A 57671-nucleotide genomic window follows, 5' to 3' on the forward strand; every position below is an offset into this window, starting at 1 on the left:
ATACTTTGAAAATCCCGGAAAACCCTTTTACTAAGGATGTTAATTGGTTCATGGCTCCCATCATCTGTCCCGCAGTATTCATCATTTTGTTCATATCGTAATTGCCATCACTCGATTTAAACTGAGACATTAATGACTGAAATTGAGATGGCTGAGGCTTTTGCTGCTGACCTTTAGGATATGGATTAAAAGGCGCACCTGCATTGTTGTACATGGGCTGCTGGTACATTCCGTTCATATAGGGAATTTGCTGAGGGCCAAAAGGCATTTGTTGCTGAGCGTACGGATGTTGCGGCATATAAGCTTCCGTCCATGGCTGCTGATGATACTGCGGAAATGGATGTACCTGACTTAAATCAAAACGTTCTGGTTGATGTTGCTCATAATACGGATAATGCTTACTTGTATACATGCAAAATCAATACCTCCTTTTTAATATTACATAATATATAGTATGTATGCAGAAATAAGAGGTGACGTTCGTCTACTTGTACTTTTGGAAAACACATTCAAAAATATGTAGGTTTCTGTCGAAAGTTTAAATTTTTCAAAAAAACGAGATTATTTAAATATATGGTACGATAAGAACAAGTGATACTACGATACGTAGTGGCACAAACGGGGATTAGGAGGGAATTTACATGTATGTGAACGAACTTCAAGAAGCTTTTATTGCGGTGAAACAGTATGAGCCGCAGTCAAGTAATGAATTACTCGATTTTGCTCAGCAGCAGTATTTAAAAGGTTTTTTAACTCCTATGAATTACAAAGCCGCTGTACGTGAACTCGAACAAATTGGAGCTACTAAGCCCGATTTTAGTGCACAAGATGATTAATTTTTTTACTACCACCGAGAAATCGGTGGTTTCTTTGTTTCTTATAAAGTGGACACATACTTCTTTTTTGACTTGTTTATACTATAAAGGCTTTAACGTAGTATTCAATAAAGGAGGTTTATTTCATGAGTCGTGGAAAACATTTTGATCATAAAAAACAAGGACAAGGTGCAGTAAATAAAACAAATAACGCCGTTGCTTCTAAACATACCGAAAAAGTTGATTATCATATCGATACAGTTGCTTCACAAGATCACCCAGCTGTTTCTATCCAATCACAAAAAGATTTTGATTAACTTTTTATTGATAATGATAAAATGCCTAAAGAGTTTTCTCTTTAGGCATACATAGAAAATCCCCACCTTATAAGTCTCAACGGAAGGCCGGGATTAATTATTCAATATCGACTCGAGCACATACTTATTTGAGTGATACATCTTTTTAAATCGCTTTTCTCGCGTCTCGGGATAAAATGACTGTAGTACAACGTTTTGTAAATTTTCTTTTAACGTCTCTACTTGATTAACATGAATATATTTTGGTCGCTCTTTCTTCAGCCATTCCGTTACGAGACTAGCCCATTCATCAAGTTCTTTGAAGAAAATATCTCCATAAGACTTTACTTCTTCAAAAAATTTCACTTCATAATTTTCTTGTTGTTGAATAGACGCTAATCGTTCTACAGCTACTTCATTATATTGAAACATGATCTCCGTACTTTTTTTCACATCTTCATTCATCGTTATTCGTCACCTCTACGATGACTATTGTAACATAAACAGTCTTTATACTGTATGAAGAACCATTTCTCTTCGGCTTCTATTCCATTCTGTTTCGGAAGGCATGCTTTCGTACACAGCTACTTCAATTTCTTGCAGTGATTGGTCAATGCGATGAACTTGTTCCATATATGTTTCTTCACAATGTGTAAATGCTTCATTTATAGATGTAGACATCGTTTTATCCACTAAATCTACTTGCTCTAGTAAGCTATCTAATAAAGTCATCATTTCGCTTGTTTTAACCATACTTTGTTTCATCGCCATCCCTCCAAATTTTCCTTTGCATAACGTATTCTCTCTTTTCTTCATTGTCCCTTCACACATGACAAAACTAGTTTCTATTCGTCAAAGAAAGATGTTTTCGACATTTTCATTTATGATGAATCGAAAGTGAACATATTGAAAACACTAGTATAGACATTTCAGCTAAGCAGATACATTCCGCTGCTGAACGTTTATTACGACATGATAGGAGGTGCCTAGATATGGCCAACAAACAGCAAAAATCACAGCCTAAAAATAAGCCTGAAACAAAAACCTACGGTGATCCTAAAAAGTTAAACGGTCCTAACCAGCCTTCTACTTAAGAACAAAACGGTCACAAGTGACCGTTTTTATTTATATTAAATACTTGCGCTACTTTCATTAATATATACAGCTGCTTTTGCTTTTGAAGATACCACTTTGTAAAATGAACTTTCTTTGGAAAAGACGGCTTTTTCATGAGCTTTTGCTCCTCTTTTTTCGTTAAAAACCACTCTTCTCTCTTCTTTTCATGATGTCTAATAGCCGGATACACCTTTCGAAGAGCAGGTGTACGGCAACTAGTTTCATTCACAAAATACTGTTCATAGTCGTATCTTGAACCCGTATGCTTTGTTTTCAAAGAAAATTCATAAAACAAGGGATAATACTTTTCATGAAATAATAAAGCCGCTAATTCCTTGCCCAAATCAATCCGATTATTTACTTTTGTAAAATCATGAACAGAACAACCGTATAATTCCCCTTTTGTAGTAGGAAAAAGGACGGAACTAAAGTGGAATATATCTTGAAAAAAAAACAGCGCACTTTTAAATACTCTATCTTGATAAAAAGGCTGTTCAATAACGGGCTGTTGAATAACATGCTGCTCATTCACAATTAACGCATGAATAAGCTGCAGTTCACAAGGTCTCTGCATAAATTGTCTCCACTTCTCTTCGATAAAAGATGAAACATTTAAATAGGGAAGTAAATGAGCGTAAGAGACATGTTTTTTACGCGAAACAGCATACAATAGTAATTGTGGGAAGGCATCTTTAAAAATAAGCCAATTTGCTCTTTCATACGTCAAAAATAATAAATCGCGCGTTTGCTTTGATAACGCTTTTTTCATGTTTTTCCCTTGCAAATCACACATATTCCATCCTGCATTTCGTGATACCATACTTGCGAGAAATGCCCACTTTACTTCAGGATATCTATGATAAAAAGTTGCATAAGCCTGGGTTCTTGATATATTATCAATATTCAGCTTGTCTGTGGTTTTTTTAATCGCCGTCAACAGCGCTTGTTCCGAACTATTGAGTGACATCTCTTCATCTTCTTTCATCTATTTTTATTTGTAGGATTTGGTATAATAGAATTTGTTTGTTTAATAGATTTACACTAAAGGAGTGATGGTTATGATTCGCTATCCTAACGGAAAGGCCTATAAGCCATTGAATACCAGCAGTCCTTCCCCTAAAAAGCTAGAAGCTAGCTATAGCAATCGTGGTATGACGCTGGAGGACGATTTAAACGAAACAAACGAATACTATGTTTCAAAAGGAATAGCCATTGTTCACAAAAAACCAACCCCTGTTCAAATTGTAAAAGTAGACTATCCGAAGAGAAGTGCCGCTGTTATCAAAGAAGCTTATTTTAAACAGGCTTCTACTACAGACTATAATGGAGTCTATAAAGGAAAACACCTTGACTTTGAAGCAAAAGAAACGAGAAATAAAACCTCATTTCCGCTGCGTAATTTTCATGAACATCAAATTGAACATATGAAGCAAATTGTGAAACAAAACGGGATTTGTTTCGTTATATTAATGTTCTCTACTTTACAAGAAATATACTTGTTCGAAGCACAGTTCCTTTTTCCTTATTGGGATGCCATGAAAAAAGATGGACGAAAATCAATCCCTAAGGCAGATATTGAAAAAAAAGGACATTTCATCGAACTTGGTTACCATCCGAGAATCGATTACATAAAAACTATAGATAAATTATACTTTTAAGAGTATGATATATATGTTTACGGAAATCATTCTCTTACAATGCGTTGAAAGGTAGGAGTTTTTATGTCAGATAATTATCGCTCTCGTGAAGAACGACGAAGAGCTATGAATGACAACAAACCAGAAGGTAAATCTCAAGGAAAACCGAAAAAGAAGAAAAAAGGAGGCCTATTTCGTAAAATTGTTGCCGCAGTTTTACTGATAGGAATCATCGGGCTCATTGCCGGAGTGGGAACTTTTTTTGCTATGATAAGCGATGCTCCAAAAGTTGATGACTCGGTATTAAAAAACTCTTTTTCATCTAAAGTATATGCAAACGATGGAAAGACAGTTGTAAAAGAAATTGGAGCTCAAAAACGTACATATGTGCAATACGATGAAATCCCTCAAGTCGTCAAAAACGCATTTATCGCTACGGAAGACGTTCGTTTTTATAAGCATCACGGCGTCGACTTTTACCGAATTGGCGGAGCATTAATGGCGAACTTTAAAAACGGTTTCGGTGCTGAGGGCGGTAGTACGATTACTCAGCAAGTGGTAAAGAATTCGTTCTTATCACCAAAGAAGACGGTTAAACGTAAAGTACAAGAAATGTGGTTAGCTTACCAGCTTGAGCGTAAATATTCGAAGCAACAAATTCTTGAAATGTATTTAAACAAAATATATTTCGCATCAGGTGAAGTATACGGTATTGAACGAGCAGCTGAGAAATTTTACGGAGTTAAAAGCGTAAAAGATTTAACTCTTGATGAAGCTGCTATGTTGGCAGGCTTACCAAAAGCGCCAACTACTTATAACCCAGTTACAAACCCAGAGAATGCTACTAAACGCCGTAACACAGTATTAAACTTAATGGCTAAAAACGGCTTCATTACACAAGCCGAGGCCGACAAAGCAAAACAAGTAGATGTACAGGCTCATTTAGCTAAACAAACTGAATCAACATCTAAGTACGATGTATTTATTGATCAAGTAATCGAGGAAGTAAAAAAGAAAACAGACGCGGATCCATTTTCTGCGGGCTTAGAAATTTATACAACGCTTGACACTAATGCTCAGGACTATGTGGATGATGTGATGAACAACAAAGTAGTCAACTTCCCGAACGATAAATTCCAAGCAGGTCTTGTCGTTGTAGATAATGAAACAGGCGGTATTCAAGCAATTGGAGGCGGACGTAATCGTGTATCAGGCGGCTTAAACTTTGCAACAAATATGAGACGTCAGCCCGGCTCAACAATTAAGCCGATCTTAGATTACGGTCCAGCGATTGAGAACTTAAAGTGGTCTACTGGACAACCGTTAAAAGATGAAGAATATCATTATTCAAACGGCACGCCAATCCGAAATTTTGGACGTAACTATAAAGGCTGGGTTTCAGCGCGTGAAGCTTTAGGACGTTCACTGAACATCCCTGCTTTAAAAGCATTTCAAGCAACAGGTGCGGACAAAGCAAAAGAGTTCGCTACAGGCCTTGGGCTAAAATTAGATGAAGAAGATGGCGAAGCTTATTCTGAATCTTATTCTATCGGAGGCTTCCGTACAGGTGTTACACCTCTACAAATGGCTGGAGCCTATAGTGCTTTTGCAAATGAAGGTATGTACAATGCACCGCATACAGTGACAAAGGTAAAATTCCCTGATGGAACAGAAATTGATTTAACGCCAAAACCAAAACGCGCAATGCAAGATTACACGGCATTTATGATGACGGACATGATGAAATCTGTTGTAAACGAATCATATGGTACAGCTCGTGCTGTTCGTACACCAGGATTAGAAATTGCGGGTAAAACAGGAACTTCGAACTTTAGTGCTGCAGAAAAGCAACGATATAATATTCCAGACGCTGGTGAAAAAGACGTTTGGTTTAATGGGTTTACGCCAAACTATACGATTTCCGTATGGACAGGCTATGAAACTGCTAAAGACGGCTATATTTTAAGTGCTAATGAAACAGGCATGGCAAAAAATATCTTTAAGCATGTTATTACTCATATTTCTGAAGGCAAACCTAAAGGAAGTTTCAAGCAGCCGGACAGCGTAGTTGAACGTTCCGTGGAAAAACCAACGGGCAAAGACTTAAAACGTCCAAGCGGCTCTACTCCTTCGAGCTTAATTACTAAAGAATACTTTGTGCGCGGTACTGCACCGACAAAAGTATCTCAAACGTTTGTGAAGAAAGAAAAAGAAGAAAAGAAAGAAGATAAAAAAGAGGACAAAAAAGAGAAAAAAGACAATAAAGATGTGAAGCCAAAAATTACTGCTTCGTATAGCGGAGGAGCAATTTCAGTTAACTGGTCAGCGTCAAACGCAGCCAGCGATACGACCTTTACAGTCACAATGTCATCTCCTAACGGTTCTGAACAACTCGCATCTGGCGCAGGAGCCGGTGGAAAAACAATTTCCAACCCAGCACCAGGCGCAACGTATAGTTTCACCGTAACAACAAATACGGGCGAAAGCGCTAGTTCTTCTGTAAAAGTCCCTGGTTCATCAGATCAAGCTACCGAAGATGATTCTACTAAGCCTGAAGATGACGGAACAACGGACGATAATCAAAATGAAGACAATAGCAACACTGATCAAAACAACGGCTCTGATCAAGGTGACGATTCATCTACTCAGCCGGATGATAACCAAAACAGCAATAATGGCAGCAATAGCGGCGGTAACAATAGCGGCAATAGCGGCAATAGCGGCAACACCGATAATAACAATAATGATAGCGGCAATGGTAACGATGGTAATAGCGGCAACAACAGTAATAACGGAGGCGCAACAACTCCTCCAGCAGACAACGGTGGAAGTGACTCAGGAAGCCAAACACCACCAACAACACCTGCTACACCATCGACGCCGTCAACACCTGCTACACCGCAGCAAGAGCCAACAACTGAAAATTAACGTAGCAGTAAAAAGCCCCTACACGTGTAGGGGCTTTATTGCTTGTGAAGAATAAGCATTTTTGCATATTGCTTACGCAGCTCATTAAATAATTCTGTCAGCTGAATATACGCTTGATAAGAAGAAACTCGCTGCAGCAAAAACATAAGTCTCTCAGCACAGTTAATAGGCTTATAGGTTAGGTCTGCTATATCTTCTTGCAGCCGATTTAAACGCCGAACGGGCTGTCCATTAATCCAAAACAGTAAACTAATATACATAGCAGCAGCTTGTTTCATCCAAGGAGCTGCTTCTTTTGCTTTTCGCTGAGAAAAAAGCGTATACAGTTCTTCCCTTTGAGTTTCCCACTTCTCAAAAAATGGCCGTATATTATTTTGAACATCCCTCCAAGGTGTTTTCGTTTCTTTATGTACATCGTATAAAATATCATAAACAAAATAATTTCTTCCATTTTTTTCATCCACTTCAAAAACCCGATTTTCTTTTGAATAGAATGGTTCGCATAGGAAATGTGACGGCACTTCAATCGGTAACATCTGTCTTCTTCTCTTTTCCTTTCATTCGTTTCTTTCCTTCTCGGCAAAGATCAAGAAGCGGGCAGACATGACATTGAGGAGACTGTGCTTTACAGTGATAGCGTCCAAAAAAGATAAGTCGATGATGCGTAACGGACCATTCATCTTTCGGAATTTTCCTCATCAGCGTTTTTTCTACTTCCAAAACGGAATCTTTCCACCTGCAAATCCCAAGGCGTTTACTTACACGTTCTACATGCGTATCTACTGCTATTGACGGTACTCCAAAAGCTACGGATACAACAACATTAGCCGTCTTACGCCCTACTCCTGGAAGATTAGTCAGCTCATCACGATCTCTTGGAACTTCTCCTCCGTATTCATCAATGAGCATACGGCAGAGCTTTTGAATATTTTTAGCTTTATTTCTATATAAGCCGATTGATCTAATATCTTGCTGCAGCTCTTCTAACGAAACGGCTAAATAGTCTTCAGGCGTTTGATATTTCTTGAATAAATCTGTTGTTACGCGGTTGACTAAAGCATCTGTGCACTGAGCAGATAGCGCTACAGCAATGACTAAATCAAAGGGATTCCGATGATTTAACTCACAGTGAGCGTCAGGAAACATTTCCGCCATAGCATCTAGACACTGTCTGATTTGTTTTAACGTTAACATACTAGTTCTCCTTCTTCTTACAGGTAGTTCCCTCCTATTTTACAATAGGGTTCCTGTCAAATGCTACTCTTGTCCGTATTCTTTTAAAAAAGCTGCTTCAAGATTCAATTACTTGGATCTTGAAGCAGCTTTTTATCCTGTCATTGCTCTAGCCAATTAAAAAAAGGAATGGCTGATGTAGACTGAGAAGGGTTAACAGAAGATAGTTTTTTGGGCTGTTGATTTTGACGAAATTTTTGGCTATGCTTGCGGGCTTGATCAATGGTCCGAATACCATTTTTCTTCCATTCAAATAAAATACGATCAATATACCGGAAGTTTAATTTTCCAGACATCACCGACTCTCTTAGTGCCGCTTTAATAATAATGGGATCATGATGATCTTGATCAATCCACATCGCTAGTGTTTCGCATTCAAACGGAGACAATGCTCTGCCGAACTCTTTTTCAAACATTGTATATAAATTAAGCTCTTCTTGTTCTTCTTCGTTTTTTTCTACTTCTCTTGTTTCTTGCATCATATGATGAATAAGCTTTTCCCAAAGCGGTTTTAATGAATAACGTTCACAAATAAGGGCGTTTTGCTGTTGATCTTGCTCAATAGATAAAAAGCCGCGCTGAATTAATGCTCGCAGCGTATCCATGCAGACAGCACTTGAAATACTCATTTTTGCCGCCAATTCGTTAGGTGTCGGGAAACCTTCACCGCCTTCAATGGAAACATAAATATGCATTAACGTCATGAATTCCGTTTCGTTCATTCCCAAATCGCTATAGTGATTAAACAGCAGCTTCGGAATTGAAACTGTGCCTTGTTCAAACCATTCAATTAACGTTTCTTTTTTCATATCCGAACACCTCAGTAGTTAGTATATCATGAAGTTTATAGTCAAAGTAATAATTATTCGAAGCTAAAAAAGCTTCTATGTAAAACTTTCCGCTGAAACCGTACCATTGCTCTGCACATATAAAATATATACGAACGATGACTTCCTTCCAAGAATATTACACTAACTTATTTTTTCGAGAATTGCAACTCCCTTTTAAGTTAGACTCTTTTCTATGTTTGCCTTTGTTTCCTTATGATATAAGTAAAAGCCTCGTTTATCTTTTCTTTTTATGATTCATAAAAAAAGCTAAAAAAGTATCCTGACTACAAGAGTCAGAATACTTTTTTCACTTCCTTACGGGTATAAACGGTTTAATAAGCGTGGGAATGGAATCGTTTCACGAACGTGTTCTACGCCGCTAATCCATGCTACCGTACGCTCAAGGCCTAAACCAAATCCTGAATGTGGAACTGAGCCATACTTACGAAGCTCTAAATACCACTTATACGTTTCAGTATCTAATTTATGCTCTTCTACACGCTGAGCTAAAAGCTCTTGATCATGAATACGTTCAGAGCCTCCAATGATTTCTCCGTAGCCTTCTGGTGCGATTAAGTCTGCACATAATACTACGTCTTCATTTGTTGGATCTGGCTGCATATAAAATGGTTTTAATGACGTTGGATAGTGTGTAATGAATACCGGCTTGTCATAGCTTTCTGCGATAGCCGTTTCATGCGGTGCTCCAAAGTCATCTCCCCACTGAATATCTGTAAATCCTTTTTCATGTAAGAATTTAAGAGCGTCATCGTACGAAATACGAGGGAATGGCGCTTTAATTTGTTCTAACTTAGATGTATCACGGCCTAGTACGTTTAACTCTAACTTACAGTTTGTTAAAACAGACTGTACAACATGAGACACATACTCTTCCTGTACTTTCAAGTTATCTTCGAATTGGTAGAAAGCCATCTCTGGTTCAATCATCCAAAACTCAATTAAATGACGGCGTGTTTTAGATTTTTCAGCACGGAACGTTGGACCGAATGAAAATACTTTTCCAAGCGCCATTGCCGCTGCTTCCATATAAAGCTGTCCACTTTGAGAAAGATATGCATCTTCATCAAAATATTTCGTGTGGAATAATTCTGTTGTTCCTTCAGGAGCACTTCCTGTTAGGATTGGCGGATCTACTTTTGTAAACCCGTTTTCGTTAAAGAATTCATACGTTGCACGAATAATTTCGTTACGAACCTTCATAACAGCATGTTGACGTTTAGAACGCAGCCATAAATGACGGTTATCCATTAAGAACTCTGTTCCATGTTCTTTTGGCGTAATTGGATAATCAACAGCTTCATGAATAACTTCAAGGCTTGTAACTGTTAACTCATAGCCAAACGGTGAGCGCTCATCTTCACGTACTACACCTGTTACATATAGTGATGATTCTTGCGTCATAGATTTAGCTAATTTAAAAGTTTCTTCTTCTACTTCAGCTTTTACAACTACCCCTTGCATGAATCCTGATCCATCGCGCAGCTGTAAAAAGGCAATTTTACCACTTGAACGTTTATTCGCTAACCAAGCACCAATTGTTACTTCTTTTCCTACATGCTTGCTTGCTTCTGAAATCGTAATTTTCACGATTAATATCCCTCCAAAAAACTTACATTTCGTAATTATGTATGCCATCCTATTATACATTTCGACAAACATAATAACAAGTAACAAACAAAAAGAGCCTTCTAACACGTGTAATTTGTGCTAAAAAGCTCTTTTGTTTCTACCTATTGTTACTTTTTTATTTCATGTGACGAGTCATGAATGATTGAATTCGTTCTAATGCCTTTTCTAGCAGATCTAGTGATGTAGCATAAGAAAGACGTACGTTTTCAGGTGAACCGAATCCTGATCCAGGAACTAGGGCTACCTTCTCTTCTTCTAAAATAGCTTCTACCCAAGCATCAACTGTATCAAAGCCAGTTAACTTTGCAGCTTCAATTGCGTTAGGGAATAAGTAGAAAGCACCCTGTGGCTTTAAGCATGAGAACCCTGGAATGTTAATCAGCTTTTCATGAATCACGTTTAGACGCTCTTCAAAAGCTTGTCGCATCATTTCCACCGGCTCTTGAGTGCCGTTATACGCAGCAATTGTTGCATATTGAGCAATAGATGTTGGATTTGACGTGCTGTGACTCGCTAGGTTTGTCATCGCTTTAATAACTGTAGCATCACCAGCTGCATATCCAATGCGCCAGCCCGTCATGGAATGTGACTTAGAAACACCGTTAATGATAATTGTTTTTTCTTTTAACGCTGGTGAAAGCTGTGCAATCGATACATGTTCATTTTGACCGTATACAAGCTTTTCATAAATTTCATCTGATACGATAAAAATATCGTGCTTCAAGCAAATTTCCCCTAAAGCTTGAAGCTCTTCTCTTGTGTAAATCATACCTGTTGGGTTGCTTGGTGAATTGATAATAACAGCTTTGGTTTTAGCAGTAATAGCCGCTTCTAATTGTTCAGGTGTGATTTTAAATTCGTTATTTTCAGAACCTTCAACGAATACTGGTGTACCTTCTGCTAACTTTACTTGCTCAGGATAACTTACCCAGTAAGGAGTTGGGATAATCACTTCGTCACCTTCGTCTAACAGAACTTGAAATAACGTATACAGTGCGTGCTTAGCACCTGTACAAACAATAATTTCAGAAGGTGAATACGTCAGGCCTTGGTCGCGTTTGAATTTTTCAATTACCGCTTCTTTTAATGGTGCAAGGCCGCCTGCTGGCGTATATTTTGTCTGACCATCATTCATTGCTGTGACAGCCGCTTCTAAAATGTGCTGCGGCGTATTAAAATCAGGTTCCCCTGCTCCAAGTCCAATCACATCATGACCAGCCGCTTTCAATTCTTTCGCTTTTGCTGTAATCGCTAATGTTGATGATGGCGTTAATGCTGATACACGTTTTGCTAACTTCACTAAAATCTCCCCCTATGAACTAAAGCTATAATCAGCCCGCGGGCTGATTATAGATAAAAAATTGGCTTCATTTTCATAAAGCGCTGAAATCTTATATTATGACACATATGGCATTTCATATGGTATAAACGATTTATGATTGAGATAAGCTGTATCGTTTTATAAATTCACCGCTAGAGAAATCAAGATAATAGTATGTTAAATGTTTCTTATCTTTATCCACATATGTTACTTCCCACAGCGGCTTTTTCTTTTCAATGCCTAGGCGCACCGACTTAATTTCCTGCGGGTTTTTATCATTTTTCACAATGGAAATGGCTTTTTCTTTTGTGATCCCGCTGCTTGCTTTCTTTAAAACTGCTGTTTGTTTTTTGCTTTTAGGCATCCAAGCAATTACCTTTTGATTGCTTCGGTTTGTACCTTCTACTACATAAAATGCATGATTGCCGAAATATGGCTGGGTGCTTGTGACAGATTTCAAATTAAATTCTTTTTTTGCTTGAGATGCTGCTTTTTCCTCAGCAGACTGCACATCCTTCACGGACGAGTGATAAATGCTAAAAGAAATGCCCCCGATAATTAAAAGCACAGCAGCTACCGCTACAATAATTAACTTTTTCATAAAATCCCTACTTATGTACGATAAATTGTAAATACAGCTTTGCTTTGATCTTCTTCATCTAACGCTAATCCGAACATCAAATCTTGCTTTTTCAACGTGCGATTCAAACTATCAACAATTTTATATAAATCCGAGGAATTTTCCACGCGGACAGTTGATAATACTTCAATCCTACTTTCCATTGTAAACCTCCTAGCTCGTCTATCACGACGCAAAAATGACGATATCCGTATTATAACAGGTATCAAAAACCATCGTCATCTTTTTCACTCATCAATCCCATCTGTACGTTTTGCGTAAAAACCGAATAAATAAGTAAACATATATAATATTATAAGGAATTTACCTCTTTTTGCAAAAGGAAATTTGTTTATTTTGCAGAAAATTTCATCACATCATAGGATTTTAGCGACATTTTAATAGAGTAAGCGCTCCCTTCTCTTACGTCATATAATTCAATCCATTCAGCTGTTAAATTTGAAAGCAGTCGAGGGGAATAGGAACGGCCTGGTTTCGTAAACATAACGGCAAGCTGTGTATCTAATTGCTTCAAAAATGTATTCGAAAAAAACGTTCCCTCTCCAAAATTAGGAATTTTTAATACATCTACATGGGTAAGAGGAATGCGTAAAAACTTTTCTTCTACTTCATCTGAGCTGCTCATTGCATATAGAATCCGATGTTCTCCAATCGTAAATAATAGATCCATAGCCGCTGTTTTTTGTTTCGATGCATGCAAGACATCAACGTGTATATTATCTGTTAACTGAAATAAATCATTTTCTTTCCACTTCTCTGTTTGAAATTCCGCCTGGTACTGAGCCGGGACAATAATGCGCTTTATATGATAATCATTCACAGCACGCTGAACATTTGAATCATAGTATTTTTGCTGTTTTGTAATCACTAATTGGTTGATTTTTTTTACTTTATATCGCTTCAACCACTTCTTTAGCTCGAGATAGGAAGATGCATTACCGGTATTTATCAAAATAGTCTCACCGCTTCCGTCTTGAATCAGACTCGCTTCTCCAGCTGAAAGAGGCAGAAAGGTAATCACTACTTCATCAGCTTGCAAACCAAAATCTACGTTTTTAATGACGGCTGCTGAAGCCGAACAGTTCATAAAACTAAAAAACAGTACAGCACTTAGCAATATTTTAATCATACACTGTCCTCATTTGCTTATCATAGTATATTACTATCGTCTCTCAAGTGAAGAAACAGTATGCATAAAAAAAGACTTAAGCGTATGCTCAAGTCTTTTCATTCCACCATTCTTTGTAGTCCAGTAAGATATTCGAAAACTTTTTTTGAACAACCTGGACTTTTGGAAGTGAATGAAGAAAATGGTATCCATATGCTGTTCGCGTAATGCGATTATCAAAAATAAATATAGCTCCTCGGTCACTTTTGGAACGAATTAACCGTCCAAATCCTTGTTTAAAACGGATAACGGCCTGAGGAAGTGAATAATTCATAAAAGGACTTTTTCCTTCTTTTTTCATCTGCTCAAATTTAGCTGTCAGCAGAGGTTGATTAGGCGATGAAAAAGGAAGTCTGACAATTACGAGACATGATAATAAATCTCCTGGCAGATCAATTCCTTCCCACAGGCTATTTGTACCTAATAGAATGGAATGCTCAAACTGGCTGAAGTCCTTTAGCAGTCTATTACGATTTCTAGTTGTGACTCCTTGACCGAGCAGTACAAACTCTTCAAGATCGTTTAACTCTTTTAAATAACCATACGTAGCTTTCAACATGTCATATGAAGTAAAAAGCACCAGCATACGACCATTTGTTACTTTAGCTACGTCAAGAATACTTTCTGCCATCATAGCGCTATACTCATATAATGATACTTCGTTAACAGCAGGCATATCTTGAGGAATATAGACTCTAGCTTGCTTCTCATAATCAAACTCGGAAGGTAGAATGAGTTGAGCAGGCTGAAAGTCATATAACCCTAGCTCTTGAATTAAATAATCAAATGTTCCATTCACCGTCAATGTAGCCGATGTTAAAATAACGCTTTGTTTCTTAGCGAAAAATTCATCAGCCAGCGTATCGGCAATGGAAGTAGGCTGACTATAGATATACGTAGCATTCGCTGCTCCTTTTGGTTCAATCTCAAACCACGTTACGTGATGACTCTGCTGTTTGAACAGAAGCTTTTCTATTTGCTGAGATATGTGTTCAAATCCTTTAACAGCCGTTTGAAATTCATGAAGAGACGACTGTTCATTTTTTGTGACTTTGTCATATAGTTCGTCAAAGGAATGTCTTGCCCCATCATTCCATGTAAAAAGATCGTGAATTAAAAAACGAATGCGCGACGCTGCTTCTTGAATAGCCGTCCAGTAATGCCCATGCTCTTTTTCCACTTTATATCGATAGCTGCTTCTTCCAATCTCGCCCTGCTGATTGCCGATTCTTTTTTGGACAAAAGAATGAATCAAACGAAATAAGTCATCGCACTCAGAATGAAGCTGCACAAACAGGTTTTGAAGCAGTTCAGTGTTAAGCTCGATGCTATATTTTACAAAGGTATGATGAACTTTTTTTAACAGCCCTTTGTCTTGAATAGTTCCGATTCGGTTTAATAGCGCATGAACCGCAAAATAATCTAAGCGCTCTCCCAGCTCTTCTCCGGCAATGTCTTCTAAGTGATGAGCCTCGTCAATAATAATCTGTTCATACTCAGGCAGCAGCTCATGATTACTCATCACATCCATCAACAGCAAGCGATGATTTGTCACTACTATGTGGGCATTTTGCGCTCTGTTCTGCGCTCGTTCATAAAAAGAATAAAGTTTCCAAGGATGCTTAAAATCACTTGGAGACGGATTGCTTTCATTTAGCTGTTCCCAAAAAAGTTTGCCGCCAGAAGGCAGGTTTATTTCATCGCTGTCGCCCGTTTCCGTTTCCGTCAGCCAGATAAGCAGCTTCGCTTTTGTTAGGATCGCATCGTAATTATTATTGCGCTCTTTTAAGAGCTGAATAAATTTTCTTATACTAATGTAGTGTTCTCTTCCTTTTAAAACAGCTGCTGTAACAGGAAACGGAACAATCTTTTCTAGAATAGGCACATCTTTTTCGATGATTTGCTGCTGAAGCGTTACCGTGTTAGTTGAGATAATGACTGGGTGATGATGAACAGAAGCATAAAACACGGCAGGAACTAAATAAGCGTAGGTTTTACCAATACCGGTCCCGGCTTCAATTAAAGCATGCTCATTACCCGCAAAGCACTCTTGTACAAAGTTCATCATCTCCCACTGCCCTTTTCGTTCTTCAAACAATGGCAGAGCCTGATGGAACAGCTTTTGCTTTTCAGTTTCAAATATTTCGTAAGTATGAGAGTTCTGCTTTTCATTAGCTGAATGCGGCTGATATTTGTTTAGCGCAATCCCATGTATAAATTCATAAGAATCATCCTCAGCATAGCTTTTATCATCTATAACTTGTTGAATCAGTTCTCCAATTTCACTTTTAAAGTGCAAGCTTAGCGCATACAGCTGCTTTAAGGTTGTTAGAGGTAGCTTCTTCAATTTTTCAATTAGTAACAGTAAAATACGTGCTGTTACTTCTGCATCACTATCTGCTTGATGAGGGTTTTCATGTTCAATATGTAAATACTCAGCTAATTGGCTAAGTTTGTACCCATCAACTGTAGGCAGCAGAATCCGAGCCAGTTCGACGGTGTCTACGGTTGAATTATAAAGCGTCTCCTCTCCGCACTGATAGAGTTCTTCTTGTAAAAAAGTTAAATCAAATGCCACATTATGTGCAACAAAATAAGCATCATCTAGCAATTCTATAATTTTAGGTGAAATTTCTTCAAATAAAGGCGCATCTTTCACCATATCATTTTGAATGTTAGTTAGTTGTGTAATAAAAGGCGGAATATCCATACCAGGATTTAAAAAACTAGAAAAACGTTCAACAATTTTGCCGTCTTCTACTATGACAGCAGCAAATTGAATCATTTTATCTCCTTGTTTTGGAGAATGTCCCGTCGTTTCAAGATCTACCACAACAAAGCGTTTATTCACGGTCAACACCTCGCAAGTCTGTCTTTTTATAGTATAAAGTGAAAGCCTGCTCTATATGCTTTAAAAGCGCAACTCCTTCTCGTGAAAAACAGAGAGGCTTTCATACATAGAAGTTTTACTTTAGTGTGTATAGAGGTTTATACCGTTCACTTACTAGCGTATGTATTCAAATAAAAATCCCCCTCATAAAGGGGGACTGTTCTTATAGAATTGTACCAGCTGGTTCTTGTTTAAGCAATTGTTGGATTTTATTCTGCTCATTCATAATCGCTACGGTTGGATGATGGTGAGCTACTTCTTCATTTGCTACGAGCGCATAAGAGATAATGATGACGATATCTCCAGGCTGCACGAGTCTTGCAGCAGCTCCATTTAAACAAACTACCCCGCTCCCGCGTTCGCCGGGAATCACGTACGTTTCCAAGCGCGCTCCGTTATTATTGTTTACAATTTGGACTTTTTCGTTTGCTGCGATTCCTACTGCGTCGATGATATCTTCATCAATGGTGATACTGCCAACATAATTTAAGTTGGCTTCAGTTACATGAGCTCTGTGTATTTTAGCATTCATCATCGTGCGAAACATTTAGTTATCCCCCTGTACGTCTACAATTACATTATCAATTAAACGGGCTTTAGAGAATTGAACAGCTAAAGCAATAATGATTTTTCCAGCGGTTTGCTTAATCGTTTTTAGCTCTGGATACGTATAAACCTCGATATAATCCACTTTACCGCTCGTATATTGCTCAATTTCTTTTCGAATGGTCTCTTTAAGAATTTCTACTTGCTTCTCTCCGCTTTCAAGAAGCTGCAGAGCGCTTTGTAAACTCTTAAATAAAACAGGTGCCTCTTCTCTTTCTTTATCTGTTAAATATACGTTACGAGAACTTTTAGCTAATCCATCTGCTTCTCTCACCGTATCTACTGCTCTAAGCTCCACAGGAAAATTAAAGTCTTCAATTAAGCCATCTACCACAGCAACTTGCTGTGCATCTTTTTTACCAAAGTATGCGCGATCCGGTGTTACAATGTGAAAAAGCTTTGTTAGTACCGTGGCTACTCCGTCAAAATGTCCGGGGCGCTTCTGTCCACACAATACGTCTACACGATCGGTCACGGTTATAGCAACTGAACGGCTTGACTTATACATTTCCTCTACTGAAGGATAAAATAAATAGTCGACGTTAGCTTCTTTTGCCACGCGCTCATCGCGTTCAAAATCTCTTGGATACGTATCAAAATCTTCATTTGGTCCAAATTGAGTCGGGTTCACAAAAATACTTAGCACCACTACTTTATTTTCTGTGCGGGCCGCTCCAAGCAAAGTAGCGTGGCCTTCATGCAAATAGCCCATCGTCGGGACAAATCCAATTGAACGTCCAAGCTGCTTTTCTTTTTTCATCTCCTGCTGCATGTCTTTAATTGTTGTAATGACTTTCATCTTATTTTCCTCCGTACAGTGCCGTTAACTGCTCTTCTTTCATTGAAAAAGTATGTGCTTCTTTCGGAAACTCTCTTTTTTTCACTTCACTGACATACTGAGAAAGCCCCTGTAAAATAGGCTCATTTATTTTCGCAAATGACTGAACGAATTTTGGCACACGCTCTACTCCGTACGTTAATACATCGTGGTATACAAGTACTTGACCATCCGTATCAGCTCCTGCTCCAATTCCGATTGTTGGAATGCTCAAGCGTTCAGCTACTTGTTTTGCTACTTGTTTAGGAACACATTCTAATACAACAGCAATAGCTCCCGCTTGCTCACACTTGATCGCGTCTTGGATTAGCTGTTTGGCTTCTTTTGCTTCTTTTCCCTGCACTTTATAACCGCCCAGGACACCGACAGACTGAGGTGTTAACCCGAGATGTGCAACAACCGGAATACCAGCTTGCGTCAATTCTGAAATTGTATAAAGAACATCCTTTGCACCTTCTACTTTTAAAGCATGAGCTCCGCTTTCCTGCATAATGCGAGCAGCATTTTTCATCGTGTCTTCTTTCGACACGTGATAGGACATAAATGGCATGTCGGTGACGATAAATGTATCAGCAGCTCCTCTTTTAACTGCTTTTGTATGATGAATCATATCATCTACCGTTACAGGAATCGTAGAGTCATATCCTAAAACGACCATTCCGAGAGAATCGCCTACTAAAATCATGTCTACGCCTGCTTCCTCAGCGTACTTAGCTGACGGATAATCGTACGCAGTCAGCATCACAATTGGTTCATTGTTCTGTTTCATACGTAAAAAATCTAATTTTGTTTTCACTAACTTTCTCCTCCTTCTCAGAGGAGATGAGCGCACGTCTGCACACAAAAAGTCCTTCTACCTATAAAAGGAAGAAGGACTTTGACAGACTTCATCTATAAAAAGCACACTTTACCTAATGTGCTTACCTACGCGTCATCCCTCTGTCCTAGTCCTTAATGGATCAAGGCAGATTTATTGTCGTATTAAAAATAAAAAACGAGTATCAAGTGAAGTTCTTGCGATACTACCTTGATACTCGTATTATAATAAAAATTTCTTTATTTTTCTACTATTTTTTAGCAGAGAGCTCAATATCTGCAGAATGAATTCGGTGTATAACTCCTTTATCATCTTCAATCAATAAAACACCTTCATCTGTTATACCTTTTGCAAAGCCTTCAATGTTGGCTGTCATCGTGCGTGCTATAATTCGCTTGCCAATACTGATCGCATATGTTTCCCAAAGAACTTTAATTAAACCAAAGCCATTTTTTAAGTATTCTTCGTAAAGGGTTTCTAACTTTAAGAAAAACGCTTGCATCAAAGCTGCACGATTAATTTCTTCACCTTTTTCAATACGTAAAGATGTGGCAATGTGTTTGATTTGTTCATTAAAATCCGTTTCCTGCTGATTCACATTGATGCCGATTCCAATGATGACCGAATGAATCCGGTCAAAATCAGCCTGCATTTCTGTTAAAATCCCAACTAGCTTCTTCCCATTTAATAAAACATCATTAGGCCATTTAATGTCTGGAGAAAGGTTCGTCACTTCTTGAATGGCCTGTACAACAGCCACTGCTGATAGTAGAGTCAGCTGAGGAGCCTGCTGCGGAGGGATAGAAGGACGCAGTATAATACTCATCCAGGCACCAGTATATTTTGGGGAATACCACGCTCTATCAAGTCTTCCTCTCCCTGCCGTTTGCTCTTCAGCAACTACAACCGTTCCTTCTTTTGCTCCTTCTTGAGCAATTCGATGAGCAATTTTTTGAGTAGAATGTACACTTTCCTCATAATGAATATACTGACCGATTTTTGTTGTTTGGAGCCCTAATAAAAGCTCGTTGCTGCTTACTTTGTTCGGCTTCCCTACAATGCGATAGCCTTTTTTACGAACAGCTTCAAGTTCATAGCCGTCTTTTCGCAGCTCTTCGATATGCTTCCATACAGCTGTTCTTGAACAGCCTAATAAATCGCTGATCTTTTGGCCGGAGACATAGTCCCCATCTGCGTTCGTAAACATTTCAAGCAGCGTTCTTCTTATATCTGACTGCAAGACTGCACCCACTTTCTTATTGAAGATTTCGTGTTCATTAACTCATTGTATAGAACTTTCTCCTCAATTTCTTTTAACAGTTGAGACACCCATGGACCACCCTTTTTACCTGTCCACACTAAAAGATCTTGACCATTTATATCTAAATCTTTTAAAGAATGAATAGGCAGCTCGCTATAGATGTAAAGAAGCTCATGTTCATTCATATGCTCATTGCTTCGAAGAAGTTGTAAAATACGATTCACGCTTACGCTGGCCTGCTCTCCAATTGTATACATGATGCGTTTTGACCATCCATTTTCCAAAACGTCTCGAAGACCAATAGACTGAAGCTGAATATCTTTAATTTGCTTATTAGATAATTTCCAGCTTTTAAAAAATGCCTGCTTGTCTTGAATGTCGAGTAGATGTACCAGAAGTGTCCATGACTCCGATACTCGCTGAAGCATCATCCAATCGTGTGCACAAACAGATCGGAATTTTTGCGGATCTACATTCAATTGGGGCAAGTAGCGATATAGCTCCGTATCTGCTACAAGTGCTAATGCTAAAGACGGACGCTTTCCGCTCAGCATTTTTTCGAATTCAACTGTAATACGTTCAATAGAAACATGCCTCAGCAGTTCACCGTATTGCTGAATGGCTCTTTTAGTTTGATCAGACAGCGAAAAAGCCAGCTGACTGACAAAGCGAACGGCTCTCATCATACGAAGAGCATCTTCATGAAAGCGTTCTTTAGCATTTCCGACAGTGCGAATTAACTGGTTTCGCAAATCTTCTCTTCCATTAAATGGATCAATAATTTCCCCTTTTGCATTCATAGCCATTGCATTGATTGTAAAATCGCGACGCTGCAAATCTTCTATAAGAGACGAAATAAACGTAACGGACGAGGGACGACGAAAATCATCATATTCTCCCTCAGAGCGAAAAGTGGTTACCTCATAGGTCTCGTTCTCATGGACAACGACAACCGTACCATGCTCGATTCCTACATGAATCGTCTTAGGAAAGAGTTCCATCACTTGTTCAGGCCTAGCTGACGTAGCGATATCAATATCTCCAATCGTCCGATTTAAAATGAGATCCCGGACCGCTCCTCCAACAAAATACGCTTCGTAACCGGCTGTCTCCAGTTTTTCAATAATATAAAGCGGATGAATGAACGGTTCTTTCATAACGTCCTCCATTCTTCAACCCTGTACCAATTTATAATAAAGTTTTTCATATTGACTCACAATCTCTGTTGAATGAAATTTATGATTAACTGCGCTTAGAGACGCTTCCCTCATTTGGTGATGCAGCTGTTCATTTTCAAGTAGCTGAATTGCTTTGCTCGCTGCCTCTTCGACGTCTCCCACTTCGCAAATATATCCTGTTTTTTCGTGTTCAATTACTTCAGGAATTCCGCCTGTATTTGTTCCGATGCATGGAACACCGCAAGCCATAGCTTCTAAAAGTACAAGCCCAAAGCTCTCTTTTTCAGATAATAACAATTTTAAATCGCTAATCGAATATAATTCTGCTACATTTTCTTGTTTCCCAAGAAATAACACAGAATCTTGAAGATTTAGCTCTCTTACTAATTGAGACACAACCGTCATTTCAGGGCCGTCTCCTACAAGCAGCAGCTTAGACTGAAGCTTTTTATTAATAATAGCAAATGTTTTGACTATATCTGTAACTCGTTTGACTTGACGAAAGTTTGAAATATGAATAACGACTTTTTCATTTTCTAATATGCCATACTCCGCTTTTAAATACTGAACTTCTTTTTTATGATAAACTCGTTCATCAATAAAATTATACATCGTTTCAATTTCTTTATCTGGACTAATTAAATGGTGAGTTTGATCAACAAGTGACTGAGATACAGCCGTCACTGCATCTGATTTCTCAATTCCAAATTTAATTAAATCTTTTAACGATGGATCCTCTCCTAGAACCGTAATATCTGTCCCATGAAGAGTCGTCACAATTTTCACTTCGTGCTCCACCATTTGTTTAGCTAAAATCCCGCAAACGGCGTGGGGGATTGCATAGTGCGTATGAATAATGTCAAGCTTTTCTCTTTTAGCCACTTCAGCCATTTTACTGGATAAAGCAAGATCATACGGAGGGTATTTAAAGACGGAGTACTGATTTACATCTACTTCGTGAAAATAAATATTTGGATATACTTTCGTCAATCTAAAAGGCATGCTAGAGGAAATAAAATGAATCTCGTGCCCCTTTTCAGCCAGCAGCTTCCCTAGCTCCGTTGCTACCACTCCTGAACCTCCAACGGAAGCATAACATGTAATACCAATTTTTAACTTCATTTATTTTCCACCTACTAAATCGTCGTACATCAAAATCGGTTTTTTAGATAAAAAACCTTCACCGTATGCTACCCCGACTTCTTTGCCAAATAATCGCTCTCTGCTCTCTACCGTTTCAATATATCCGTTTACCAGCGGCGTATCAAACGTATCTGCTGTTTTTATAAATTGACTTTCATAAGCCTCTAGACTAGCTACTTTCTTTTGAAACGTGCTTGATACATCTACAATAAAATCTGGCTTATGAAATCCATTTATCATATAGAAATAAAGAGACTCAGCACGATGAGCTTTTTGCTTTTTATAATCGATATAATTTTTAACGCCAGCGGAAAACATAGCCTCTTCTACAAGCCTTGCACAATTCCCATGATCAGGATGACGATCTTCGAAGTAAGGAGCAAATATAATCCTTGGTTGATACGTGCGAATAACTGATGCAATTTCAGCTATATACTCTGCCTTTAAAACCAAACCTCTGTCTGGCAAATGCAGATGAATTCGCTCATGAACACCTAAGACATCAGCAGCTTTGGACGCTTCTTGTTTTCGAATTTCAACCGTTCCATTTGAAGAAAGTTCAGCTTGCGTCAAATCGCAAATAACTACCTTCAAACCTTGTTCACTCATTCTTGCAATGGTTCCACCCATGCCGATTTCTACATCATCGGCATGAGCACCAAAGGCAAGGATATCTATTGTTTCTTTCATTATCTTCACCCTATTTTTTTATAATTGAACGCCAATGCAAATCGCCTCGTTCAAGTCCATGAATTAAAATCTCTGCTGTTCCCATATTCGTTGCAAGAGGAACCGCATAGACGTCACAGAGACGCATCAGAGCTGAAATATCAGGTTCATGAGGCTGAGCTGTTAATGGATCGCGGAAAAAAATAACCATATCCATTTCATTTTGAGCAATTAAAGCTCCTATCTCCTGATCTCCTCCAAGAGGTCCTGATTGAAAGCGGTGAACCTTCAAACCTGTTGCTTCTGAAATACGCGTTCCTGTTGTTCCTGTTGCGAACAGCGAATGTTCCTGTAAAATCGCTTGATAGGCTGTTGTGAATTGTACCATATCATTTTTCTTTTTATCATGTGCAATTAAGGCGATTTTCATTTTTCTCGCTCCTTAGTCAATAATATTTTCTAACCCATATACAAGTGTGTCTACGTTCATAACTGTGTCAACAGCTAGCTTCACACCTGACATAAAAGAAGCACGGTTGTATGAATCATGACGGATTTTTAATGTTTGTCCAAATCCTCCGAACATCACTTCTTGGTGAGCAATCAGTCCCGGCAAACGTACGCTATGTAGGCGGATTCCTTCATAATCTGCACCGCGTGCGCCCTCTAGCAATTCTTTTTCCTCAGGATGACCTTGTTTTTTTGCTTCACGAACTTCACTGATAAGCTCCGCTGTTTTTAAGCCTGTTCCTGATGGTGCATCTAACTTTTGATCGTGATGCATTTCAATAATTTCAACATCATCAAAGTATTTAGCTGCCATTTGTGAAAACTTCATCATTAAAATAGCGCCAATCGCAAAATTAGGTGCAATGATACAGCCAAGTTCCTTCTCTTCAGCAAGCTGCTTTAATTCTTTTAAATCTTCTTCTGAAAAGCCAGTTGTTCCTACAACAGGTCTTACTCCATATGTTAGGGCTGTTTTAGTATGAACGCGCCCAATTTCAGGTGTTGTCAAATCAACTAAAACATCTGCCTTAACGTCTTCAAAACATTTTTCAATATCCGTGTAGATTGGCGCTTGTACATTTGGCATTCCTTCAATATCACTTATGTATTTTCCTTCATTGATACGATCTACCGCTGCTACTAATTCAAAATGCTCTGTTTCTTCTATTAATAATACAGCTTCTTTTCCCATACGACCTCTTGGTCCTGCAAGTACAATTCGAATTTTGTCCATTCTTTTTCTCTCCTTAGTCTTCTTTTTTCGTCCAGCGATCTTTGTCACGCGTATTAAATTTATTCATAACGCGATCATGCGCTTCTTGTAAATCAATATTTAATGAATTTGCAAAGCAAATTAATACAAATAAAATGTCGCCCATTTCTTCTTCGACCGTACGTTCTGCTTCAGTCGTTTTCTTCGGCTTTTCACCATAATAGTGGTTAATTTCGCGCGATAATTCGCCCACTTCTTCCGACATTCGCGCAAGCATAGCAAGAGGACTAAAATATCCTTCTTTAAATTGGCTAATATATGCATCAACTTCTTGCTGCATTTGCTCCATCGTTTTTTTTGACATCTTTTTATTTCACCTCTTTTAGAAGTACACTCAGCTTACTATTATAACATCTTTACTTCAAATTATTTAGTGTAATTACTTCTTCTTACCAAGCCTTTGTCAGATGCTCTTTCACAATATTCCTCACGTTTCCCTTAATTCTCAAAAATCTGTCTATATTTTACGAATTGAGGATACTACTAATACATAGCACTAGAAGAAACATCATCACTTTTTACTATTTTCAAAAATCTTTTCGATAGTTATTTACGAAATGAAATATATTCCTTTATGATAAGGTAGTGCAAAAACGGTCATAGGAGGTTTGTAAGTATGAAAGGTCTCAGATTTAAAAATATTATTTTTATACTGCTTGGTGCTGCCATATTTGCGTTTGGACTTGTTAATTTTAACATGCAAAACAATTTAGCTGAAGGTGGATTCACAGGCATTACCCTGCTTTTATTTTTCTTATTTAACATTGATCCCTCTTATTCTAACTTAGTGTTAAATATTCCTTTGTTTTTTGTAGGGTGGAAACTATTAGGGAGAACAGCATTTATTTATACCATGCTCGGAGTCGTCAGCTTATCGCTATTTTTATGGATATTCCAGCGCTTTCCAGTGAATATGCCCCTGCGGCATGATATGACTCTAGCAGCTCTTTTTGCCGGTGTTTTTATTGGAGTGGGTCTTGGCATTATTTTCAGGTTTGGAGGAACAACAGGAGGAGTCGATATCATCGCACGTGTTGTTCAAAAATATATCGGGTGGAATATGGGGAAAACGATGTTTCTTTTTGACTTTATTGTGATTAGTGCATCTCTCATTTATTTATCCTACCGAGAAGCTATGTACACACTTGTTGCAGTCTTTGTCGCTGCACGGGTTATTGACTTTATGCAAGACGGCGCGTATGCCGCTAAAGGAGCAACGATCATTTCAAATCATAACGAAGCCATATCGGATAAAATTATGAAAGAAATGGATCGAGGCGTGACGATTTTAAAAGGACAAGGTTCTTTTTCTAAGCAAGATACCAACGTGCTATACTGCGTGGTTAGTAAAAATGAAATTTTCCGTTTAAAGCAAGTTATTACTTCTGTAGATCCACACGCATTCGTTGCAGTTACGGATGTTCATGATGTCTTAGGCGAAGGATTTACCCTTGATGAAAATAAAAAACCGCTTGAAAGATAAAAAAATACCGCTAATGCGGTATTTTTTTATTAGTCGTCGTTATTCATTCCTGTATAAATCATGATTAAACGAACCAACTCAAGAACTGCTACTGCTGCAGCTGCTACGTATGTTAAAGCCGCTGCGTTAAGCACTTTGCGTGTCTCGCGCTCTTCGTCATTTCGAATCGCTCCGACTGAGACGATTTGCGTCATCGCTCGGCTTGAAGCGTTAAATTCAACAGGCAGTGTTACAACTTGGAATACGACCGCTGCTGCCATGAAGATAATACCTAACAATAGCAACGGCTTAATCGACGCGATAATTCCAATCATAATTAAAATCCAAGAAGCGTTTGATCCAAGGCTTGCCACCGGCACAAGCGAGTGGCGAAGACGTAAAAACGAATAGTTTTCTTTGTCTTGAATCGCGTGTCCCACTTCGTGAGCCGCAACGGCAGCGCCTGCGACAGACGTTCCGTAATAGTTGTCTTCTGACAAACGAATGACTTTTGAACGAGGATCATAGTGATCTGATAAAAATCCGCCTACAGGCTCTACGTGAACGTTGTACAACCCGTTTTCATCCAAAATTTTTCTTGCTACTTCTGCGCCTGTCATTCCTGATGAGTTGCTTACTTGTGAATATTTTTTGTAAGCACTTCTCACCTTAAACTGTGCCCAAATTGGCACAAGGATAATAATGAGAAAATAAATCAAAAAGCTCATTTACCCACACCTTTCATTATGTGTTTGACTACTCTTTTATTTTAGACAATTCTGCGCTTTTACGTCAATCATTACGCCCTCTAGCTGACTTTCTTTTCTGATCAGCGAAATATTTTCGCGCTCCTACATAAAAAAGTGTAGCAATAATAATACTTCCGGTGGTAATTGTAACCCAAATAAAAGACGGGTCTGTACGATTTACTTTTACTTGTTCAAAAAAATCTTTCAAGTTTTGTTCCATTTGGTTAAACTGCTCATCGTTAATCTCACTTAGCGTTCCTTCAGTTTGTAAAAAGTGAACGTCCGCGCTCACACGCTGTACGTAGGGAGACGACACGTCTACCTGCGCGCTCGGTAAGATCATATCATATTCCTTCAAAAATTGCTTAAGCTGCGCTTCATAAGCCGCTTGTTCTCCTTTTACCGCTTCATTTCGCATCTCTTTAAATGTTGCTAGCATACTGCCTTCAAGCTCAGTCCACATAGGCTGATGCTTGCTGTGCAGCGCATCGACTAATAATCGAAATTGAGTAGCTTTTTGAAGACGTTCTTCATCACTGGAATCAGAAGATAAAAGAGACCTTTCTACCTGTTCATAACAAAGAGTTAAAATACGTATATCTTCGGCCGATACGCCCAAAGAAGCTGTATTGAGACTGGTAAATTCATTCGAAAAGTTTCTGAACAAATGTTGGGCTGCTTTATACTCCTTTTGCTCTACAAGCGATAGCGTTTGATCAGATAAGTTATCAAGCTTTTCCCACTGCCCTTCAGCTGCATGTACAGTAGTCGTATATGCAAAGAAAAGTACGAGCAATATTCCTACTATTCTTCCTTTCATTCTCGTCCCTCCTCTAACCTCTACTAAAACTTATGAGAAAGAGGACAAGAGTAGACCTATTTTCAAAAGGAAGTTTTAAACTTACTATTCATTCATGGGAGTGATAAAGTTTTGCGTATAATATTTCTCATATACACCTACACCAAGACGCGTAAACTCTTTATTGAGTAAAGCCTTACGATGTCCCTCACTATTAAGCCACCCTTCAACAGCAGCGATTCCATCCTGATAATTCGAGGCAATATTTTCGCCCGCGATACGGTATACTACATCACCTTTTTGCAGACGGTTGCCTAAATCACCTTGTGCTGGTGAAACGTGAGAGAAATAGTTTAAGTCGCTCATTTCTTTGCTGTGTAAATAAGCTACTCCGGCAGTGGCTTCGTCCCAAGCTAAAGGTGACAGCTGAAACCGGTCTCGAATTACATTTGTAATATCGATAATTTGCTGCTCTTCTCCTTCTTGGACACTTTTCCACTCCTCCGATGTCAATGACGGAGCTGTGGGAAGCTCGCCGCGATAAACAATTTCGTATGGACGCTGTTTTAATAGCGTGTCCATGTCCATAATTCGAATACTTGAGATTGTATTAAGGAACTGATCAAAATATAGTTGGACGTATACATCTCCATATTTAATAATGGGACGCATTTTCATATCCTCTTCACTCAGACGAAATCGGTATTCATTTCCGTCTTTTTGAAGCGTGAGTTCGGATGAAAGTGAAACTCTTTTTTCTACTTCCTCTCGCTTCTCACCAATCTCAAAAGGATCTGTATTTGTTTTTGAGCCAATGACGTATACAGATACGACTTGATTATTTTCTACTCCTACCTGCGCATACGTTTGACGATTCTTTTTGTAAATCCACCAGTCATAGCCATATGCAGAAGAATCAATACGATCCGGCTCTCCAAGCATTCCAATTAACTGTTCTGAATGATCTCCAATGAGTCTCATCATATTTTCACTTTGTTTTTCATAAGAAGCCACTTCTTGTGTGGGCTGACTTTTGGAATCCGTTTGGTTTTGCTCAATATTTTGACCCGTTAGATATTTTTCTAGCTGAGGTAAATAATCCTCCGCGTATACAAATGCCACTATTAATACGAGAATAAAAATAACTTTTTTCAGCTTTTCTTCCTCTCCTTACACCTGTTTTCTTTACCTGTTTAACTTATTTTTATCTCTATTATACATGCATTCAAAAAAAAATAGCTATCGGTATGAAGGAAACAAAAGAAAAAGCCAACTATTTACGAGTATACTGCAAACAGTTGACTTTCGCTTTTTAATGCGTTTGTTGTGAAATGTCTGAGAGCGCTTCTCCTGCACGTTCATTTGCATAGCGAAACGTTGATAAATCACCTAGCGATACAATCCCTACTAGCTTTTGATTTTCCACAACGGGAAGACGACGGATTTGATGTTGAGCCATAAGCTTAGAAGCTTCTTCTACAGAGGCTTCCGCTGTAATAGTTATAAGCTCTTCACTCATAACATCCGTTACTTTACTTGAATTCGGCTTCTTTTCTGCAATGCCTTTTATAACTAAGTCTCGATCTGTAATCATTCCTACTAGCTGATCTCTATCGACAATTGGAATTGCTCCTACATTCCATTCCTTCATTTTCACTGCTACTTCATATACGTTATCAAGCGTGGTGCATGTTTCCGTATCAGCTGTCATTACCTCTTGTACAGTTTTCATTGTTTTATCCTCCTTTACATCGTGTGCTCGTTTTATAGTGTGACCAACTTTTTAGTAAACTTTCGTATTTAAAACGTTTAAATAAAAATAGATAACGTTTACATTTTTCTTTATTAGATATTGCAAGTTTTATCCATTCGGCTTATGATTTAATTGGGGTATATCTGTTTTGGGAGGGAGTTCATATGAAATTTGAATATGCAAAATTTGATTCATTAAAGGTTGATTTAGATTTATTAGATGAGATTATGCATCAATTTGGTCTGGTCCGCGCCGGACAATGGGATTATGAACGCGTCACGTACGATCGAAAATTCGAGTTTCAGCGAGATACCTTCTATTTGCGAGTCCAAGGACATGCTATTTCAGGCGACGTAGGGGGCAGGCATGCTGTTATTCATCTTATGACACCTCTACTAGGCAAACATTATTATCCTCACGGTGTAGAATATGGAGACGGCGAATATTTTCCGCCATCCCTTGTAGAACAGTGTGAAAAGATATTAACACAAATCAAATCACAGCTTGAAACCGTTCAGCTATAGAATTAGAAAAAGCGCAGTAATTACACTGCGCTTTTTTTAATTCAAAGGAGGAGTAGATGGAATCTCCTTTGCTTTTATATCTTGACGTTCACTAAAATCAGGCATGTACGTATCTTTCTCTCGTTCTTTTCGAGCCCACTGAAAAAAAATAAAGCCTAAAACCGTTCCATACACAATTTCTTGAATGATCTTCATAATAACGCCGCCTAGCTGCTGATCTTCCACGGGCGGCAGCGTATTAAACATCTCGGGAGCAAGCTGTCCTAAACTTGCAATCATAGAAGGCGGTACACAAAGGGAAAGAGCTTGTACCCAAGCGCTTGAGTCTGTATACGTTGCATATAAAGAATGATTTGCAAAAATAATTAACGCGCACGCTGGAGTAAGGAGTACGCCATCTGCAAAAATATAGCCAAGCTTTTTTAAAGAACTTAGCGTTTGTTCTTCTTCTAGCTGATTAACGAGTGGCCACCACATGCAAAATGCAGCGATAAATAATACAACACTCACAATTCCGTGGAGCATCATATCCGTTTTAATAAAATCAAAAAGCAGCGGAATATGATACAAAGAAAATAACCCATTGAATAACAGTAGCGCAATTAAGGGCTTTGTAAAGAATTTAAAAATAGGTTTAACCCCTCTTACATAAATAACAGAACGAGCTAACCACGGCGGAATTCCTAAAATAAAAAGCGGAGGAATCACCAAGTAAACGATTGCCATTTGCGTCATATGAGCACTAAACATAAAGTGCCCTAGTAAATCTACAGGTCCTCCTTTACATATATATAAAAGAACCATGCTAATAACAAAATACGCTTTTGTTTTTCTGTTTACGGCCACCGCTCCTATAAAATTCTCTCTCCATCTACCAACGATGAAAAAATACAATACGGTCACCAGACAAATGGTTAAAAAATAATAAGGACTCCAAAGTGCTTCAAAACCAAACATCTGCAAATTGTTAATCAACGTCTATTCCTCCTTCTACAGATGATGAAAAGGACTGGCGCATGCCAGCCCTTCTCTTTACCACCAAATAATGGTTACAAAAGCTAAAATGGTTAAAAGAGCTACCAATACGCCTGAATACAAGAAAAATGCTGGTATGGTATGTCCTTTGTGGTTCATGTGCATGAAATAATAAAGTTGAAAGATGACTTGAACAACGGCCAAGAGCACAATCACCGGCATAATGTACCATCCGCTAAACTCTTGATAAACCGCAAAAAAAGCAATTAGCGTTAGAAACAACATCATCGCAAAAGAAATAACTTGCATCTTCATATCTTCTGCGTTTCTTTTTTTACGATAATCTAAATTGAGCCTTGGGTTATCTGAGTTTGATTGATTTGTCGTCATCAGCTTATCCCACCATTCCCATTAAATATACAACCGTGAAAATAAAGACCCACACAACATCGATAAAGTGCCAGTATAAACTTGCGACATAATATTTAGGAGCGTTATATAAGTTTAACCCCCGCTTCGCATTTCGAATCATCAAAGAACCAATCCAAAGCAATCCGAACGTTACGTGAGCTCCGTGTGTCCCAACCAGCGCGTAGAAAGAAGAACCGAATGCGCTGCTTGTAAACGTATGACCTTCATGAACATAATGCCTGAACTCATAAATTTCTAGCCCTAAAAACGCTAAACCTAAAAGCCACGTAACGCCTAACCATAGCTGCATCTTTTTAAATTCAAAATTTTTCATATGATACATAGCATATACGCTTGTTAGTGAACTTGTTAATAAAATCATGGTGGCTGCAAAAACAAGCTTAATATCAAACAATTCTTCTGGCTTAGGTCCTGACATCGTTGAATTACGTAAAGCTAAATAAGTAGCAAAAAGTGAAGCAAACAAAACCGTCTCTCCGCCTAAAAAGAGCCAAAAGCCAGTAAATTTATTTCTCCCTTCAAGCGTTGCTTTTTCAGGCGAAGCAGGGAAAGTTTCAGCAGTTAGCTTTTGTTCAGTCTCCATTACATCTTCGCCTCCTTGTCATCATCAACTAAGTCTTCTTTGTGAATATGAAAGCCGTGATCATCAATCCATGAACGGAAGAACATCGATAAAAACATGACGATCATTCCGATAATCCCTACAATATCTCCCCACGCATGATCATTTCGATACAAAAAGCCAATCCCTGCAATAAACATTCCAAGCGATATCATAAATGGAATAAACGACGAGTTTGGCATATGAATATCACCAAGAGGTTCGGCTGGCGTCATTTCTTTATTTCCTGCCATTTTTTCAATCCAATATGCATCTAACCCGCGTACAAGCGGTGTTTGTTTAAAGTTATACTCTGGAGGCGGAGATGAAATAGCCCATTCTAATGTACGTCCGTCTCCCCAAGGGTCTCCTCCTACCTTTTGTCCTTTGGCAGTTGTTTTTATAATATTAACCAGTAAAATGAGCGTAGCAACCGCCATGAAAGCAGCTCCTGATGAACTGATTGCATTCCCAAGGTCGAGACCTTGATTAGGCAAGAACGTCCATACGCGGCGAGGCATCCCCATTAGGCCTAAGAAATGCTGAATAAAGAACGTTAAATGGAAACCAATCAAAAAGAGCCAAAACGTTGCTTTGCTTAACTTTTCATCTAACATCTTCCCAAACATTTTTGGCCACCAGTATGTGACACCTGCTAATATAGCGTATACGACACCGCCTACGATAACGTAATGGAAGTGAGCAACGATAAAATAAGAATCTTGAAATTGATAATCTGCAGGTGCTACAGCTGCCATAACTCCTGTTACTCCCCCGATAACAAATGATGGAATAAAGGCGACAGCATACAGCATTGGAGAAGTAAACTCAATACTTCCTCCCCAAAGCGTAAACAGCCAGTTGAAAATTTTAATTCCAGTTGGAACGGCTATAGCCATCGTAGCGACAGCAAAAATGGCATTTGCAATTGGACCAAGTCCGGTTGTGAACATGTGGTGAGCCCACACCATGAACCCTAAAAATCCGATTAATACGGTAGCAAAAACCATCGACGAGTACCCGAATAATCTCTTTCTTGAAAAAGTAGGTAAAATTTCAGAGAAAACACCAAACGCTGGAAGAATTAAAATATATACTTCCGGATGACCGAATATCCAGAAAAGATGTTCCCAGATAATGGTGTTCCCACCCATTGTGGCGTCAAAAAAGTTTCCCCCGAATAAGCGGTCAAAAATCATTAAAAACAATCCAACCGTTAGTGCTGGAAACGCAAACAAAATAAGAGCTGATGCAACAAACGTCGTCCACGTAAACAGCGGCATACGCATATAAGTCATACCTGGCGCCCTCATGTTAATGATGGTCACGAGAAAGTTGATACCTGAAATCAATGTCCCGGCTCCGGAAATCTGCAAACCTATCGCATAAAAATCAATTCCGTGACCAGGTGATGCAATAGACAGCGAAGCATATGATGTCCAACCTGCATCAGGTGCTCCTCCTAAAAACCAGCTTAGATTTAAAAAGAGTCCCCCAAAGGCAAACAACCAAAAACCTAACAAATTTAAAAATGGAAATGCTACATCTCGAGCTCCAATTTGCAGTGGAACAACTGCATTCATCATGGCAAAAAGAAGCGGCATTGCGGCTAAGAAAATCATTGTTGTTCCATGCATTGTTAAAATTTCGTTATACGTTCCTGCACTGACAAAGTCATTGCTTGGTATAGCCAGCTGAATACGTATAAATAGCGCTTCCACTCCTCCGACTAGAAAAAAGATACCGCCGGCAATTAAATAAAGAATGGCGATTTTCTTATGGTCAACGGTTGTCATAAAGTCCCAAATTGTTCCACCTACACCCTTCTTTTGACTGAGTGTACTCATCGCTAAACCTCCCCTTTTAAAAACGACTGGACGTTTATTTTTCTTTTAAACTCATTAAATAGTCTGCTAGCTCACTTACTTGTTCATCTGTTAAGTCAGGATATGTACCACTCATCTTATTACCCGGCTTAACTTTTTCAGGGTCTTTTAACCATTTTTTGATATTTTCCTTGTTGTGAGGAAGCACTCCAGCTACACGCTCACGTTCAGAAAAACCGGCTAAGTTTGGTGCTTGACGGGCTTGCTCTGGACGATTATCTTTAACGTCAACAGCATGACATCCGATACAGCTTTCATTAAAGACCTCTTGACCAGCTTTTGCGGATGCTGTTTCTACATCAGGCTTTGCTTTTTTCAAATCTTTTGCCCACGTATCAAATTCACCGCTTGATACAGCCCGTACTTTAAAGTCCATAAGAGAATGAGATGGACCGCAAAGCTCAGCACATTTTCCGTAGAAAACCCCGTTAGCTTCCTTCGATTTTTCAGAATCAAACACTAGCCAGAATTTATTATCATTTTCTGTGTTAGCATCGAGCTTTCCTCCAACTGAAGGAATCCAGAATGAGTGCTTGACGTCGGAAGCTTTAATATTAAAGTAGACTTTTTTATCCGTTGGAACAACTAGATCTTGCGATGTAATAATTTTTTGATTAGGATACTCAAATTCCCACCAGTACAAGTTAGCTCGCACATTTACTACGACAGCATCTTTGTCCTTCATTCCTTTTACATCCGCTAGCTTAAATGTTGAGATGACCGTTGGAACAGTCAAAATAATCAGCAGCAAGATAGGAATCACTGTCCATATAATTTCTAACTTTCTGCTCCCCTCTACTTGCTTTGGAATCACATTTTCTTCGCCTTTGCGACGACGAAAGCGCAGAATAACAAATATAAAGATAATGGTGACAACAATAATAACTAAAACCATGATGGCTGTACTAAGCAGCATAAGCGAATATTGTTCTTCAGCTACCTCACCTGCAGGTTTAAGTGTTGACAAAAACGGTTTTCCACAGGCCGATAACACGAATGCAAGCAGCGTAAATAACGACAAAACACGAAAGTTCAATCGCCATTTTTTCATACCATTCCCCAACCTCTCTTTCATTGACGTGATTTCATCTATGCCCTCTTGAGCATAAAACTTATTCCTTCTATAATGAATTCTACATGTAGAAGAAATCCCCCTTGTGCAGTGTCGCATTCAGTGAAAGATTTTATCTAGGCAAAAAGCGTTGCGACAATCATTGAGACAAATAAAATAGTTAAATAGTTTAGTGAGTAGACAAACATCATACTAGCCCACTTTGTGTCTTCTTGTTTATTGTATTGAGCAAATCCTAAAAATAGCCATCCTATGTTTAAAACAGTGGCCAAAATTAGAAATGGAGTGCCTAATTCGTATAAATAAAGAGGTAATGGCAACAAACAAGCAATCCAAATGAGAATCTGTCGTTTTGTCAGCTCAAACCCGTGTACAACAGGCAACATAGGGATTCCCGCTGCCCGGTATTCTTCACATCTTCGCATAGCAAGAGCTAGAAAATGAGGCGGCTGCCAAATAAACATGATTAGAAATAATACCCAAGCTACTACATGTAAATTGGGATCGATAGCGGCCCATCCAATTAAAGGCGGAACAGCGCCTGATATACTTCCGATTACTGTATTAATTGTGTATAGTCTTTTGGACCACATGGTGTAAAGAACTACATATGTAAGTATTCCTGCTAATCCGATGAGAGCGGCTACGGAAGAAACAACTAGTAGCATAAGCAAGCCGGTTAACGTAAAACCGATTCCAATCCCAAGGACCGTCAAAGGTGCAAAACTCCCTGTCACTGTAGGTCGTCCCTTTGTTCGTTCCATTAGAGGGTCAATGTCACGATCTATGTAATTGTTCAAACTGCATGAACCGGCGATGATAAGTGAAGAACCTATTAAAGTAAAAAATGCTTTATCCAGGTTTTCTAAGAAGTGTTGTTCGTTGAAGAAAAGAGCTAGCCAAAAACCAGTAAAGGTGGTGATGAAATTTGAGTTGACTATTCCAATTTTAATCGTAGCTAAAAAATCTGACCAAACGGAACTATTTTCGCTTACATGAGCTGTGTTAGGCGATGCAGAAAGCGTTGAATCTTCCACCATTTTTGAATCTTCCATGGCGCTTCCTCCTTTACTCATCCACAGACTTTTATCTAGTAAATAAAGAGTCTATCAATGAAGGCGTTTTCAACATAATTTTACAAAAATCTCCTCTTTGTTCACAAAGAAGTCATATTCCTCTCACCAAAGCTACTTAAAAGCTTCACATGTAAACGATAAAATAGTAGAGAAATATCTATTTCTCATGTTTATTAAACCATATTTTGCCGTTACTTTGTGAAGAATTCATGAAAAAAATATGGATTTTTTTTGTCATGAGCTAAATGCATGTCCCCGTCACTTGTTAAAAGATATTTATGCAAGTAAAATAGTTTTCTGTACGGTACCTTTTACATATCTGCAGAGTCGAACTCATGAACAAACCTTACACTTTCTACCATTATAACAAATTCAATCAAGTTTATGGAGAATAAATGAAATTTATGTTTAATATACAAAAAGATTAGGATAAATTGTTTAGCTCGTTATATTACTTACTTTGCTTTTAGGATGGTGATTATTGTGCGACTTGGATTAAAATTTTTATCCGTTGTGACGAGCATGGCCATGTTACTTATTCTGCTTGGCGGTGCCCTTGTCACGAAAACTGGTTCAGCAGACGGGTGCGGAGATTCTTGGCCTCTGTGTAATGGACAGCTCATTCCCGACCCTTTAACATTTGAAACCGTTGTTGAACTAAGCCACCGCTTAGTTTCTGGCGTGTCGGGCTTTCTTGTGCTCGCTTTATGCGTATGGGCATGGATTTCACTAGGACATATAAAAGAAGTTAGACCTTTAGCGTTTATCTCTTTTTTCTTCCTAGTACTGCAAGCATTAATTGGAGCTGCCGCTGTTATGTGGGGGCAATCAGACGCAGTGCTTGCTCTTCATTTTGGTATTTCCCTTATTTCGTTTGCTTCTGTGCTGCTGTTAACACTTATTATCTTTGAAGTGGATCAAAAGCTCGACTCAACTAATATACAGCTAGGCTCTAAAATGAAAAAACACATTTACGGGGTTATCTTATACACGTATGCCGTTGTGTACACGGGCGCGCTTGTTCGCCATAAAGAAGCTAGCTTGGCTTGTCCAGACGTTCCATTTTGTTCAAACGGAAACGGTTGGCTACCTGTTGATTTGAATCAGTGGATTCAAATGGGACATCGATTCGCTGCTGTTTTAACGTTTGTATGGATATTAGCTGCCTTTATCCATGCAGTTAAATATTATCGCCATCAAAAAAATATTTTTTACGGATGGTTAGCCGCTCTCATTCTAGTTATTTTTCAGGCGGTTTCCGGTATGCTTGTTGTTGTCACACGTCTGCAGCTAGAGCTCGCGCTTGCTCATTCTTTAATTATCTCTTTCCTATTCGGTGTATTAAGCTACTTAACCTTACTTGCAACGCGTCATACACATAATTGATCAAAAAAGGTACGAGCTCAGAGCTCGTACCTTTTTTGATTAGCTTTCTAATTCAATTAATAAATCCCCCGGCTGGATGCCATCTCCATTCAACACATGTACTTGTTTAATCACGCCGTCAAATGGTGCTTGCACGGTTGTTTCCATTTTCATTGCTTCTGTGATCATTAAGTGATCACCTTTTGAGACTTTATCGCCTTTTTCTACTACTACTCGAATAACGGTTCCAGGCATTGAAGCGCCGATGTGGGCCGGATTTGCTTGGTCGGCTTTTTGTTTTGCCGTAACGGTTGTTTTGACACTTTCGTCTTTAATCACGACTTCACGAGGCTGACCGTTCAATTCAAAGTATACCGCTCGCGTACCGTCTGCCTGCGGTTCTCCAATGGATACAAGGCGGACAATTAAGGTTTTTCCTTTTTCAATCTCAATTTCAACCTCTTCTCCTAAACGCATGCCGTATAGGAAAGTCGGGGTATCAAGAACAGAAATGTCCCCGTATTGTTCGACTGCTTTGTGATAATCCATAAATACTTTTGGATACAGCGCATAAGCAATGGCATCAAAACTCGTTACTTGACGATTTAAGTCTTTAAACAGCTTTTCTTTCACTGCATCGAAGTCCACATCTTCTAACAGTTCTCCAGGACGAACTGTAATAGGTTTTCTGCCTTTTAGAATGATGCGCTGAAGCTCTTTAGGGAATCCCCCGTGAGGCTGTCCTAAATACCCTTCAAACAATTCAATAACTGAATCCGGGAAGTCAAGCGTTTCACCGCGCTCAAACAGCGTTTCTTCTGTCAAGTTGTTTTGGACCATAAACAATGCCATATCTCCAACTACTTTTGATGATGGCGTAACTTTTACAATATCACCAAATAACAAATTCACGCGTGAATACATATCTTTTACTTCATCCCAGCGGTTTCCTAAACCAACTGCTTTTGCTTGTTGCTGTAAGTTGCTATATTGACCGCCTGGCATTTCATGCTCGTACACTTCCGTATGAGGAGCGTTCATGCCGCTTTCGAAGTCTTGGTAATATTTTCGCACGTCTTCCCAATAATACGAAAGCTGTTCTAGATTTTTAATATCCAGATTTGGTCTGCGGTCCGCACCTTCTAATGCGTAATAAAGAGAGTTAGCACTTGGCTGAGACGTTAAGCCTGCCATTGAGCTTACGGCTACGTCTACAATGTCTACGCCTGCTTCAATTGCTTTTGCATACGTGTATACACCGTTTCCGCTTGTATCATGCGTATGAAGGTGGATTGGAATATCAACCGTTTCTTTTAGAGCCGATACTAAATCATAAGCTGCCTGTGGTTTTAAAAGACCCGCCATATCTTTAATACCCAGAATATGTGCTCCAGACTGCTCAAGCTCTTTTGCTAAGTTCTTGTAGTAATCCAAATCATACTTACGGCGCGTCGGATCTAAAATATCACCTGTATAACACATCGCTGCTTCTGCAATCTTTCCTGTTTGACGAACAGAGTCAATTGCAAGAGTCATTCCTTGCACCCAGTTTAAGCTGTCAAAGATACGGAAAACATCAATACCTGCATAAGCTGATTTTTCAACAAATTCCTTAATTACATTATCAGGATAGTTTTTATATCCAACCGCATTTGACGCGCGAAGAAGCATTTGGAAAAGAACGTTTGGCGCTTGTTGACGTAAAGTAAGCAAGCGATCCCACGGATCTTCTTTTAAGAATCGATAAGCAACATCAAACGTTGCTCCCCCCCACATTTCCATAGAAAATAAATCTGGAAGCAAGCGTGCAGTTGGGTTAGCTACTTGTCTTAAGTCGTTTGTACGAATACGCGTTGCTAAAAGAGACTGATGGCCATCACGGAAGGTTGTATCCGTTAATAGTACTTCCTTGCGTTCTTTCACCCAATTTACTAGCCCTTCAGCGCCTTTTTCATCTAAAATCTGCTTTGTTCCGTTTTGAATTGGTTTGCTTATATCCACACTAGGAACGCGCGGTTTCGTAAAGATCGGCTTTTTCTTTTCCGATACACCTGGGAATCCGTTTACCGTAACATTCCCAATGTATGTAAGCATTTTAGTTCCGCGGTCTTTTCGCTTCGGAAAAACAAAAAGTTCAGGCGTTGTGTCAATAAATGATGTATCATAAGCACCTGTTAAGAACTTATCATGCTTCACTACATTTTCAAGAAACGGAATATTTGTTTTAATTCCACGAATACGAAATTCTTTTAAATTCCGTACCATTTTTGATGCGGCTTGATCGAATGTTAATGCCCATGTTGTTACTTTTACTAACAGTGAATCATAATAAGGCGTAATTACAGCACCTTGGAAGCTGTTTCCCGTATCTAAGCGTACGCCAAAACCGCCACCAGAACGATAAGCCATAATCTTACCCGTATCCGGCATAAAATTGTTTAACGGATCTTCTGTCGTTACACGAGATTGAATCGCATATCCATGTACGTGAATTTGATCTTGTGCAGGAATGGATACTTCCTTGCTGTGAAGCGCGTAGCCGTCTGCAATTAAAATTTGCGATTGAACGATATCGATACCTGTAATCATTTCAGTAATTGTGTGCTCTACTTGAACACGTGGATTTACTTCAATAAAATAAAAATCGTTTCCTGATACTAAAAATTCTACTGTACCAGCATTTATGTACTGCACTTTTTCCATCAGCTTCACAGCTGCTTCACAAATGCGGAGACGTAAGTCTTCATCTATAGAAACACTTGGTGCTACTTCTACTACTTTTTGGTGACGACGCTGCACAGAACAGTCGCGTTCATAAAGATGCACAACATTTCCTTGTTCATCACCTAAAATTTGCACTTCAATATGTTTTGGATTTTCAACTAGTTTCTCGACATACACTTCATCATTACCAAAAGCCGCTTTTGCTTCTGATTTGGCACGGTCATAAGATTCACTTAGGCTGTCTGCATCGCGAACGATACGCATGCCTCGACCGCCTCCGCCCAAAGCAGCTTTGATCATTAGAGGATATCCATGCTGATTAGCAAATTCTTTTGCTTCGTCAATTGAATCAATAGGACCATCCGTACCAGGAATAACGGGAATATCTGCTTGAATAGCCTGGTGACGTGCTTTTACTTTATCTCCAAACATATCAAGATGCTTGGATTTTGGACCAATAAAAATAATGCCTTCTTCTTCGCAACGTTTCGCAAATTGGATATTTTCTGACAAAAAACCATAGCCAGGGTGAATAGCATCTACATCATGAGACTTAGCAATGTCGATGATGCCTTCTATATCCAAATAAGCATCAATCGGTTTTTTCTCCGCTCCTACTAAATAGGCTTCATCCGCTTTGTAACGGTGATAAGAACCTGCGTCTTCCTTAGAATAAATCGCAACAGTCCGAATATTCAGTTCAGTACATGCTCGAAATACACGAATCGCAATTTCTCCTCGGTTTGCTACTAATACTTTTTTGATTTTTTTAGTTACAAAACTCATGTTGCTAATCTCCTCTCAATTTCGTATAAACTTCAATATATAGCAAAATCAGATAAAAGAAAAGCAAAAATCAATGGAAAATGATAAAATTCCAATAAATTTTTGCTTTTTTTACACAATTTTTTCACGAAAATCAATCGCTTGTTGTTGATGTATTGTTCGGATGTAGCACAATATTTTCCGTATTTTTCTGTTTTTTATTTTGATAATTTACGAAAAACGAAATATTTACAATAATTCCCATAGATACCATCAGCGTTAGCAGCGAAGACCCTCCGTAACTGATAAACGGAAGCGTGACGCCGGTAATCGGAATGAGTCCCGTAAGCCCTCCAAGGTTAATGCCTGTTTGAATACCTATCATACTGGCTACTCCAATACAAATCATGCTAGCAAACGGATCCTGAGATTTTTTAGCCAGCATTAAAATCCTGAAAATTAAGAAGCCTAAAAGACCCAGCACGAGCATAACTCCAAAGAACCCTAATTCTTCTGCAATAATAGCCATAATGAAATCGGTATGGGGCTCCGGAAGGTAACCATACTTTTGTACACTTTCTCCTAAACCAAGGCCCTTTAAGCCTCCTGTACCTATTGCTAAATATGAATTAACCAGCTGATAACCAGTTCCTTGAGCATTGGCAAATGGATCTGATGCACCGGTAAAACGGCCAATTCGATTGGCAGTAAACTGACCTGTAAAAAACCCAATTGTAATAATTACCGTAAGCAAAATGAGACCTAGTGCTAGCATGCGGAAAAAGGTTTTTTTAGAGATTCCCGAACACAGCATAATGGTAACGGCAATAGCAAAAATAATTGATCCCGTTCCAAGGTCAGGCTGAATAGCTACAAAGCCTAATATTAGAAATACAAGACCCATAGGTCCAAAAAAAGCTTTTTTGATGTTGTCAATATACTCTTGCCTTTTAGACAAAACATACGATAAGTATAAAATGACAACAAGCTTGGCATACTCAGCCGGCTGCATGTTTGCGCCGCCAAGCTGCAGCCAACTTTGGGCATTGTTACTCGTATGCCCCATTACAAACACAAGCAAAAGCAGTACAAAAATGCCCAGAATCGCATAAGGCAGTATTTTAGGATACAGCTTGTAAGGTGTTAGCATTGTTAAAATGAACAATACAAGCGTAAAAGCAAGCCACATTTTTTGTCTGTTGTAAAAGAAATCGCTTGACGTATGATATCTTGTAATACTTACAATCATACTTGAACTGTAAACCATAACTAGTCCAACCGCACAAAGAAGCAGCACTGGAATTACAATTGAATAGTCAAAATGCCTAAATATTTTTTTTACCATAACCCTCTTCCTTTAAAAATGACGTGTTTCTGTTTCGTTTCATCTTTTATGTACAAATTTGAGTAAATTAGGAAATTTCAACCACCTGTAATAAAAAACTCAAACTACGTTTATATATAGTTTGAGTTTCGATCGCGTGATTTTTATTTTTTTGTAAACGCTTCATGCAGTGCAGAAAGTTCACGCTCGAGGCGGTCTAGCAATGTTTTTCCAACACGTTCATCAATTAAACCAAGACGAACTGCAAAATCAATTTCTCTTGATAAACCAAACATTTGTGTATCTAAAACCTCTTCATAAAGAGGACATTGTGGCATTGTTAAGTTATCCATTTGAACTTGAATTAATTGCAAAATCTTATCTGCATCAGCTTTTAACAACGCATACGCTTTTTCACGATGATCTATCATTGTCTCAGGCGTCAAACTCAATCCCTCCGTTCGCGAGCGATTACCTAATCTATCTCTCAATTTTAAAGGCTATGCTCCAAAAAAGCAAGGATAAACATGTCCGTGAGGCTGGCCGTCTTTTTTATACTGTTACTTTCTCAAAACCGTTACCATAGATGTAGGAAATTTCGCACTTTCGTTGACCCTTACATTATATCATACGAGAATCACTCTCAACTAAATTTTTTCATCAAAGTGACAAATAAGTAGAAAGCGCTTATACTTTTAGCAAGGGGGCATTTATAATGAATTCAATTATTATGTTAAAAGGAAAAGTAAAATATACGCTGACACTCGACCCAAGCGTGTGGATTTTCGATGACCGCAAGCTCGATATGGACGTTTTCTTTGAACATCCACCGGAGCAAAAAGACGAGACAGAAGCGTACACAAAGGCTGTTTCCAAGCATTGGGACCGTGAAATTCAAGAGGGAGCCGTCTTTCCTCCTACGTTAAAAACTGAAAAGAAATTCAAAAAACAGGAGCTAGTAAATGGGACATTCGGCATTTTATTTGCACCTTTTCTAGCTAACGCTTCACCTACTGAAGAAGCTACCAACGTTTCATTTAAAACAAAAGACGCGCTGATTTCTTTTTCATTAGAAGAAGCGCAAAAACTAATCTTTGGTTTCAGCCAAGATGGAAAGCCTCTTAGAGAAGATGGGCCTATCTATGTCTATTTGCCTGACGGATCTAACCGCAATAACCCTATTAAATATGTGGAAGAAATCATCGTTACATAATAAAAGAAGCGGGGTTCCAAAAGGAACCCCGCTTCTTTTAAAGAATATCAGCTGCTAATTGTGCCAGTCCTGAGCGCTCTCCTTTGATTAACCGAACGTGGCCCGATACTTTTTGCTCTTTAAACTTTTCGACTACGTACGTTAATCCGTTGTTATACTCATCTAAATAAGGATGATCAATTTGAGCCGGATCTCCCATAAGGACAATTTTACTCTTTTCCCCTACCCTTGTTAAAATTGTTTTAATTTCATGCTTCGTTAAATTTTGCGCTTCATCAATAATAATGAACTGTTCCGGAATGCTTCGGCCTCTTATATACGTCAAGGCTTCCACTTCTATTGAACTGAGCCCCGCTAGAATCGCATCCAGTTCTCCAGGCTTTTTAGTGTTGAATAAGTACTCTAGGTTATCGTAAATTGGCTGCATCCATGGACGAAGCTTCTCCTGCTTTTCTCCTGGCAAGAATCCAATATCTTTCCCTAAAGGAACAATTGGACGAGCTACAAGTAGCTTTTTAAAACACCCTAGATCTTCCGTCTGCATAAGTCCTGAAGCTAAAGCAAGCAGCGTTTTACCCGTACCTGCCTTTCCAATTAACGTGACCAGTTGAACGTCGTCTCTAAGAAGAAGTTCTAAAGCCATAATTTGCTGAACATTTCGAGGTTTGATTCCCCAGATATGATCATATTCAAATAAAAGCTTTTTTACTTTTGTTGTTGTTTGATCGACAATGCCGATTGCTGATCCGGATCCCCCAAATGCATCTTTCATCACTAAGAATTGATTTGCAAAAAAGGAGTGGTTCGCAATTTGAGACGTTAGCAGTTCTCCTTTTTCGTAAAATTGACTCAGCAGTTCTTTTGCAATATAGACTTCCGAAAAGCCTGTATAAATACTATTGAACTCCACTACTCGATCACTTAAAAAATCTTCTGCTCTTAAGCCGATTGCGTCAGCCTTCACACGTACCAACACATCTTTACTCACTAGTATCACTTCACGTCCATCTTCTTTTGTTTCCTCTTCAAGAGATAGATTTTTAGCAACAGCTAAAATTCGATTATCATTTGTTTTTTCCACAAAGATTTCTTGAAGCTGTTGAAAAGAGCGATGATTGAGTTCAATTCGCAAATGGCCCCCATTTTCCAAAGGGATTTTCTCATATAACTTTCCATGTTGTCTCAAGTTATCAATGAGTTTGGATACCTGCCTTGCATTTCGTCCGACTTCATCCATATTTCTTTTTTTCGAATCAACTTCTTCTAGCACAACGGCCGGAATCACTACTTCGTTATCATCAAATGAAAAAATTGAATGCGGATCTTGTAATAAAACATTCGTATCTAATACATAAATTTTTCCCAATAATTCAGCCTCCTACTCCGATTGTTTTTCCTGTAAGGAGTGAAACAAGGCACCCATCCATTTATATACTATGTAACGCACATGTGTGAAGTGACCTTAAATGGACGGACCATTTTCTTTAAATATATGAACACGTGTATAAAGATAGAAGAACTATTAGAAACTAAATACAAATTACTACAAAAAATGAGTCATTCATAAGGAGGAGTCTCCCACATGAACAAATTTTTTCTATCCATTAGCTTATGTTTTATTACACTAACCGGCTGCAACAATAACCAAGCAGACGTTGAAGAAGGGCAAAAAACAGATCGAATTGTACAGGTTAAAAATTCATCTCCTGAACGCTCTCACAAGCGTACTGCTAATGAAATATCAGCTCATTTAGTTGAACTGGCTTCAAGCGTTCCGAATGTAAATGATGCTACTGCCATTGTGCTCGGTAAGTATGCAATCGTAGGCATTGACGTCGGCAAAGATATTGATCGTTCAGAAGTAAGTTCCATCAAATATACAGTTGCCGAAGGTCTGAAAGCTGATCCGTACGGCGCTAATTCTGTTGTTATTGCAGATCCTGATACGGTCGCTCGGCTAAAACAAATTGGAAATGAAATTCGCAAAGGTCGTCCGGTTACAGGGTTTTTAGATGAATTAGCAGCCATTGTAAACCGAGTGATGCCTGAATTTGCAGAAGAAATCCGCCGAAATCCTAGCTCAACAGATACAAATAATCAAAAATTAAATAATAAACAAGAGCAAAATTTAAAGAATGAGCAGGAAAAACAATCTAATAATCATCTTCAAAAAAACGAATAAGAAAGTCGCTTAGCGGCAGGCTGCTGCTAAGCTTTTTTTATCGCTTCAATTACTTGCCTATCGAGTTTAGCAGCTGCTACTGGATCATAGGTCTTTTCATATGAAGGGTTTACTGAAATCTTAGAACCATAGAACATAACGTCTCTTACTTCATTAATATCTAGTTCAATTAGCGTCAGCTTTAAAGCTACTCCTTCTAACTTTTCTTGCACTACCTCAGCTATTCCGCTGATTGAGTAGCATGATTCATTAGCAAGAATATTTACCACTGCTTTATTCGTATGTTTAATGTTTTCTACAATCCTCGATTTGACATCTACGGCAAATCGAATTTTTTGTTTAGTCGGAGCTACTAACCACGAAATGGCACTAACATTTGGACCGTTTGTTTCAAAATCAATAGTTGAAATGGTTGCAAATCTTTCTGTCTGTAGCTCATCGTATAATGCATCTACTAGTTGAGTCTCGACTTCGTTGGCCATTTTCATCCCTCCTACTGTTTATGTACTTACTAGTTACTATCTTCGAGCTAACAAGCAAAATTACCTGCTTCTTTAGGAATGTTTTCCTATCGTTTCTTTTCTACTGAAAGACAGCACCGCAAAAAAACTTTATAAAACAAGAATTTTCGGCTAGAATGATGTATAGAGAAGTTGAGGTGATAGAAATGAGAGTACAATGTGTCATGTGCGATAAAATTGAAACAATTGAGGATGAAACGCTTGTGGCAAAACGACTGCGCAACCGTCCTATCCATACATATATGTGCAATGAATGTTCTGAACGGATTGAAAAACGAACAAAAGAACGCATAGCTACTGGTAACTTTAAACTATATGAGTCGAAAAAGACAGAGGAGGATTGGTAAGGTGCTCCGATTAGGAATAAGTATTGGCATGTTAAGCGGGATTATCCTTGGGTTATGTTTAAAATGGATAGAGTGGCTAACCGGCAAACAAGTTTATACCCTTTTATTAAATGTTGATTTTATTCCTATGATTGGCCCTATTCAATGGCCTGAATGGGTAGAGTTTGTTTTTCATTTACTCATTGCCGCTGCAATTGGGATCGTTTTTGTTTACATAGTAGGTAAATTAAATAATATGTCTATTCGAAAAATCGTATTGTGTTCCTTTTTATTAACACTTCCAACCATTCCTTTGTATTTTCCGTTGACGCTGCTTGCGCTCAAGCCTACGCCTGCGGTGGATGATGCAGTAGCGATTTTTTATTGGACAGCTGGCCATTTAATTTTCGCAGCCGCTCTTGTCTTCGGCTATATCATACTAAAAAGACGCTTGTAGCTACAAGCGTCTTTTTATGTAGTTTTATGAACCCAACGTGGAGTTTTGCTTCTTAGCCTGATACAGCCGTATTTTATAAATAATCAACACAAGCGCTGCAACCACAAGCCCTTCAGCTACAGGTAAAAAAATGCCTAAAAACGTTAATATCGTACATCCAAAAGCTAAAAACAGATAAATAACCACAGATTTTAAAAGCGGCAGCTTCTTTGCAAACCCGAGTTTGTACACGAGAACAGATAGCCCTAAAATGGTAAAGTATAACAGCCACATTCCTATTTTTGCATGTTCATCTACTTGATACAAAGCTGCAAAAAATGAAAGGTGTTCTTTTACATCCATATTTCTTCCCCCTATTCCTTACTTTACATTATTCGATATAAGCCACCTTTTTCCTTTCCAAATCCCTTCTTTATAAAACGCTTTCAAAAAATAGAAAATTCTGATATAATAGATAAAAAACAAGCCGCTAGCAAATAGAGCTAACGACTTACTTTTTTTATTATTTCGTGTCAGCGTATTTTTTCTTTTTCGCTGCTTTTTCACGTTCATTTTTATCAAGAACTTTTTTACGTAGACGAATAGATTCTGGTGTGATTTCACAATATTCATCTTCGTTTAAATATTCAAGTGATTGCTCTAAAGACATAATACGAGGTTTTTTCATACCTGTTGTTTGATCTTTATTAGCAGAACGCATATTCGTCATTTGCTTCATTTTACAGATGTTAACAACGATATCATTTTCACGAGTGTGTTCTCCTACGATCATACCTTCGTATACTTCTGTACCTGGCTCAACGAAAATTGTACCGCGGTCTTCTACGCCTTGGATTCCATAAGTAGATGATTTACCGCTTTCCATAGAAACAAGCACACCTTGACGGCGACCTCCAACTTGACCTTGCTGCATTGGTTGGTAGCTATCAAATGAATGGTTAATGATACCGAATCCACGAGTTAACGATAAGAACTCAGTTGTATAACCGATTAAACCACGTGCAGGAACCATAAAGATCAGACGAACTTGACCGCTGCCGTTGTTAATCATATCAACCATTTCACCTTTACGAGCACCCATTGATTCCATAATAGAACCCGTATGTTCTTCAGGCACGTCGATTTGCACACGTTCAACTGGCTCACAGCGAACGCCATCAATTTCACGAACGATTACTTCAGGTTTTGATACTTGAATCTCATATCCTTCACGACGCATGTTTTCAATTAAAATAGATAAATGAAGTTCTCCACGTCCTGAAACAACCCATACATCCGGTGAATCAGTATTTTCCACGCGTAAACTTACATCCGTCTCAAGTTCAGACATTAAGCGCTCTTCAATTTTACGAGATGTAACAAATTTACCTTCACGACCAGCAAACGGTGAATTGTTTACTAAGAACGTCATTTGTAAAGTAGGTTCATCAATACGTAAAATTGGCAGTGCATCTTGGTGGTCAAACGGACATACTGTTTCACCTACGTTGATGTCTTCCATTCCTGATACAGCGATCAGGTCTCCTGCTTTTGCTTCTTCGATTTCAACACGCTTTAAGCCTAGGAAACCGAATAATTTTGTTACACGGAATTGTTTTACCGTACCGTCAAGCTTCATTAATGCAACTTGCTGGCCTACTTTCATTGTTCCGCGGAATACGCGGCCTACACCGATACGACCAAGATAGTCATTGTAGTCAAGCATTGCCACTTGGAATTGAAGTGGTTCATCGCTGTTGTCTACTGGTGCTGGAATGTGCTCGATGATTGAGTCAAATAGAGATGACATGTTCTCATCTTGCTTTTCAGGATTCGTGCTAGCTGTTCCGTTGATTGCTGAAGCATAAACAACAGGGAACTCAATTTGTTCCTCGCTTGCACCTAGTTCAATAAATAAGTCAATTACTTCATCAACTACTTCAGTTGGACGAGCAAAGTCACGGTCAATTTTGTTAACAACAACAATCGGCGTTAAGTTTTGCTCTAATGCTTTTTTCAATACAAAGCGAGTTTGAGGCATACATCCTTCGTATGCATCTACTACAAGTAGAACACCGTCTACCATTTTCATAATACGCTCAACTTCTCCACCGAAGTCAGCATGTCCCGGCGTATCCATAATGTTGATACGCGTATCTTTATAATTAATAGCTGTGTTTTTCGCTAAAATTGTAATTCCACGCTCACGCTCAAGGTCATTTGAATCCATCGCACGTTCTTCAACATGCTCATTAGTACGGAATGTTCCGGACTGATGTAATAATTTATCTACTAACGTTGTTTTCCCATGGTCTACATGGGCAATAATGGCAATATTACGTAAATCTTTACGAATGTTCACGCATTTCACTCCTATGCTTGTAATAACTAAGCTATTATATCACACTAACTCTAGAATTGCAGAATGATTTTGTTGTACACTATAAATATCCGTTATAAATGGGAGGAATCAACATGAGAAACATTAAGTGGGTATTTGTTTTATATGCATTTATCGCAACTGCGGCAATTATGTCAATCGGCATATTTATCGGAGAAGGAAGCGCTCTCGGGGTCATTTTAGCTATCGCAGCTTTAATTGTTGTAATGGGCCTTGGCTTTACGACTAAGAAAAAAATGCGAGAAAAAGGGCAGCTGTAATTTTTTTGCGATGATTGAAAGCGTCATGGCCATTTGCAACATCAAAATGGTTCATGACGTTTTTTCATCACAAAATTCTTTGACTACACGTAAGTCTTCACTTCTATTTTATTTATTCCACTTTCCTTCAAGGTACGTACGAAAGATTTCGTCATGTAATGTTGGTTTGCTTACAAATACACTGCTTTTTTCAAGAATCTCTAACGGCTTTCCTTCTAAATCCGTCATAACTCCTCCAACTTCTTCAATCAATACTTTGCCGGCAGCAAAGTCCCATGGAGCCAAACGTAAAGTAATGTATCCATCCAAGCGTCCAGCCGCTACGTAAGCAAGCTCAATAGCTGCGGATCCATATGAACGGGTCCCTCTTACTTTACGCACAAGCGGACTTAATACGGAAGGATCAATACGGCGGTTCTCCGTCACCCATGTTGCATTTAGGCTAATAATAGCTTGTTCAACTGGTACAGGTTCAAGTTTCGGCAATTGGATATCATTCATAAACGCGCCCTGTCCTTTTAAAGCATGATACAACTCATTATGAATAACATCATAAATATAACCTGCTTGTCCTACACCATTTTCAAATATACCGATGGAAATAGCAAAATTTCGCTGCTGATGAACAAAGTTCATCGTACCGTCGATTGGATCGATAATCCAAATCGTTCCTTCTTCTGATTCAAGCTCTTCTCCATATCCTTCTTCTCCGAGAATATGATGTTCCGGAAAGGTTTCATTGATTTTTGAGATAAAAAACTGTTCAATTTCTTTATCCATATTTGTTACTAAATCATTTGGATTCGATTTCGTTTGAATGAGAAGTTCTTTACTAAACGACTGTTGAATTTTTTGTCCAGCTTCTTTTAGCCACTCTTTAACGTATGTATCGATTTCTTTCCAGCGTTGCGTCATCTCAATTCCCCCTCAAAAATACGTCTCTTATTTAAGCTTAAAAAAACCTCTGCAAGATGTCAATTAACAGAGCACGTGGGAGAAGAACTGCCGCTTCTTCTCCCACGTGCTCTGTTACCACTTATGAATCTGCTCATTCAGTTTAATCCTTTTTTACAGTTTACCCTTATTTGTTCTATTTTATTCCCGTATCTGCTACTGAAGAGATATCATTTCTTCACGAAGTTTCTCGAGCTTTCGCTTACATTTTTGTTTTTGTTCCTCATTATTCTCCATCATGGCTTCATATAATGTCGCTAACTCGTAATCTAACTCCAAACGAATTACACCTAATCTTTTTTGTCCATCATTCTTCTTATACATATTCACCACTTGTTTCATTCTTCAAACACCCCTCTCAAATTATTGAACCCGCTTATAGAAAACTAAATTTTCAGATATTTTGATTGATATAGTCTATGTCGAAACCTAATCTCATGTAACTAAATTGTGTGATTACCTATAAAAAAATGATAGACACGTTTTGACAAGCATATGCGAATTAATTGGTGTTTATGCTTTTCATGTGGTAGAATCTTCGCGTAAATCATACTTACTTGCATAGATGCACAGCAGCTATACATATTCACTAAAAAACGGAGGTTTCACATGGCATTCTCAGGATTTTCACAAGATGACTTTAACGTATTCCGTATCGAGGGACTTGATGCACGTATGGAAGCCATCAAGACAACGATACGCCCAAAATTCGAACAGTTGAGCAATCATTTTGCTCCTACTCTTTCTTCACTTTGTGGAGATGAAATGTTCATACACATTGCCAAACATGCACGAAGAACAGTTAACCCGCCAGCAGATACGTGGGTAGCCTTTGCTAATAGTAAACGCGGGTATAAAAAGCTCCCTCATTTTCAAGTTGGCCTTTGGGAAACACACGTCTTTGTGTGGTTCGCCGTCATTTACGAATCACCTATTAAAGAACAATTTGGAAAGCTGCTAAAACAAAACATTGAGGAGATTCGTCAACACATCCCAGCCTCGTTTGTTTGGTCGAAAGATCATACAAAACCTGATAGTGAAAAAATGGGCGACTTATCTTCTGAAGACTTAGAAAGTTTGTTTGAACGTCTAGAGACGGTTAAAAAAGCTGAGATCCTATGCGGCATTACGATTCCAAAAGAAGAAGCGATTGCAATGAACGGCGAAGAATGGATAGCTCGTATTGAACAAACATTTCATACGGTAACTCCATTATATGAACTAACTAAAAAAGCATATGCATAATTTTAACGAATTGATATAAAAAAAATGGAGCCAAGCTTGGCTCCATTTTTTACATTTTTATGATGTCTCCAGAAGAAGCAGCCTTTGCTTTTTGAATCGTTCGATAAGAAGAGTATTTGCTTTGGTCTTCAAAATCGTTACAGATTGTTTTTTCTTCTGCTTTACTTGGCACAATTTCTTTAAATCGGCGATAGACTGCCATTAGATGATCACGCTCAATACCTTTTTCATAAGCGCGTTCAATGCTTTCAAAAAACTTCACTACATCAATAATTTCTTCTGTACTCCAATCAAGGGAGATAGGGTATTGATATTCCACTTCTCATCACTCCATTTATTTCTTCAATCTATGTATATCTATATTCTTAACTCTATCACAATCTATAATGTACACAAAATTTATTCTCTTTTCACACAAAAGAATTTCTCCTTTTTTTTCTTTTTATTTTCTCTTTAAAATATCTTTGCAAATGGGTTAATAAGTGCTATAATTCTTTTGTTTTATGGGGATTTTCAAAACATAAAGAACTATAAAATAATGAGTAATAAGCAGTTTACAATTACTTGTATTTTTTAACTAAAAATTGTATTTATATTATCAAACAGTAGTAAACATACACGTTTCATTCATTTATATAATGGTTAAAATCAAGAAAACTGCCGAGTAGAATTTCTGTTGAATTTCTTTTATAGAAAAAAGATCCGATATTTTAATATGTAGAATTCAACAGCCACTAGTTTTGGGTATATAAAATTGAATGCTGTAATTTGATAAAAAAACAATCAAAGTCCCTCTAAGCTTTGCTTAGAGGGACTGACAATTTATGATAAAAGAGGTGTATAGCAAAATTGTCTTCTCAATTTTCAACTCCATTATTTACTGGATTGGTTAATCACGCTAAGAAAAATCCAACACAATTCCATATCCCTGGACATAAAAAAGGAAATGGAATGGATCCTGAATTCCGCTCATTTATTGGCGATGATGCTTTATCCATTGATTTAATTAATATCGGTCCTCTTGATGACCTTCACCAGCCAAAAGGCATTATCAAACAAGCGCAGGATTTAGCTGCAGAAGCATTTGGTGCTGACCATACTTTTTTCTCTGTTCAAGGAACGAGCGGAGCAATTATGGCAATGGTTATGGCGACATGTGGGCCTGGAGATAAAATTATCGTTCCTAGAAACGTGCATAAATCTGTTATGAGTGCGATTGTTTTTTCAGGAGCTACGCCTATTTTTATTCATCCTGAAATTGACGAAAAGCTTGGCATTTCTCACGGTATCACATCGGACTCTGTAGAAAAAGCCTTGAAGCAGCACCCTGAAGCAAAAGCAGTGCTTGTTATCAATCCAACTTACTTTGGAATTTCGGGAGACCTTCGTAAAATCGTAGAAATTGCCCACTCGTATCAAGTACCTGTACTTGTTGATGAAGCTCACGGCGTTCATATTCACTTCCATGATGATTTGCCTCTGTCTGCTATGCAGGCCGGTGCAGATATGGCAGCAACAAGCGTGCATAAATTAGGTGGCTCTATGACGCAAAGTTCAATTCTAAACATACGCGAAGGCTTAATTTCTCCAAAACGTGTACAGTCTATTTTAAGCATGCTGACAACAACATCAACATCTTATCTGCTGCTGGCTTCTTTAGATGTTGCACGAAAACGTTTAGCTACAGAAGGGAAAGAGCTGGCTGAACGTGCAATTTCTCTTGCTGAAAAAGCACGAAAAGAAATTAATACAATTGAGCATATCCGATGTATAGGCAGAGAAATTTTAGGGACAAAAGCTACGTATGATTTAGACCCTACTAAGCTAATTATTTCTGTTTCAGATTTAAGAATTACGGGCTATGACGTAGAAAAATGGATGCGTGAAGCTCATAATATCGAAGTTGAAATGTCTGACCTTTATAATATCTTATGTATTATCACGCCTGGAGATACAGAAGAAGATCTGTCACGTCTGGTCACAGCTCTGCGTGAGTTATCTGCAAAATTCCATAATCTTTCTGAGACAACGGCAAAACCCGCTATTTTATTGCCTGATATTCCTGTATTGGCTTTAACACCTCGCGATGCTTTTTACGCTGAAACCGAAGTGGTACCTTTTCATGAATCGGCAGGCCGTATTATTGCGGAATTTGTGATGGTCTACCCTCCTGGTATTCCTATTTTTATTCCTGGGGAAATCATCACTGAGGAAAATTTAACCTACATTGAAACGAACTTAGAGGCAGGTTTACCCGTGCAGGGTCCGGAAGACTTTGAATTAAAAACATTTCGTGTCATTAAAGAGCATAAAGCAATTCAATAAAAAAAAGGTGCGAAGTTCCGCACCTTTTTTTTATTGAATTAATCTAAATCTTCATCTGCTTTTTGACATTCTCCGCTTTTACATGTTGAGTATAATCGCGTCACTTTCTCATCTTCGAAATGATCAATTGTGCAGTTACATGTTTGACATACGATTGTTCCCATTTTGTAAACTCCCCTTTAACCGTCTTTTTTTGTAAGCGTTTTACAACTCTTGATATTATATTATTATGTCACATTAAATATGTCAACAACTAATTAGTATGTCACATTAAAAATATTTTTCTCATAAATGTTATATTTGTTTTCAAAAATCTGAATGCTTAGCATCATCTCTATTTATATGAAAAAACAATGTCTACTTTCACATCTATTTCCGCACTTTAAAATAATTACGAAAAATAAGAATTTGAGCTCTTGCCGTTTTTTCTTACTAATAGGGTAGACATTTCATGCAAACTTTACTAGAATGTATAACCATATGGTTTCATGTATACCTAAAAATGTTATATGAGAAACTATGTTATGTAAAATTGAATAGGAAAGGAGCGATAATCGATGAAAAAACTGACTCCTGTTTTTATCATTTCGGTTATTATTGCTGCAGTATTTATCGTATGGGGTGTTATTCCAGAATCTGTGCTAGGAAGCGCAGCGCTTACACCTGTCACATCGGCAATACATAGTTTTATCATCGAGAAATTTGGCTGGTACTACTTATTAGCAGCTACATTATTCTTAGTTTTTACGCTGTACTTAATTTTTTCAAAGTACGGAAATATTAAACTAGGTAAACCTGATGAAAAACCTCAGTATGGTTATATCTCGTGGTTTGCCATGTTATTTAGTGCTGGTATGGGGATTGGACTTGTATTCTGGGGTGTTTCAGAACCAATCAATCATTTTCATACTCCACCTTCTGGTGAAGGCGGTACAGCAGAATCAGCTCGCGCTGCTCTACGTTATTCGTTTTTCCACTGGGGCTTACATCCTTGGGCTATTTATTCCGTTCTTGCACTGGCCCTTGCATATTTTCAATTCAGAAAAGGTTACCCGTTCATCATCAGTAATATTTTACGTCCACTATTAGGCAAACGTGTTGATGGACCTCTTGGAACGATCATAAACGTCATCGCCGTATTTGCAACTGTTTTTGGGGTAGCAACATCTCTAGGACTGGGTGCTATTCAAATTACCGGTGGAGCCTCTTACTTGTCGCCAAGTATTGATAATAATTTCACGACTCAATTAATTGTTATTATTATCGTGACGTTCTTGTTCATGCTGTCAGCACAGACGGGGCTGAACAAAGGTATTAAGTATTTGAGTAACATTAATATTGTTTTAGCTATTCTGCTAATGTTGTTCTTGTTATTTGCAGGTCCAACCAACTTTATTATGGACTTATTCGTTACAACCATTGGCAGCTACATTCAAAACTTGCCGTCAATGAGTTTTCGAATGAGCCCGTTTGATGACAGCACCTGGGTTCAAGATTGGACAATTTTCTACTGGGCATGGTGGATCGCTTGGGCACCGTTCGTTGGTACGTTCATTGCTCGTATTTCACGAGGCAGAACCATTCGAGAATTTTTAATTGGTGTACTAGCTGTTCCGACCGTATTTGGTGGATTATGGTTTGCTGTATTCGGAGGTTCTGGGGTCTACTTAGACTTTTTTAAGGATCTTCCTGTTATGGATGTTATCAACAATAAAGGAACAGAAGTTGCTTTATTCTATGTACTTGAACAGTTTCCATTTGGTACGTTCATGTCCATTGTCGCTATTTGCTTAATTGCTACGTTCTTTATTACATCAGCTGACTCAGCTACATTTGTTTTAGGAATGCAGACAACAAATGGTGATCTAAATCCTTCAGGCTCTATTAAACTTACGTGGGGATTAATTCAATCGTTAACAGCAATCATTCTGCTTTGGACAGGTGGTTTGGACGCGCTCCAAACAGCTGCGATTATAGCAGCACTTCCATTCTCAATTGTGCTGGTGCTAACCGTCTTCTCATTAATGAAAGCATTTAAAGAAGAAGGCGCATTAAAAAGAGAAAAGAAATCTGTGTAAGACAAAAAAAGCGTTAGCTTATATAAGCTAACGCTTTTTTTATGCAATCTTACGCTGTGCAAAATAAAATTAGTTGATAACATGTCAAGCAGACAGCTGAAGTCATACCCGTCATCATAAGCGCCAGTCTTTTAGATTTGACGTTCATTTCTGCTATGCCGTAAGCTAAATAAGCAAATACTAAAAATAAAATAATTTTAGATGTCAACTGATCACGTTTTGATAGCAATTCAACCAGTGAATAACCCACCCAAATAACAATGTGTAAGCTCCAAACGAAATACGTCTTCATAGCTCCTTCGCCGCCTTTTCATTCGTTATCCAAAAGAGCAATTTTTTATCTACCTATAAGGAAAGCACGTCCCACTTCATATGTATGCATCTAGAGTTCATTTAAGACTGCCTCAGCGCTTTTTACACGTTTCCTCTAAAGGAGTTACTCATCATCAACAAAAACTGTCTGACAAGCATCTGATACTTTATGAAAACCGTTTTCTTCAAAAAAAAAAGCTGATGCATACGCATCAACTTTTTAAAAACATTATTTTACAATGTGAATTGGGCTTCCAATAGCTACTTCAGCAGCTTCCATTGTGATTTCACCTAATGTTGGGTGAGCGTGAATTGTTAATGCGATATCTTCAGCTGTTACGCCAGCTTCGATAGCAAGACCAAGCTCAGCAATCATATCAGATGCGCTAGGTCCAGCGATTTGAGCACCAACAACTACTCCGTCTTCTTTACGAGTGATAAGCTTCAAGAAGCCTTCTGCAGCGTTAAGTGCAAGTGCACGTCCGTTAGCAGCAAATGGGAATTTAGAAGCTTTAACAGCTAACCCTTCTTCTTTCGCTTGTGCTTCAGTATAACCTACAGATGCAAGCTCAGGCTCAGAGAATACAACTGCTGGAATTCCTAAGTAGTCAATTTCAGCAGGTTCGCCAGCAATTACTTCAGCTGCGATTTTACCTTCGTAAGAAGCTTTGTGTGCAAGTGGTGGTCCAGTTACGATATCACCAATTGCAAAGATGTTGCTTACAGATGTACGAGTTTGGTTATCGATTTCGATAAGACCACGGTCAGTCATTTTAACGCCCACTTGCTCAAGACCAAGCTCATCAGTGTTAGGACGACGACCTACAGTAACTAATACGTAGTCAGCATCGATTACTTTTGACTCTCCGCCTACTTCAAACGTAACTTGTACGCCGTCAGCAGTTTCTTCAACACCTTTAGCCATTGCTTTTGTATAGATTTCAACGTTTCCTTTTTTCTTAAGGTTACGTTTAACAAGTGAACTCATTTGTTTTTCAAAACCAGCTAAAATTTCATCAGCAGCTTCTACAAATGTAACCTCTGTACCGAAGTTAGCAAAAGCAGTACCAAGCTCAGTACCGATGTAACCTCCGCCGATTACAACTAATTTTTTAGGAACTTCTTTAAGCGCTAATGCACCTGTAGAGTTGATTACGCGCTCAGAGAATTTGAATCCAGGGATCTCGATTGGACGAGAACCAGTTGCAAGGATTGCATTTTTGAATTTGTACGTTTGTGCTGAATTTTCATCCATTACACGTACAGTTTCGCTGTCAACGAAGTAAGCTTCACCTTTTACGATGTCAACTTTGTTACCTTTAAGAAGGCCTTCAACACCGCCAGTAAGTTTGTTTACAACGCCGTTTTTGAATTCTTGAACTTTAGAGAAATCAACTGTTACGTTCTCAGCGATAATCCCCATGTCTTCAGAATGTTTAGCATGTTCAAAACGGTGACCTGCAGCGATTAATGCTTTTGAAGGAATACAACCAACGTTTAAGCATACGCCTCCAAGAGTACCTTTTTCTACGATTGTAACTTTTTGACCTAATTGAGCTGCACGAATTGCTGCAACGTAGCCACCAGGGCCAG

At 38.5% G+C, this 57671-nt stretch carries 62 protein-coding genes (2 of these 62 only partly in view); 16 read left to right on the plus strand and 46 right to left on the minus strand.

All coding sequences use genetic code 11. The features are described from left to right. Positions 1–412, minus strand: the 5' portion of a protein-coding gene (locus AC3WJG_RS09615) for a YppG family protein (RefSeq protein WP_028414073.1). The gene continues 2 nt to the left of window position 1, outside the view; 412 of the gene's 414 nt are visible here — the first part of the coding sequence; its start codon is at positions 410–412; its stop codon straddles the left edge of the window (only 1 of its three bases is visible, at position 1). A gap of 229 nt (positions 413–641) precedes the next feature. Between AC3WJG_RS09615 and AC3WJG_RS09620 the strand changes: the two genes are divergently transcribed. After that, entirely contained in the window at positions 642–836 is a 195-nt protein-coding gene (locus AC3WJG_RS09620; RefSeq protein WP_013056115.1) for a YppF family protein, read from the plus strand. A gap of 125 nt (positions 837–961) precedes the next feature. Further along, positions 962–1132, plus strand: coding sequence for a hypothetical protein (locus tag AC3WJG_RS09625; RefSeq protein ID WP_167387310.1), 171 nt, complete (start codon positions 962–964; stop codon positions 1130–1132). A gap of 93 nt (positions 1133–1225) precedes the next feature. Here AC3WJG_RS09625 and AC3WJG_RS09630 read toward each other — a convergent pair whose 3' ends face one another. Then, complete coding sequence (locus tag AC3WJG_RS09630) at positions 1226–1576, minus strand: YppE family protein (RefSeq protein ID WP_337133415.1); 351 nt, start codon at positions 1574–1576, stop codon at positions 1226–1228. 45 nt (positions 1577–1621) lie between these two features. Next, positions 1622–1876, minus strand: coding sequence for a hypothetical protein (locus AC3WJG_RS09635; RefSeq protein WP_013056112.1), 255 nt, complete (start codon positions 1874–1876; stop codon positions 1622–1624). A 227-nt stretch (positions 1877–2103) separates the two neighbouring features. Here AC3WJG_RS09635 and AC3WJG_RS09640 point away from each other — a divergent pair, with 227 nt between their 5' ends. Beyond that, positions 2104–2205 (plus strand): hypothetical protein, encoded by a 102-nt coding sequence (locus AC3WJG_RS09640; protein WP_016763465.1) that lies wholly within the window; start codon positions 2104–2106, stop codon positions 2203–2205. 11 nt (positions 2206–2216) lie between these two features. On the opposite strand, the gene AC3WJG_RS09645 is transcribed toward AC3WJG_RS09640, so the two are convergent. Then, a complete protein-coding gene (locus AC3WJG_RS09645) occupies positions 2217–3212 on the minus strand; it encodes a DUF2515 family protein (RefSeq protein WP_098333588.1) in 996 nt (331 codons plus the stop codon). A 73-nt stretch (positions 3213–3285) separates the two neighbouring features. Here AC3WJG_RS09645 and recU point away from each other — a divergent pair, with 73 nt between their 5' ends. Next, positions 3286–3885: a Holliday junction resolvase RecU gene (gene recU, locus AC3WJG_RS09650; protein ID WP_014460963.1), complete on the plus strand. Its 600-nt coding sequence runs from the start codon at positions 3286–3288 to the stop codon at positions 3883–3885. 63 nt (positions 3886–3948) lie between these two features. Beyond that, the gene (locus tag AC3WJG_RS09655) at positions 3949–6792 is read left to right on the plus strand and encodes a transglycosylase domain-containing protein (protein WP_337133416.1); all 2844 of its coding nucleotides are present in this window, start codon (positions 3949–3951) and stop codon (positions 6790–6792) included. 35 nt (positions 6793–6827) lie between these two features. Here AC3WJG_RS09655 and AC3WJG_RS09660 read toward each other — a convergent pair whose 3' ends face one another. The 19 genes from AC3WJG_RS09660 to AC3WJG_RS09750 all read right to left on the minus strand — a co-directional run bounded on the left by AC3WJG_RS09660 (position 6828) and on the right by AC3WJG_RS09750 (position 24622). Continuing rightward, positions 6828–7328 carry a YpoC family protein gene (locus AC3WJG_RS09660; protein WP_337133417.1) on the minus strand — a complete coding sequence of 167 codons (501 nt, stop codon included), beginning with the start codon at positions 7326–7328 and terminating at the stop codon, positions 6828–6830. Next, positions 7315–7986, minus strand: coding sequence for an endonuclease III (nth, locus tag AC3WJG_RS09665; RefSeq protein ID WP_028407971.1), 672 nt, complete (start codon positions 7984–7986; stop codon positions 7315–7317). Before nth ends, AC3WJG_RS09660 begins: the two co-directional genes overlap by 14 nt. 140 nt (positions 7987–8126) lie before the next feature. Continuing rightward, the gene (locus AC3WJG_RS09670) at positions 8127–8834 is read right to left on the minus strand and encodes a DnaD domain-containing protein (protein WP_028407970.1); all 708 of its coding nucleotides are present in this window, start codon (positions 8832–8834) and stop codon (positions 8127–8129) included. 336 nt (positions 8835–9170) lie between these two features. Further along, positions 9171–10463 (minus strand): asparagine--tRNA ligase, encoded by a 1293-nt coding sequence (gene asnS / locus AC3WJG_RS09675; protein ID WP_028407969.1) that lies wholly within the window; start codon positions 10461–10463, stop codon positions 9171–9173. A 157-nt stretch (positions 10464–10620) separates the two neighbouring features. After that, positions 10621–11805, minus strand: coding sequence for a pyridoxal phosphate-dependent aminotransferase (locus AC3WJG_RS09680; RefSeq protein WP_060745790.1), 1185 nt, complete (start codon positions 11803–11805; stop codon positions 10621–10623). A 133-nt stretch (positions 11806–11938) separates the two neighbouring features. Continuing rightward, positions 11939–12427: a cell wall elongation regulator TseB-like domain-containing protein gene (locus AC3WJG_RS09685; RefSeq protein ID WP_025749368.1), complete on the minus strand. Its 489-nt coding sequence runs from the start codon at positions 12425–12427 to the stop codon at positions 11939–11941. Between the two features lie 11 nt (positions 12428–12438). Further along, positions 12439–12609 (minus strand): YpmA family protein, encoded by a 171-nt coding sequence (locus tag AC3WJG_RS09690; protein ID WP_013056102.1) that lies wholly within the window; start codon positions 12607–12609, stop codon positions 12439–12441. 188 nt (positions 12610–12797) lie between these two features. Continuing rightward, a complete protein-coding gene (locus AC3WJG_RS09695; protein ID WP_060745789.1) occupies positions 12798–13595 on the minus strand; it encodes a ComEC/Rec2 family competence protein in 798 nt (265 codons plus the stop codon). Between the two features lie 88 nt (positions 13596–13683). After that, positions 13684–16485 (minus strand): ATP-dependent DNA helicase DinG, encoded by a 2802-nt coding sequence (dinG, locus tag AC3WJG_RS09700; RefSeq protein ID WP_060745788.1) that lies wholly within the window; start codon positions 16483–16485, stop codon positions 13684–13686. Between the two features lie 202 nt (positions 16486–16687). Then, complete coding sequence (panD, locus tag AC3WJG_RS09705) at positions 16688–17071, minus strand: aspartate 1-decarboxylase (RefSeq protein WP_028407965.1); 384 nt, start codon at positions 17069–17071, stop codon at positions 16688–16690. Then, on the minus strand, positions 17072–17929 hold the full coding sequence (gene panC, locus AC3WJG_RS09710; RefSeq protein WP_028407964.1) for a pantoate--beta-alanine ligase: 858 nt from the start codon (positions 17927–17929) through the stop codon (positions 17072–17074). A gap of 1 nt (position 17930) precedes the next feature. After that, positions 17931–18764, minus strand: coding sequence for a 3-methyl-2-oxobutanoate hydroxymethyltransferase (gene panB, locus AC3WJG_RS09715; protein ID WP_028407963.1), 834 nt, complete (start codon positions 18762–18764; stop codon positions 17931–17933). Between the two features lie 271 nt (positions 18765–19035). Beyond that, a complete protein-coding gene (locus AC3WJG_RS09720; RefSeq protein ID WP_028407962.1) occupies positions 19036–20025 on the minus strand; it encodes a bifunctional biotin--[acetyl-CoA-carboxylase] synthetase/biotin operon repressor in 990 nt (329 codons plus the stop codon). Continuing rightward, positions 20010–21203, minus strand: a complete 1194-nt coding sequence (locus AC3WJG_RS09725; protein WP_028407961.1) for a CCA tRNA nucleotidyltransferase — start codon at positions 21201–21203, stop codon at positions 20010–20012. The genes AC3WJG_RS09720 and AC3WJG_RS09725 overlap by 16 nt, the downstream gene beginning before the upstream one ends. A 15-nt stretch (positions 21204–21218) precedes the next feature. Further along, the gene (gene bshA / locus AC3WJG_RS09730; RefSeq protein ID WP_028407960.1) at positions 21219–22346 is read right to left on the minus strand and encodes an N-acetyl-alpha-D-glucosaminyl L-malate synthase BshA; all 1128 of its coding nucleotides are present in this window, start codon (positions 22344–22346) and stop codon (positions 21219–21221) included. Beyond that, positions 22347–23057 carry a bacillithiol biosynthesis deacetylase BshB1 gene (gene bshB1, locus AC3WJG_RS09735; RefSeq protein ID WP_102813967.1) on the minus strand — a complete coding sequence of 237 codons (711 nt, stop codon included), beginning with the start codon at positions 23055–23057 and terminating at the stop codon, positions 22347–22349. It abuts the gene before it with no gap. Positions 23058–23067: 10 nt separating this feature from the next. After that, a complete protein-coding gene (mgsA, locus tag AC3WJG_RS09740; protein ID WP_013056092.1) occupies positions 23068–23466 on the minus strand; it encodes a methylglyoxal synthase in 399 nt (132 codons plus the stop codon). Positions 23467–23478: 12 nt separating this feature from the next. After that, positions 23479–24279, minus strand: coding sequence for a 4-hydroxy-tetrahydrodipicolinate reductase (dapB, locus tag AC3WJG_RS09745; RefSeq protein WP_028407959.1), 801 nt, complete (start codon positions 24277–24279; stop codon positions 23479–23481). A 13-nt stretch (positions 24280–24292) separates the two neighbouring features. Then, positions 24293–24622: a nucleotide pyrophosphohydrolase gene (locus AC3WJG_RS09750; protein WP_013056090.1), complete on the minus strand. Its 330-nt coding sequence runs from the start codon at positions 24620–24622 to the stop codon at positions 24293–24295. A gap of 312 nt (positions 24623–24934) precedes the next feature. Here AC3WJG_RS09750 and AC3WJG_RS09755 point away from each other — a divergent pair, with 312 nt between their 5' ends. Next, positions 24935–25801, plus strand: a complete 867-nt coding sequence (locus AC3WJG_RS09755) for a YitT family protein (protein ID WP_013056089.1) — start codon at positions 24935–24937, stop codon at positions 25799–25801. A 29-nt stretch (positions 25802–25830) separates the two neighbouring features. Here AC3WJG_RS09755 and AC3WJG_RS09760 read toward each other — a convergent pair whose 3' ends face one another. The 4 genes from AC3WJG_RS09760 to AC3WJG_RS09775 form a co-directional block, all read right to left on the minus strand. Then, positions 25831–26508, minus strand: a complete 678-nt coding sequence (locus AC3WJG_RS09760; protein WP_013056088.1) for a zinc metallopeptidase — start codon at positions 26506–26508, stop codon at positions 25831–25833. Between the two features lie 64 nt (positions 26509–26572). Beyond that, on the minus strand, positions 26573–27349 hold the full coding sequence (locus AC3WJG_RS09765; RefSeq protein WP_098791211.1) for a sporulation protein YpjB: 777 nt from the start codon (positions 27347–27349) through the stop codon (positions 26573–26575). Between the two features lie 84 nt (positions 27350–27433). Further along, positions 27434–28450 (minus strand): CAP domain-containing protein, encoded by a 1017-nt coding sequence (locus AC3WJG_RS09770; protein ID WP_029325123.1) that lies wholly within the window; start codon positions 28448–28450, stop codon positions 27434–27436. A 190-nt stretch (positions 28451–28640) separates the two neighbouring features. Continuing rightward, entirely contained in the window at positions 28641–29060 is a 420-nt protein-coding gene (locus tag AC3WJG_RS09775) for a CBS domain-containing protein (RefSeq protein WP_013056085.1), read from the minus strand. Positions 29061–29245: 185 nt separating this feature from the next. Between AC3WJG_RS09775 and AC3WJG_RS09780 the strand changes: the two genes are divergently transcribed. Continuing rightward, positions 29246–29605 (plus strand): YugN family protein, encoded by a 360-nt coding sequence (locus AC3WJG_RS09780; protein WP_013056084.1) that lies wholly within the window; start codon positions 29246–29248, stop codon positions 29603–29605. A 36-nt stretch (positions 29606–29641) separates the two neighbouring features. Here the strand turns inward: AC3WJG_RS09780 and ctaG are convergent, their stop codons facing one another. The 6 genes from ctaG to cyoE all read right to left on the minus strand — a co-directional run bounded on the left by ctaG (position 29642) and on the right by cyoE (position 35626). Further along, the gene (gene ctaG, locus AC3WJG_RS09785) at positions 29642–30580 is read right to left on the minus strand and encodes a cytochrome c oxidase assembly factor CtaG (protein WP_028407957.1); all 939 of its coding nucleotides are present in this window, start codon (positions 30578–30580) and stop codon (positions 29642–29644) included. Between the two features lie 57 nt (positions 30581–30637). Beyond that, entirely contained in the window at positions 30638–30970 is a 333-nt protein-coding gene (gene ctaF / locus AC3WJG_RS09790) for a cytochrome c oxidase subunit IVB (RefSeq protein ID WP_028407956.1), read from the minus strand. A 4-nt stretch (positions 30971–30974) separates the two neighbouring features. Then, complete coding sequence (gene ctaE, locus AC3WJG_RS09795) at positions 30975–31595, minus strand: cytochrome c oxidase subunit III (protein ID WP_098333594.1); 621 nt, start codon at positions 31593–31595, stop codon at positions 30975–30977. Continuing rightward, the gene (gene ctaD, locus AC3WJG_RS09800) at positions 31595–33460 is read right to left on the minus strand and encodes a cytochrome c oxidase subunit I (RefSeq protein ID WP_013082312.1); all 1866 of its coding nucleotides are present in this window, start codon (positions 33458–33460) and stop codon (positions 31595–31597) included. The genes ctaE and ctaD overlap by 1 nt, the downstream gene beginning before the upstream one ends. 34 nt (positions 33461–33494) lie before the next feature. Further along, positions 33495–34550, minus strand: coding sequence for a cytochrome c oxidase subunit II (coxB, locus tag AC3WJG_RS09805; protein ID WP_221840275.1), 1056 nt, complete (start codon positions 34548–34550; stop codon positions 33495–33497). Positions 34551–34687: 137 nt separating this feature from the next. Continuing rightward, on the minus strand, positions 34688–35626 hold the full coding sequence (cyoE, locus tag AC3WJG_RS09810) for a heme o synthase (protein WP_060745783.1): 939 nt from the start codon (positions 35624–35626) through the stop codon (positions 34688–34690). Between the two features lie 504 nt (positions 35627–36130). Here cyoE and AC3WJG_RS09815 point away from each other — a divergent pair. Beyond that, a complete protein-coding gene (locus AC3WJG_RS09815; protein ID WP_221840274.1) occupies positions 36131–37033 on the plus strand; it encodes a COX15/CtaA family protein in 903 nt (300 codons plus the stop codon). Positions 37034–37072: 39 nt separating this feature from the next. Here AC3WJG_RS09815 and pyc read toward each other — a convergent pair whose 3' ends face one another. From pyc to AC3WJG_RS09830, 3 genes are all read right to left on the minus strand, one after another. Then, positions 37073–40522: a pyruvate carboxylase gene (gene pyc / locus AC3WJG_RS09820; protein WP_337133418.1), complete on the minus strand. Its 3450-nt coding sequence runs from the start codon at positions 40520–40522 to the stop codon at positions 37073–37075. 133 nt (positions 40523–40655) lie between these two features. Further along, positions 40656–41846: an FtsW/RodA/SpoVE family cell cycle protein gene (locus tag AC3WJG_RS09825; protein ID WP_028407951.1), complete on the minus strand. Its 1191-nt coding sequence runs from the start codon at positions 41844–41846 to the stop codon at positions 40656–40658. A gap of 143 nt (positions 41847–41989) precedes the next feature. After that, positions 41990–42256, minus strand: a complete 267-nt coding sequence (locus AC3WJG_RS09830) for an Fpa/YlaN family protein (protein WP_370506486.1) — start codon at positions 42254–42256, stop codon at positions 41990–41992. A 284-nt stretch (positions 42257–42540) separates the two neighbouring features. On the opposite strand from AC3WJG_RS09830, the gene AC3WJG_RS09835 reads away from it, so the two are divergent. Further along, positions 42541–43038 carry a hypothetical protein gene (locus tag AC3WJG_RS09835; protein WP_028407950.1) on the plus strand — a complete coding sequence of 166 codons (498 nt, stop codon included), beginning with the start codon at positions 42541–42543 and terminating at the stop codon, positions 43036–43038. Positions 43039–43075: 37 nt separating this feature from the next. Here the strand turns inward: AC3WJG_RS09835 and AC3WJG_RS09840 are convergent, their stop codons facing one another. After that, on the minus strand, positions 43076–44404 hold the full coding sequence (locus AC3WJG_RS09840; RefSeq protein ID WP_013056072.1) for a PhoH family protein: 1329 nt from the start codon (positions 44402–44404) through the stop codon (positions 43076–43078). A gap of 216 nt (positions 44405–44620) precedes the next feature. On the opposite strand from AC3WJG_RS09840, the gene AC3WJG_RS09845 reads away from it, so the two are divergent. Further along, positions 44621–45220: a YhcN/YlaJ family sporulation lipoprotein gene (locus tag AC3WJG_RS09845; protein WP_013056071.1), complete on the plus strand. Its 600-nt coding sequence runs from the start codon at positions 44621–44623 to the stop codon at positions 45218–45220. A gap of 26 nt (positions 45221–45246) precedes the next feature. On the opposite strand, the gene AC3WJG_RS09850 is transcribed toward AC3WJG_RS09845, so the two are convergent. After that, positions 45247–45702 carry a pyridoxamine 5'-phosphate oxidase family protein gene (locus tag AC3WJG_RS09850; RefSeq protein ID WP_028407949.1) on the minus strand — a complete coding sequence of 152 codons (456 nt, stop codon included), beginning with the start codon at positions 45700–45702 and terminating at the stop codon, positions 45247–45249. A 185-nt stretch (positions 45703–45887) separates the two neighbouring features. Here AC3WJG_RS09850 and AC3WJG_RS09855 point away from each other — a divergent pair, with 185 nt between their 5' ends. Both AC3WJG_RS09855 and AC3WJG_RS09860 read left to right on the plus strand, forming a co-directional pair. After that, positions 45888–46088, plus strand: a complete 201-nt coding sequence (locus AC3WJG_RS09855) for a YlaI family protein (protein ID WP_013056069.1) — start codon at positions 45888–45890, stop codon at positions 46086–46088. Between the two features lies 1 nt (position 46089). Continuing rightward, a complete protein-coding gene (locus AC3WJG_RS09860) occupies positions 46090–46524 on the plus strand; it encodes a hypothetical protein (RefSeq protein ID WP_028407948.1) in 435 nt (144 codons plus the stop codon). Between the two features lie 24 nt (positions 46525–46548). Here the strand turns inward: AC3WJG_RS09860 and AC3WJG_RS09865 are convergent, their stop codons facing one another. Both AC3WJG_RS09865 and typA read right to left on the minus strand, forming a co-directional pair. Further along, complete coding sequence (locus tag AC3WJG_RS09865) at positions 46549–46866, minus strand: YlaH-like family protein (RefSeq protein ID WP_013056067.1); 318 nt, start codon at positions 46864–46866, stop codon at positions 46549–46551. 160 nt (positions 46867–47026) lie between these two features. Next, complete coding sequence (gene typA, locus AC3WJG_RS09870) at positions 47027–48865, minus strand: translational GTPase TypA (protein ID WP_028407947.1); 1839 nt, start codon at positions 48863–48865, stop codon at positions 47027–47029. A 113-nt stretch (positions 48866–48978) separates the two neighbouring features. Here typA and AC3WJG_RS09875 point away from each other — a divergent pair, with 113 nt between their 5' ends. Beyond that, on the plus strand, positions 48979–49164 hold the full coding sequence (locus AC3WJG_RS09875) for a YlaF family protein (protein WP_016763441.1): 186 nt from the start codon (positions 48979–48981) through the stop codon (positions 49162–49164). Between the two features lie 108 nt (positions 49165–49272). Here the strand turns inward: AC3WJG_RS09875 and AC3WJG_RS09880 are convergent, their stop codons facing one another. Next, positions 49273–50079 carry an inositol monophosphatase family protein gene (locus AC3WJG_RS09880; protein ID WP_016763440.1) on the minus strand — a complete coding sequence of 269 codons (807 nt, stop codon included), beginning with the start codon at positions 50077–50079 and terminating at the stop codon, positions 49273–49275. Positions 50080–50274: 195 nt separating this feature from the next. After that, positions 50275–50460 carry a YkzI domain-containing protein gene (locus AC3WJG_RS09885; protein WP_013056063.1) on the minus strand — a complete coding sequence of 62 codons (186 nt, stop codon included), beginning with the start codon at positions 50458–50460 and terminating at the stop codon, positions 50275–50277. Between the two features lie 267 nt (positions 50461–50727). On the opposite strand from AC3WJG_RS09885, the gene AC3WJG_RS09890 reads away from it, so the two are divergent. Continuing rightward, positions 50728–51363: a YktB family protein gene (locus AC3WJG_RS09890; protein ID WP_050689384.1), complete on the plus strand. Its 636-nt coding sequence runs from the start codon at positions 50728–50730 to the stop codon at positions 51361–51363. Between the two features lie 49 nt (positions 51364–51412). Here AC3WJG_RS09890 and AC3WJG_RS09895 read toward each other — a convergent pair whose 3' ends face one another. Continuing rightward, complete coding sequence (locus tag AC3WJG_RS09895; protein WP_013056061.1) at positions 51413–51682, minus strand: UPF0223 family protein; 270 nt, start codon at positions 51680–51682, stop codon at positions 51413–51415. Positions 51683–52212: 530 nt separating this feature from the next. On the opposite strand from AC3WJG_RS09895, the gene AC3WJG_RS09900 reads away from it, so the two are divergent. Then, on the plus strand, positions 52213–53688 hold the full coding sequence (locus AC3WJG_RS09900; RefSeq protein WP_337133419.1) for an aminotransferase class I/II-fold pyridoxal phosphate-dependent enzyme: 1476 nt from the start codon (positions 52213–52215) through the stop codon (positions 53686–53688). A gap of 38 nt (positions 53689–53726) precedes the next feature. On the opposite strand, the gene AC3WJG_RS09905 is transcribed toward AC3WJG_RS09900, so the two are convergent. Next, on the minus strand, positions 53727–53852 hold the full coding sequence (locus tag AC3WJG_RS09905; RefSeq protein WP_013056059.1) for a GapA-binding peptide SR1P: 126 nt from the start codon (positions 53850–53852) through the stop codon (positions 53727–53729). Positions 53853–54245: 393 nt separating this feature from the next. On the opposite strand from AC3WJG_RS09905, the gene AC3WJG_RS09910 reads away from it, so the two are divergent. Then, positions 54246–55766 carry a glycine betaine uptake BCCT transporter gene (locus tag AC3WJG_RS09910; protein WP_098248363.1) on the plus strand — a complete coding sequence of 507 codons (1521 nt, stop codon included), beginning with the start codon at positions 54246–54248 and terminating at the stop codon, positions 55764–55766. A 49-nt stretch (positions 55767–55815) separates the two neighbouring features. On the opposite strand, the gene AC3WJG_RS09915 is transcribed toward AC3WJG_RS09910, so the two are convergent. Both AC3WJG_RS09915 and lpdA read right to left on the minus strand, forming a co-directional pair. Further along, the gene (locus AC3WJG_RS09915; protein ID WP_028407943.1) at positions 55816–56058 is read right to left on the minus strand and encodes a hypothetical protein; all 243 of its coding nucleotides are present in this window, start codon (positions 56056–56058) and stop codon (positions 55816–55818) included. A 249-nt stretch (positions 56059–56307) separates the two neighbouring features. Next, a protein-coding gene (lpdA, locus tag AC3WJG_RS09920) for a dihydrolipoyl dehydrogenase (protein WP_028407942.1) crosses the window boundary here: on the minus strand, positions 56308–57671 show its 3' portion. The gene runs 49 nt beyond the window's last position; 1364 of the gene's 1413 nt are visible here — the last part of the coding sequence; its start codon lies beyond the right edge, outside the window — the gene reads right to left on this strand; the stop codon is at positions 56308–56310.

This window comes from Priestia sp. FW507-14D1A (genome assembly GCF_058781295.1).

Coding starts and splice junctions, on each gene's coding strand:
- AC3WJG_RS09885 (WP_013056063.1), bottom strand. CDS start 50,460: ATGAAACAAGTGGTGAATATGTATAAGAAGAATGATGGACAAAAAAGA.
- AC3WJG_RS09750 (WP_013056090.1), bottom strand. CDS start 24,622: ATGTCAAAAAAAACGATGGAGCAAATGCAGCAAGAAGTTGATGCATAT.
- ctaD (WP_013082312.1), bottom strand. CDS start 33,460: ATGAGTACACTCAGTCAAAAGAAGGGTGTAGGTGGAACAATTTGGGAC.
- AC3WJG_RS09690 (WP_013056102.1), bottom strand. CDS start 12,609: ATGGAAAGTAGGATTGAAGTATTATCAACTGTCCGCGTGGAAAATTCC.
- AC3WJG_RS09890 (WP_050689384.1), top strand. CDS start 50,728: ATGGCATTCTCAGGATTTTCACAAGATGACTTTAACGTATTCCGTATC.
- AC3WJG_RS09855 (WP_013056069.1), top strand. CDS start 45,888: ATGAGAGTACAATGTGTCATGTGCGATAAAATTGAAACAATTGAGGAT.
- AC3WJG_RS09825 (WP_028407951.1), bottom strand. CDS start 41,846: ATGGTAAAAAAAATATTTAGGCATTTTGACTATTCAATTGTAATTCCA.
- AC3WJG_RS09655 (WP_337133416.1), top strand. CDS start 3,949: ATGTCAGATAATTATCGCTCTCGTGAAGAACGACGAAGAGCTATGAAT.
- AC3WJG_RS09780 (WP_013056084.1), top strand. CDS start 29,246: ATGAAATTTGAATATGCAAAATTTGATTCATTAAAGGTTGATTTAGAT.
- AC3WJG_RS09625 (WP_167387310.1), top strand. CDS start 962: ATGAGTCGTGGAAAACATTTTGATCATAAAAAACAAGGACAAGGTGCA.
- panD (WP_028407965.1), bottom strand. CDS start 17,071: ATGTTTCGCACGATGATGAATGCTAAAATACACAGAGCTCATGTAACT.
- ctaF (WP_028407956.1), bottom strand. CDS start 30,970: ATGACGACAAATCAATCAAACTCAGATAACCCAAGGCTCAATTTAGAT.
- AC3WJG_RS09910 (WP_098248363.1), top strand. CDS start 54,246: ATGAAAAAACTGACTCCTGTTTTTATCATTTCGGTTATTATTGCTGCA.
- AC3WJG_RS09845 (WP_013056071.1), top strand. CDS start 44,621: ATGAACAAATTTTTTCTATCCATTAGCTTATGTTTTATTACACTAACC.
- panC (WP_028407964.1), bottom strand. CDS start 17,929: ATGAAAGTCATTACAACAATTAAAGACATGCAGCAGGAGATGAAAAAA.
- dapB (WP_028407959.1), bottom strand. CDS start 24,279: ATGGACAAAATTCGAATTGTACTTGCAGGACCAAGAGGTCGTATGGGA.
- AC3WJG_RS09630 (WP_337133415.1), bottom strand. CDS start 1,576: ATGAATGAAGATGTGAAAAAAAGTACGGAGATCATGTTTCAATATAAT.
- AC3WJG_RS09685 (WP_025749368.1), bottom strand. CDS start 12,427: ATGAAAAAGTTAATTATTGTAGCGGTAGCTGCTGTGCTTTTAATTATC.
- AC3WJG_RS09835 (WP_028407950.1), top strand. CDS start 42,541: ATGAATTCAATTATTATGTTAAAAGGAAAAGTAAAATATACGCTGACA.
- AC3WJG_RS09915 (WP_028407943.1), bottom strand. CDS start 56,058: ATGAAGACGTATTTCGTTTGGAGCTTACACATTGTTATTTGGGTGGGT.
- AC3WJG_RS09865 (WP_013056067.1), bottom strand. CDS start 46,866: ATGGATGTAAAAGAACACCTTTCATTTTTTGCAGCTTTGTATCAAGTA.
- pyc (WP_337133418.1), bottom strand. CDS start 40,522: ATGAGTTTTGTAACTAAAAAAATCAAAAAAGTATTAGTAGCAAACCGA.
- AC3WJG_RS09640 (WP_016763465.1), top strand. CDS start 2,104: ATGGCCAACAAACAGCAAAAATCACAGCCTAAAAATAAGCCTGAAACA.
- AC3WJG_RS09765 (WP_098791211.1), bottom strand. CDS start 27,349: ATGAAAGGAAGAATAGTAGGAATATTGCTCGTACTTTTCTTTGCATAT.
- AC3WJG_RS09660 (WP_337133417.1), bottom strand. CDS start 7,328: ATGTTACCGATTGAAGTGCCGTCACATTTCCTATGCGAACCATTCTAT.
- nth (WP_028407971.1), bottom strand. CDS start 7,986: ATGTTAACGTTAAAACAAATCAGACAGTGTCTAGATGCTATGGCGGAA.
- AC3WJG_RS09620 (WP_013056115.1), top strand. CDS start 642: ATGTATGTGAACGAACTTCAAGAAGCTTTTATTGCGGTGAAACAGTAT.
- ctaE (WP_098333594.1), bottom strand. CDS start 31,595: ATGGAGACTGAACAAAAGCTAACTGCTGAAACTTTCCCTGCTTCGCCT.
- AC3WJG_RS09850 (WP_028407949.1), bottom strand. CDS start 45,702: ATGGCCAACGAAGTCGAGACTCAACTAGTAGATGCATTATACGATGAG.
- AC3WJG_RS09760 (WP_013056088.1), bottom strand. CDS start 26,508: ATGAGCTTTTTGATTTATTTTCTCATTATTATCCTTGTGCCAATTTGG.
- AC3WJG_RS09635 (WP_013056112.1), bottom strand. CDS start 1,876: ATGAAACAAAGTATGGTTAAAACAAGCGAAATGATGACTTTATTAGAT.
- bshB1 (WP_102813967.1), bottom strand. CDS start 23,057: ATGAAAGAAACAATAGATATCCTTGCCTTTGGTGCTCATGCCGATGAT.
- AC3WJG_RS09695 (WP_060745789.1), bottom strand. CDS start 13,595: ATGATTAAAATATTGCTAAGTGCTGTACTGTTTTTTAGTTTTATGAAC.
- AC3WJG_RS09905 (WP_013056059.1), bottom strand. CDS start 53,852: ATGGGAACAATCGTATGTCAAACATGTAACTGCACAATTGATCATTTC.
- AC3WJG_RS09670 (WP_028407970.1), bottom strand. CDS start 8,834: ATGAAAAAAGAAACGTTAATTGAATGGTTTGAACAAGGCACAGTTTCA.
- recU (WP_014460963.1), top strand. CDS start 3,286: ATGATTCGCTATCCTAACGGAAAGGCCTATAAGCCATTGAATACCAGC.
- AC3WJG_RS09755 (WP_013056089.1), top strand. CDS start 24,935: ATGAAAGGTCTCAGATTTAAAAATATTATTTTTATACTGCTTGGTGCT.
- AC3WJG_RS09875 (WP_016763441.1), top strand. CDS start 48,979: ATGAGAAACATTAAGTGGGTATTTGTTTTATATGCATTTATCGCAACT.
- cyoE (WP_060745783.1), bottom strand. CDS start 35,626: ATGGAAGATTCAAAAATGGTGGAAGATTCAACGCTTTCTGCATCGCCT.
- AC3WJG_RS09830 (WP_370506486.1), bottom strand. CDS start 42,256: ATGATAGATCATCGTGAAAAAGCGTATGCGTTGTTAAAAGCTGATGCA.
- AC3WJG_RS09880 (WP_016763440.1), bottom strand. CDS start 50,079: ATGACGCAACGCTGGAAAGAAATCGATACATACGTTAAAGAGTGGCTA.
- AC3WJG_RS09645 (WP_098333588.1), bottom strand. CDS start 3,212: ATGAAAGAAGATGAAGAGATGTCACTCAATAGTTCGGAACAAGCGCTG.
- bshA (WP_028407960.1), bottom strand. CDS start 22,346: ATGAAGTTAAAAATTGGTATTACATGTTATGCTTCCGTTGGAGGTTCA.
- coxB (WP_221840275.1), bottom strand. CDS start 34,550: ATGAAAAAATGGCGATTGAACTTTCGTGTTTTGTCGTTATTTACGCTG.
- AC3WJG_RS09725 (WP_028407961.1), bottom strand. CDS start 21,203: ATGAAAGAACCGTTCATTCATCCGCTTTATATTATTGAAAAACTGGAG.
- AC3WJG_RS09775 (WP_013056085.1), bottom strand. CDS start 29,060: ATGAAAACTGTACAAGAGGTAATGACAGCTGATACGGAAACATGCACC.
- mgsA (WP_013056092.1), bottom strand. CDS start 23,466: ATGAAAATCGCCTTAATTGCACATGATAAAAAGAAAAATGATATGGTA.